Annotated in this window: 58 protein-coding genes, 1 riboswitch and 1 other annotated feature (2 of these 60 cut by a window edge); of the genes, 30 read left to right on the forward strand and 28 right to left on the reverse strand. The window is 48.4% G+C overall.

What is annotated here, in order from left to right; all coding sequences use genetic code 11:
- Positions 1-1146 carry the 3' portion of an amino acid permease gene (locus tag HPY27_RS09040; RefSeq protein WP_069852182.1) on the forward strand. 243 nt of this gene lie to the left of the window's left edge, so 1146 of the gene's 1389 nt are visible here — the last part of the coding sequence; the start codon falls outside the window, past its left edge; it ends in the stop codon at positions 1144-1146.
- A gap of 284 nt (positions 1147-1430) precedes the next feature.
- Here the strand turns inward: HPY27_RS09040 and HPY27_RS09045 are convergent, their stop codons facing one another.
- On the reverse strand, positions 1431-2648 hold the full coding sequence (locus HPY27_RS09045) for an MDR family MFS transporter (RefSeq protein ID WP_173621520.1): 1218 nt from the start codon (positions 2646-2648) through the stop codon (positions 1431-1433).
- Between the two features lie 134 nt (positions 2649-2782).
- Here HPY27_RS09045 and HPY27_RS09050 point away from each other — a divergent pair, with 134 nt between their 5' ends.
- The gene (locus HPY27_RS09050) at positions 2783-3664 is read left to right on the forward strand and encodes a LysR family transcriptional regulator (protein ID WP_174224811.1); all 882 of its coding nucleotides are present in this window, start codon (positions 2783-2785) and stop codon (positions 3662-3664) included.
- 8 nt (positions 3665-3672) lie between these two features.
- On the opposite strand, the gene HPY27_RS09055 is transcribed toward HPY27_RS09050, so the two are convergent.
- Positions 3673-4341, reverse strand: coding sequence for a phosphatase PAP2 family protein (locus HPY27_RS09055; protein WP_174224812.1), 669 nt, complete (start codon positions 4339-4341; stop codon positions 3673-3675).
- A complete protein-coding gene (locus HPY27_RS09060) occupies positions 4338-4790 on the reverse strand; it encodes a YaiI/YqxD family protein (RefSeq protein ID WP_017247915.1) in 453 nt (150 codons plus the stop codon). Before HPY27_RS09060 ends, HPY27_RS09055 begins: the two co-directional genes overlap by 4 nt.
- Before the next feature lie 69 nt (positions 4791-4859).
- Between HPY27_RS09060 and HPY27_RS09065 the strand changes: the two genes are divergently transcribed.
- The gene (locus HPY27_RS09065; protein WP_017247914.1) at positions 4860-5186 is read left to right on the forward strand and encodes a hypothetical protein; all 327 of its coding nucleotides are present in this window, start codon (positions 4860-4862) and stop codon (positions 5184-5186) included.
- Between the two features lie 74 nt (positions 5187-5260).
- Here the strand turns inward: HPY27_RS09065 and HPY27_RS09070 are convergent, their stop codons facing one another.
- Entirely contained in the window at positions 5261-6175 is a 915-nt protein-coding gene (locus HPY27_RS09070; protein WP_017247913.1) for a S8 family peptidase, read from the reverse strand.
- Positions 6176-6362: 187 nt separating this feature from the next.
- On the opposite strand from HPY27_RS09070, the gene HPY27_RS09075 reads away from it, so the two are divergent.
- Positions 6363-6635, forward strand: a complete 273-nt coding sequence (locus HPY27_RS09075; RefSeq protein WP_017247912.1) for a stage VI sporulation protein F — start codon at positions 6363-6365, stop codon at positions 6633-6635.
- A 112-nt stretch (positions 6636-6747) separates the two neighbouring features.
- On the opposite strand, the gene HPY27_RS09080 is transcribed toward HPY27_RS09075, so the two are convergent.
- From HPY27_RS09080 to rnz, 4 genes are all read right to left on the reverse strand, one after another.
- Positions 6748-6837, reverse strand: coding sequence for a YjcZ family sporulation protein (locus HPY27_RS09080; RefSeq protein WP_100169674.1), 90 nt, complete (start codon positions 6835-6837; stop codon positions 6748-6750).
- 128 nt (positions 6838-6965) lie between these two features.
- A complete protein-coding gene (locus HPY27_RS09085) occupies positions 6966-7622 on the reverse strand; it encodes a YczE/YyaS/YitT family protein (protein ID WP_017247911.1) in 657 nt (218 codons plus the stop codon).
- Positions 7623-7649: 27 nt separating this feature from the next.
- Positions 7650-7874, reverse strand: a complete 225-nt coding sequence (locus HPY27_RS09090; RefSeq protein ID WP_017247910.1) for a hypothetical protein — start codon at positions 7872-7874, stop codon at positions 7650-7652.
- Positions 7875-7917: 43 nt separating this feature from the next.
- On the reverse strand, positions 7918-8874 hold the full coding sequence (gene rnz, locus HPY27_RS09095; protein ID WP_017247909.1) for a ribonuclease Z: 957 nt from the start codon (positions 8872-8874) through the stop codon (positions 7918-7920).
- Between the two features lie 126 nt (positions 8875-9000).
- Here rnz and HPY27_RS09100 point away from each other — a divergent pair, with 126 nt between their 5' ends.
- From HPY27_RS09100 to HPY27_RS09110, 3 genes are read left to right on the forward strand one after another with little or no spacing between them, the layout of a single operon-like run.
- The gene (locus tag HPY27_RS09100) at positions 9001-9993 is read left to right on the forward strand and encodes an ABC transporter substrate-binding protein (protein WP_174224813.1); all 993 of its coding nucleotides are present in this window, start codon (positions 9001-9003) and stop codon (positions 9991-9993) included.
- 6 nt (positions 9994-9999) lie between these two features.
- On the forward strand, positions 10000-10803 hold the full coding sequence (locus HPY27_RS09105) for an ABC transporter ATP-binding protein (protein WP_017247907.1): 804 nt from the start codon (positions 10000-10002) through the stop codon (positions 10801-10803).
- On the forward strand, positions 10784-11590 hold the full coding sequence (locus HPY27_RS09110) for an ABC transporter permease (protein ID WP_174224814.1): 807 nt from the start codon (positions 10784-10786) through the stop codon (positions 11588-11590). Before HPY27_RS09105 ends, HPY27_RS09110 begins: the two co-directional genes overlap by 20 nt.
- 80 nt (positions 11591-11670) lie before the next feature.
- Here HPY27_RS09110 and HPY27_RS09115 read toward each other — a convergent pair whose 3' ends face one another.
- From HPY27_RS09115 to HPY27_RS09125, 3 genes are all read right to left on the reverse strand, one after another.
- Positions 11671-12057, reverse strand: a complete 387-nt coding sequence (locus HPY27_RS09115) for a VOC family protein (protein ID WP_174224815.1) — start codon at positions 12055-12057, stop codon at positions 11671-11673.
- A gap of 64 nt (positions 12058-12121) precedes the next feature.
- The gene (locus HPY27_RS09120; protein WP_017247904.1) at positions 12122-13081 is read right to left on the reverse strand and encodes a tetratricopeptide repeat protein; all 960 of its coding nucleotides are present in this window, start codon (positions 13079-13081) and stop codon (positions 12122-12124) included.
- A 64-nt stretch (positions 13082-13145) separates the two neighbouring features.
- Positions 13146-13520 carry a hypothetical protein gene (locus HPY27_RS09125; protein WP_012685928.1) on the reverse strand — a complete coding sequence of 125 codons (375 nt, stop codon included), beginning with the start codon at positions 13518-13520 and terminating at the stop codon, positions 13146-13148.
- Between the two features lie 166 nt (positions 13521-13686).
- On the opposite strand from HPY27_RS09125, the gene HPY27_RS09130 reads away from it, so the two are divergent.
- Positions 13687-14130, forward strand: a complete 444-nt coding sequence (locus HPY27_RS09130) for a DUF2621 domain-containing protein (RefSeq protein WP_017247903.1) — start codon at positions 13687-13689, stop codon at positions 14128-14130.
- Positions 14131-14195: 65 nt separating this feature from the next.
- Complete coding sequence (locus HPY27_RS09135) at positions 14196-14438, forward strand: hypothetical protein (protein ID WP_007724492.1); 243 nt, start codon at positions 14196-14198, stop codon at positions 14436-14438.
- Between the two features lie 157 nt (positions 14439-14595).
- Here the strand turns inward: HPY27_RS09135 and HPY27_RS09140 are convergent, their stop codons facing one another.
- On the reverse strand, positions 14596-15195 hold the full coding sequence (locus HPY27_RS09140; RefSeq protein ID WP_017247902.1) for a DUF502 domain-containing protein: 600 nt from the start codon (positions 15193-15195) through the stop codon (positions 14596-14598).
- A 99-nt stretch (positions 15196-15294) separates the two neighbouring features.
- Between HPY27_RS09140 and HPY27_RS09145 the strand changes: the two genes are divergently transcribed.
- The 5 genes from HPY27_RS09145 to HPY27_RS09165 all read left to right on the forward strand — a co-directional run bounded on the left by HPY27_RS09145 (position 15295) and on the right by HPY27_RS09165 (position 20145).
- On the forward strand, positions 15295-16122 hold the full coding sequence (locus HPY27_RS09145; RefSeq protein WP_174224816.1) for a sulfurtransferase: 828 nt from the start codon (positions 15295-15297) through the stop codon (positions 16120-16122).
- A gap of 151 nt (positions 16123-16273) precedes the next feature.
- Positions 16274-17464: a helix-turn-helix domain-containing protein gene (locus HPY27_RS09150; RefSeq protein WP_173624314.1), complete on the forward strand. Its 1191-nt coding sequence runs from the start codon at positions 16274-16276 to the stop codon at positions 17462-17464.
- A 46-nt stretch (positions 17465-17510) separates the two neighbouring features.
- The gene (locus HPY27_RS09155; RefSeq protein WP_174224817.1) at positions 17511-18512 is read left to right on the forward strand and encodes an ABC transporter substrate-binding protein; all 1002 of its coding nucleotides are present in this window, start codon (positions 17511-17513) and stop codon (positions 18510-18512) included.
- Positions 18509-19312: an alpha/beta hydrolase gene (locus HPY27_RS09160; protein WP_174224818.1), complete on the forward strand. Its 804-nt coding sequence runs from the start codon at positions 18509-18511 to the stop codon at positions 19310-19312. The genes HPY27_RS09155 and HPY27_RS09160 overlap by 4 nt, the downstream gene beginning before the upstream one ends.
- Positions 19313-19350: 38 nt before the next feature.
- A complete protein-coding gene (locus HPY27_RS09165) occupies positions 19351-20145 on the forward strand; it encodes a DUF817 domain-containing protein (RefSeq protein ID WP_174224819.1) in 795 nt (264 codons plus the stop codon).
- 55 nt (positions 20146-20200) lie between these two features.
- Here the strand turns inward: HPY27_RS09165 and HPY27_RS09170 are convergent, their stop codons facing one another.
- Entirely contained in the window at positions 20201-21184 is a 984-nt protein-coding gene (locus HPY27_RS09170) for an ABC transporter substrate-binding protein (protein WP_174224820.1), read from the reverse strand.
- 202 nt (positions 21185-21386) lie between these two features.
- Positions 21387-22535 carry an MFS transporter gene (locus tag HPY27_RS09175; protein WP_017247895.1) on the reverse strand — a complete coding sequence of 383 codons (1149 nt, stop codon included), beginning with the start codon at positions 22533-22535 and terminating at the stop codon, positions 21387-21389.
- A gap of 170 nt (positions 22536-22705) precedes the next feature.
- Between HPY27_RS09175 and HPY27_RS09180 the strand changes: the two genes are divergently transcribed.
- The 4 genes from HPY27_RS09180 to HPY27_RS09195 all read left to right on the forward strand — a co-directional run bounded on the left by HPY27_RS09180 (position 22706) and on the right by HPY27_RS09195 (position 26043).
- A complete protein-coding gene (locus HPY27_RS09180) occupies positions 22706-23257 on the forward strand; it encodes a helix-turn-helix domain-containing protein (RefSeq protein WP_174224821.1) in 552 nt (183 codons plus the stop codon).
- A 31-nt stretch (positions 23258-23288) separates the two neighbouring features.
- Positions 23289-24377 (forward strand): M24 family metallopeptidase, encoded by a 1089-nt coding sequence (locus tag HPY27_RS09185; protein ID WP_174224822.1) that lies wholly within the window; start codon positions 23289-23291, stop codon positions 24375-24377.
- Positions 24378-24917, forward strand: coding sequence for a GNAT family N-acetyltransferase (locus HPY27_RS09190; RefSeq protein WP_017247892.1), 540 nt, complete (start codon positions 24378-24380; stop codon positions 24915-24917).
- A gap of 208 nt (positions 24918-25125) precedes the next feature.
- A complete protein-coding gene (locus HPY27_RS09195; protein WP_017247891.1) occupies positions 25126-26043 on the forward strand; it encodes an acetamidase/formamidase family protein in 918 nt (305 codons plus the stop codon).
- 150 nt (positions 26044-26193) lie between these two features.
- Here HPY27_RS09195 and HPY27_RS09200 read toward each other — a convergent pair whose 3' ends face one another.
- Positions 26194-28113, reverse strand: a complete 1920-nt coding sequence (locus HPY27_RS09200; RefSeq protein ID WP_174224823.1) for an endonuclease/exonuclease/phosphatase family protein — start codon at positions 28111-28113, stop codon at positions 26194-26196.
- A 1055-nt stretch (positions 28114-29168) separates the two neighbouring features.
- Positions 29169-30767: a peptide chain release factor 3 gene (locus HPY27_RS09205; RefSeq protein WP_017247887.1), complete on the reverse strand. Its 1599-nt coding sequence runs from the start codon at positions 30765-30767 to the stop codon at positions 29169-29171.
- Between the two features lie 186 nt (positions 30768-30953).
- On the opposite strand from HPY27_RS09205, the gene HPY27_RS09210 reads away from it, so the two are divergent.
- The 5 genes from HPY27_RS09210 to HPY27_RS09230 all read left to right on the forward strand — a co-directional run bounded on the left by HPY27_RS09210 (position 30954) and on the right by HPY27_RS09230 (position 35483).
- Positions 30954-32474 carry a carboxypeptidase M32 gene (locus HPY27_RS09210; RefSeq protein ID WP_017247886.1) on the forward strand — a complete coding sequence of 507 codons (1521 nt, stop codon included), beginning with the start codon at positions 30954-30956 and terminating at the stop codon, positions 32472-32474.
- Positions 32475-32651: 177 nt separating this feature from the next.
- Positions 32652-33371 carry a 3-ketoacyl-ACP reductase gene (locus HPY27_RS09215; RefSeq protein WP_174224824.1) on the forward strand — a complete coding sequence of 240 codons (720 nt, stop codon included), beginning with the start codon at positions 32652-32654 and terminating at the stop codon, positions 33369-33371.
- A 208-nt stretch (positions 33372-33579) separates the two neighbouring features.
- Positions 33580-33729 carry a hypothetical protein gene (locus tag HPY27_RS09220; RefSeq protein WP_016739809.1) on the forward strand — a complete coding sequence of 50 codons (150 nt, stop codon included), beginning with the start codon at positions 33580-33582 and terminating at the stop codon, positions 33727-33729.
- A gap of 115 nt (positions 33730-33844) precedes the next feature.
- A complete protein-coding gene (locus HPY27_RS09225; protein WP_174224825.1) occupies positions 33845-34420 on the forward strand; it encodes a mismatch-specific DNA-glycosylase in 576 nt (191 codons plus the stop codon).
- Positions 34421-34493: 73 nt separating this feature from the next.
- Positions 34494-35483, forward strand: coding sequence for a phosphotransferase (locus HPY27_RS09230; RefSeq protein WP_173624307.1), 990 nt, complete (start codon positions 34494-34496; stop codon positions 35481-35483).
- Positions 35484-35542: 59 nt separating this feature from the next.
- Here the strand turns inward: HPY27_RS09230 and HPY27_RS09235 are convergent, their stop codons facing one another.
- Entirely contained in the window at positions 35543-37408 is a 1866-nt protein-coding gene (locus HPY27_RS09235; protein ID WP_017247882.1) for a bifunctional homocysteine S-methyltransferase/methylenetetrahydrofolate reductase, read from the reverse strand.
- A gap of 44 nt (positions 37409-37452) precedes the next feature.
- Entirely contained in the window at positions 37453-40899 is a 3447-nt protein-coding gene (gene metH / locus HPY27_RS09240) for a methionine synthase (RefSeq protein ID WP_174224826.1), read from the reverse strand.
- A gap of 117 nt (positions 40900-41016) precedes the next feature.
- Positions 41017-41118: riboswitch (SAM riboswitch) on the reverse strand.
- A 213-nt stretch (positions 41119-41331) separates the two neighbouring features.
- Between metH and HPY27_RS09245 the strand changes: the two genes are divergently transcribed.
- Complete coding sequence (locus HPY27_RS09245) at positions 41332-41439, forward strand: YjcZ family sporulation protein (protein WP_007724452.1); 108 nt, start codon at positions 41332-41334, stop codon at positions 41437-41439.
- 67 nt (positions 41440-41506) lie between these two features.
- Here the strand turns inward: HPY27_RS09245 and HPY27_RS09250 are convergent, their stop codons facing one another.
- Positions 41507-43711: a YcdB/YcdC domain-containing protein gene (locus tag HPY27_RS09250; RefSeq protein WP_174224827.1), complete on the reverse strand. Its 2205-nt coding sequence runs from the start codon at positions 43709-43711 to the stop codon at positions 41507-41509.
- Positions 43702-44274, reverse strand: coding sequence for a sigma-70 family RNA polymerase sigma factor (locus HPY27_RS09255; RefSeq protein ID WP_017247879.1), 573 nt, complete (start codon positions 44272-44274; stop codon positions 43702-43704). Before HPY27_RS09255 ends, HPY27_RS09250 begins: the two co-directional genes overlap by 10 nt.
- A 15-nt stretch (positions 44275-44289) precedes the next feature.
- Between HPY27_RS09255 and HPY27_RS09260 the strand changes: the two genes are divergently transcribed.
- The 3 genes from HPY27_RS09260 (at position 44290) to HPY27_RS09270 (ending at position 47527) form a co-directional block, all read left to right on the forward strand.
- Complete coding sequence (locus tag HPY27_RS09260) at positions 44290-44967, forward strand: hypothetical protein (protein ID WP_254612848.1); 678 nt, start codon at positions 44290-44292, stop codon at positions 44965-44967.
- A gap of 43 nt (positions 44968-45010) precedes the next feature.
- Positions 45011-45275 (forward strand) — a binding site (T-box leader).
- Between the two features lie 48 nt (positions 45276-45323).
- Positions 45324-47039: an arginine--tRNA ligase gene (gene argS, locus HPY27_RS09265; protein ID WP_174224828.1), complete on the forward strand. Its 1716-nt coding sequence runs from the start codon at positions 45324-45326 to the stop codon at positions 47037-47039.
- A 125-nt stretch (positions 47040-47164) separates the two neighbouring features.
- Complete coding sequence (locus tag HPY27_RS09270; RefSeq protein WP_017247876.1) at positions 47165-47527, forward strand: hypothetical protein; 363 nt, start codon at positions 47165-47167, stop codon at positions 47525-47527.
- An 84-nt stretch (positions 47528-47611) separates the two neighbouring features.
- Here HPY27_RS09270 and HPY27_RS09275 read toward each other — a convergent pair whose 3' ends face one another.
- The 6 genes from HPY27_RS09275 to HPY27_RS09300 are packed head-to-tail and all read right to left on the reverse strand — an operon-like array spanning position 47612 to position 52484.
- On the reverse strand, positions 47612-48793 hold the full coding sequence (locus HPY27_RS09275) for a thiolase family protein (RefSeq protein WP_174224829.1): 1182 nt from the start codon (positions 48791-48793) through the stop codon (positions 47612-47614).
- Between the two features lie 27 nt (positions 48794-48820).
- Positions 48821-49561, reverse strand: a complete 741-nt coding sequence (locus HPY27_RS09280; RefSeq protein WP_017247874.1) for an amino acid ABC transporter ATP-binding protein — start codon at positions 49559-49561, stop codon at positions 48821-48823.
- A 17-nt stretch (positions 49562-49578) separates the two neighbouring features.
- Positions 49579-50244, reverse strand: coding sequence for an amino acid ABC transporter permease (locus HPY27_RS09285; RefSeq protein WP_017247873.1), 666 nt, complete (start codon positions 50242-50244; stop codon positions 49579-49581).
- Positions 50245-50293: 49 nt separating this feature from the next.
- Positions 50294-51112 carry an ABC transporter substrate-binding protein gene (locus tag HPY27_RS09290; RefSeq protein ID WP_017247872.1) on the reverse strand — a complete coding sequence of 273 codons (819 nt, stop codon included), beginning with the start codon at positions 51110-51112 and terminating at the stop codon, positions 50294-50296.
- Between the two features lie 44 nt (positions 51113-51156).
- Positions 51157-51819, reverse strand: a complete 663-nt coding sequence (locus HPY27_RS09295) for a 3-oxoacid CoA-transferase subunit B (protein WP_017247871.1) — start codon at positions 51817-51819, stop codon at positions 51157-51159.
- The gene (locus tag HPY27_RS09300; protein ID WP_017247870.1) at positions 51819-52484 is read right to left on the reverse strand and encodes a CoA transferase subunit A; all 666 of its coding nucleotides are present in this window, start codon (positions 52482-52484) and stop codon (positions 51819-51821) included. Before HPY27_RS09300 ends, HPY27_RS09295 begins: the two co-directional genes overlap by 1 nt.
- A 281-nt stretch (positions 52485-52765) precedes the next feature.
- Between HPY27_RS09300 and HPY27_RS09305 the strand changes: the two genes are divergently transcribed.
- On the forward strand, positions 52766-54187 hold the full coding sequence (locus HPY27_RS09305) for a sigma-54 interaction domain-containing protein (protein WP_174224830.1): 1422 nt from the start codon (positions 52766-52768) through the stop codon (positions 54185-54187).
- A gap of 360 nt (positions 54188-54547) precedes the next feature.
- Here the strand turns inward: HPY27_RS09305 and HPY27_RS09310 are convergent, their stop codons facing one another.
- Entirely contained in the window at positions 54548-54949 is a 402-nt protein-coding gene (locus HPY27_RS09310) for a hypothetical protein (protein WP_174224831.1), read from the reverse strand.
- A gap of 51 nt (positions 54950-55000) precedes the next feature.
- Positions 55001-55843 (reverse strand): deoxyribonuclease IV, encoded by an 843-nt coding sequence (locus HPY27_RS09315; RefSeq protein ID WP_174224832.1) that lies wholly within the window; start codon positions 55841-55843, stop codon positions 55001-55003.
- Between the two features lie 322 nt (positions 55844-56165).
- Here HPY27_RS09315 and HPY27_RS09320 point away from each other — a divergent pair, with 322 nt between their 5' ends.
- Complete coding sequence (locus tag HPY27_RS09320) at positions 56166-56759, forward strand: TetR/AcrR family transcriptional regulator (RefSeq protein WP_017247866.1); 594 nt, start codon at positions 56166-56168, stop codon at positions 56757-56759.
- Between the two features lie 62 nt (positions 56760-56821).
- Positions 56822-57554 carry the 5' portion of an MFS transporter gene (locus HPY27_RS09325; RefSeq protein WP_173624301.1) on the forward strand. 503 nt of this gene lie beyond the right edge of the window, so 733 of the gene's 1236 nt are visible here — the first part of the coding sequence; its start codon is at positions 56822-56824; its stop codon lies off the right edge, out of view.

Genomic DNA, 57554 nt, shown 5'->3' on the forward strand with positions numbered 1-57554 from the left:
CAAACATATATGACCCGCTTTGTTAGCCCAGCACTTGGGTTTGGTGTAGGCTGGTTGTATTGGCTTGGTTGGGCCGTGACCGTTGCTTTAGAGTTGTTGTCATCAGGATTGCTGATGCAACGTTGGTTCCCTGACTCACCTGTTTGGATGTGGTGCGCGATCTTCGGTGTAGTGCTCTTCTTATTAAATGCTTTATCTGCTCGAGCGTTCGGTGAATCTGAGTTCTGGTTTTCCAGCATTAAAGTAAGCGCTATCATCTTGTTCATCATCTTGGGTGGAGCGGCGATGTTTGGTTTCATCGACCTGAAAAACGGTCAGCCTGCGCCAATGCTCTCCAACTTTACAGAAAGCCCGCTTCTCCCCTTTGGAATCACAGGCTTGCTGATGACGATGATCACCGTGAACTTCTCCTTCCAAGGTACCGAGCTGATCGGGATTGCCGCTGGAGAAAGTGAGGACCCAGAGAAGACGATTCCGAAGGCCATTCGTACGACGGTTTGGCGCACACTCGTTTTCTTCATTCTGGCGATTGCCATCGTGGCAGGGATGATTCCACACCAACAGGCGGGTGTGATTGAAAGTCCGTTTGTCGTCGTTTTTGACAGTATTGGGATTCCTTATGCGGCTGACATTATGAACTTCGTTGTCCTGACAGCACTTCTATCTGTAGCCAACTCTGGTTTGTACGCAGCAACTCGTATGCTTTACTCCCTGTCCAAAGAAGGAATGGCTTCGAAAAAGCTTGGGGCCGTAAATGGAAAAGGGATTCCGATGAACGCTTTGTTGATTACGTTTGCCATTGCTCTCTTGTCTCTTCTGTCCGGTATTTTTGCAGAAGATACGGTTTTCATGGTGCTGTTGTCTATCGCTGGTCTCGGCGCACAAGTGGGGTGGATCTCCATCTCCGCTTCGCAGCTCGCTTTCCGTCGCCATTACCTGAAAAATGGAGGCAAGCTGGAGGATCTGAAGTTCCGTACCCCTTTGTATCCGATACTGCCTTTGATTTCCTTGATCTTGAACTTGCTCGTTCTCGTAAGCTTGGCATTCGATCCCGAACAGCGCATCGCCTTGTACTGCGGAGTTCCGTTCATGATCATTGCAATTTGCGTGTATCAATTCCATTTTAAAAAGAAAATCGAAGCATAATCACAAAAAGAAAAGCTTGCAGCCCCCCTCTTTCAAGAAGGGACTGCAAGCTTTTCATGTTTTATATGCGATGCGATAGGCTTGGCAATACTACAATGAGATTCGGACAATTTCCGTAACGACTACCATGGCAAAGACTGCAAATCCAAGGGAACTCGTTACCAGCAACATGCGCTTTAGCTTTTTCATATCTTCCATAAAATTCCCTCACTTTCTTGCGCCAATCATCTCTATCGTTATATACGTATGAACGATGGAAAATGTTTCATTTCGCCCAAAAATATTTACGATCGAGCTATTTTCTTAAGATCATTCCCGATTTGTCCGGTTTGTTGTTCCATGCGATATAGCATCCAGGCCACCCAAAACCCGATGACCAAACAAATGGTCCATGGCAGCCACGGCGTTTGCAAGCGTAGCCCTACATCGTACACCCATCCTCCTGCTATTTGTCCGAACGAACCCCCGATGGCAATCGAATACCCGTTGAAGCCGTAATAGGCGCCAACCAAGTCCTTGGGAGCAAAACGAGGAACGACATCCACCAGATTCGGAACAGCAATCATGGTACCCAGTGCAAAAAGGAACACATCCAAAAGAATGAGCCACAATGAATCGGCAAACGTGAACAAAAATAGTCCCACACTCATAAACAACGTTCCGATGCCAATCAAGGTAAGCCTGTGCTGATAACCCTCCAGCAATTGTGTCACTTTCATTTGAAATAAGATCACAAACAGCGAGAGAGCAGAAAGCACAATCCCTACATTCACCTTGCTATGCGTAACATTTTCAACAAACAGCGGAATCGTTAAAAACACCTGCATATTCAAGTAATAATACCCCATCAAAATAAAGGTATATCGTACAAACAGCTTGTCCTTCACTACCGTGGACATACTTTCCCATATGCTATGCCGTGTATTAGTGGCGCGAATTGGTGGGAATAAAAAGAAGATCACGATTGTATTCACTCCGAAAACGGCTCCTGCAAACAACGAAATGTACGTAAAATCAATAGCCGAGAGTGCTGTCCCCACGATTTGGGAACCGACTACCGCAATATTTCCAAGCACATTGCGAAGGGAGAATACTTCTTTTCGAATGGCCTCAGGTGTAATAATCGCATAGGCAGCAGAGCAAGCAGGCTCAAACAACGCCCCACCCAATCCGGAAAGAATCGCGGCAACAAAAAAGTGCCAGGTCTCGGTACAAAAAGCGAACATCGCAAAACCAACGGCACGTACGCCCAATCCGAGGAACATCGCCCCTTTGTATCCGAAGGCATCCGCGATCACACCGCCTAAAAAAGCAAGACCTTGCTGGGAAAACTGTCTGACACTCAGGACAATCCCTGCCATCGCCAGTGTCCAGCCGATACTGCCCGTCAAATACAAAGTGAGGTACGGGATTAATGCATAAAAACCCATATTCATCATAAAAGATGTGCTTAACAAGAGCTTCACTGAAAAGGGCGTTTCTCGCCACCATTCCCACTTCATCCCAATACCCCTCGCTCTCCCGATAGCCCACATGAAATAAGGATATCCCCAGCTTAGCGAACAGGGTATAATTTGGGAAACGAACATTTTTGTATATGGTAATCAAATATTTAGATAAGAGGGATTCCAACTGTATGGACTTCGAACAATTACGCGCTTTCTACACATTGGCCCAAACAAAAAATTTCACCAAGGCTGCGGAAATGCTCCACTTAGTCCAGTCTACGGTGACAATGCGAATCAAGCAACTGGAAGAAAAAGTTGGCAAACCTCTTTTCATTCGTGATAAAAGAAGTGTTGAGATTACCCAAGCGGGCTTAACCCTTTTACCGTATGCAGAGAGAATCCTCAAACTGTCCCATGAAGCCCTAAATGAAGTCGCTTCACTCCAGCCTTATGAAGACTATTTATCGATCGGCAGCTTAAACGCGATCTGGACTTCCACCCTCGAGCCAATCTTGAAAGAATACCACTATCGGTATCCACAAATTGCGATCAGCACCAAGACAGGGCACTCGTCCGATGTCATCCAGTATTTGCTGGACAACGTGATTCAAATCGGAATCGTGTACGTTCCCCCATCCTTGCCCAACTTTGACGTTATACCAACGTGGGATGATGAAATTGTCTTGGTTTGCTGTCCAGAGAGCCCCATTGCCGCATCTACACACGTCGATTCGCGCGAGCTGCGCAATCTGCCGCTGCTGTACATGAATTGGGGCCCTCCTTTTAACGAGTGGATTAGACAGACATTGCCGCGTAATTACGTACCCAAGCTGACAGTAGACAAAGCGGAGCTCGCTATCGATCTGATCAAAGAAGGTCTCGGCGTGAGCTTGTTGACGCGCTCTACCGTCAAAGCAGAGCTTGCGGCAGGTACCTTGAAGGAACTGATCATAACAGGCAATAAACCTCCCAAACGATCGGCGTACATCGTCTTGCCAAAGGACAAAAAAAATAAACCCAGCGTAGAAAAATGGCTGAGTTTAATGAATGAATTAGGGTATTCCACCTAGCTTGCTGATTACCTGGACTGCGGTATGGGGTCGACGACCGTGCTTCGTCTCCCCATCCATTCTTCATAGCCAAGACGAAGGAGAAAGTACCAGCACATCGACAGGAAAAAGCCGGTAAGCACATCGCTCAAATAATGAACCCCCAAGTACACACGGCTGAACGCGAGCAATGCCACGAAAATAAAAACCGCAGGCTGCACGAGCGACGACCATCTTTTCTCCGCAAACCACTGGGCAATCCAAAACGCGACCATGCAATAAAAGGCTGGTCCAATCATCGCATGACCACTCGGAAACGAAAAGGACTCCGGCAGCTCAATCAGATTGACGCCACTCGGTCTAGGTCTCTCAAAGAACCGCTTTAAGAGCTCATTCGCTACTTCACTGGCACCGAGGGAAATGAGAACAAACATTGCCTCCACACGATATTTCTTTATGTATAGGACAACGAACATGATCACCGCTACAGGTACAAGGAACATGCCGCCGCCAAGATTGGTTACCAATCGGAAAAAAGCAGTCCCAACATCCGAGCGAATCGACTCTGCAAATGCGATGGCAGCTTGATCCATACCTGCCACTTTCCCTGCTACGTAGAGGGCAAACATGCTTGTGGCAAGTACCGCAAATGTAAGTGCTCCGCTTACATATCCATTTTTTCTAGTTGTCTGATTCATTGTTGATCTCCTCTTTCCATCAAAAAACGCAAGGACTCAGCAAATCGTTGATCGTCTTCACGCGTGCGAGCAGCAGGCCCCTTTGTACGACCTCCCCCTCGCCGATATCTCGCTTTTTCATTTCGTTCTTCCAAATGAAACGTAATCCGTTCTGGGTCAAAAACCATCCCGTGGGGTGTCAGGGCATGAGCTCTCTTTCCTAGAATAAGCGCTGCCAGACCAATATCCTGCGTCACCACGACATCCCCTGAACTCGTTTCGTTCGCCAGCTTCATATCTACGGCTTGTGGGCCGGCATCTACCGTTACATGATTGGCGTTGCCGATTTGATGATTATAACTGGCAAAGGTCAAACAAATCCAGTCGAGCTCCTTGCACAATGCTTGGGCAGTTAAGAGTGCCTGGCGCGGACAAGCATCCGCATCGATAAGAACACGTCCTTTTGACATAGTTGCTCCTTTCGTGTGTATTTCTCTCCCCGTACCGATTCATTTTTGGTATGATGGAAGTGGAGAGGAGTGAGTTCACCTTTGCGCTATCAATTTATCCATGATGAACGGCTAGGTATACGACTTCCCGTGCTGCATCTGGAATGGGAAGATTATTCGAAAGTAGAAAGAGCGGATATGTTGCTGGAATGGGAAGAAATCCGCGCGACCATTCCGGATAAAATACACCGGGTAGAGAAGGTCATTATCGAGAAAACCAAACTAATGTCCGAAGAAGAAAATTTCGTTAGATCTTGCGAATTGAACAGCGAGATCCACGAATTGGCCAGTGTTATTAATGATCTTAATATATGGTTCCGTGTCCAGCAAGACCATGACTCCAAAACCCATCAATAATTCGTTTATAAAAAGCAACAGCTCCTTGGCTTCTTTTTTAGCCTCGGAGCTGTTTTTTCGTAGGAACGCTATGCTTATTTTCGCTTGCGACCAATTTCTAACGCCTTCAGCCCTGCTACATGCGGGGCAGCCATCGAAGTGCCATTCAGCTTTTTAAACTGATTTCCCGGCCACGTAGATAAAATATCAACCCCGGGTGCCTTCATATTTACGCCCTTGCCTCTCGCACTGAACGTTGCCAATTTTCCCGTTTGATCAATCGCACTAACCCCTAAGACACCATCGTACCGCGCAGGATACTCCACTTCTCCCCCTCCGTTGCCTGCAGAAGCTACCAGTACGATTCCTTGCTGATAGGCCCGACCAACTGCTCTCGCCATTGCTTCGCTATATTGGGGCATGCCAAAGCTCATGTTGATAACATCCATCTTATTGGCAATTGACCATTGCAGAGCCTGCAAAATGGTCGACAAAGATGATTGACCCTCATGATCAAAAGCACGGACGTCATACAAATGGGCCTCTGGAGAAACTCCGACAATTCCTCTTTGGTTCATCTCGGCTACGATGATCCCTGCGACATGCGTCCCGTGTCCATTTTGTTTGCCGCGCACTAGCTGGATGCCACCCTTTATTTGGCCCTTCAAATCAAAATGATCGCGGGAGATTCCCGTATCGATGACAGCGACCTTGACGCCTGCTCCTCGCCCCTTTCGCCACAATCTCTGTGCCCCCACATATCGCACTCCCCACGGGATTTCATCCTCTCCTTCCGCATGCACGCTTACGGTAATGTTCTCTTCCACCATCGCTTTATACCTTCGAAAAAGCTCCTCATGCTGCTCAAATATCTTTTGTTTGACACACAAGCAAGAAAGGTCATCATAGCATCGCCATGGAAGTCTCTCGGTTTTGGTCAGAACCTTGGTTTTCAAATCTGACAGAATCTCGGTAAACGGCGTATCCCGATGAAAGCTGACAATTTTCAACCCACTAGCCTCCTGTCATGCATCGTTCTGACTCATCCTATGTCACGGCTCCCTCTGTGGGTTTGGGCCATTGCACAACGTTGACCAAAATAGGCGAATAGCCGCGTGAATCTGTCCAAGCGAACTCCCTTGCTTTTCCATATAACTGCATAGGGCAGGCGTATTCCTTTGAAAGGAGCGAAGCATCATGGCAAAAGCAAAAGGAAAAGTAAGGGCAAAGGTCAAGCAAAAAGCGAAGGGCAGTCCACGTGACTTACTGAAATCCATCAACAAGAAAAGTAAGAAAAAATGGACGATGGGCGATGTACGATCACTGGCCAGAGATTTCTCCATGAAAGACTTGAAGGATGACAAGAAATTAAGCGAACTGATTAAAAAAGTCAGCAAGGCGGTCGGAGTCAAATTATCCGATCAGCAAATGTCCAGCGTAAAAAAACAAGTGCATGATCGCCTCGGATAAGAAATGCCGCCCTTTGGCTTCGCCCCTCTTTGGCGAAGCCTTTTTTTGCAAAACAAAAGAGAGAGCGAAAAATCGCTCTCCCTCCTGGCGAAGCTAATGACCAGTGTTTTCGTTAGTCGCAAGAGCAAGCAACGATAACGAGCAGTACGAACAACACCAGTATTAAAGCAAAGTCGTCAAATCCTCCGTTGAACAGACTCATTCGCTTTCCCTCCTTTGCCAGCAACTAGTCATACTGTATGTGCGAATGCTTAAAGATGATTGGACCATCGCCTATACAAGACTGTTTTTCCTGGTTTTTTACACAGTTACTGGCAAATGGAAAGGAGATTAGCTCGCTTGTCTTTCAATTGGCTCTGGCAGTCCATACTGCTTTTTCATGACTTGACGCCAAAACGGAATCGTACGTTGAATCATCGGTCCCGTTAACAGTGCAATCAGTATCGTGCCGATTGACACAGGTCCACCCAACGCAGCACCTGCAAGCAGTACGGTAACTTCTATGATGAGTCGGACTCGCTGGATACTCCAGCCTAGACGCTCGTTCATCGCCAGCATAAAGCTGTCGCGCGGTCCTGCCCCAAGAGAAGGAGATAAATACATCCCGATCCCGACAGTCAAAACAACAACACCTGCGAGAAACATCAAAAGCCTCGCCCAGATAGATTCCAGCTCAGGAATAAAATCTAACCATAAGATAAGATCGAGAAAAACGCCAAAGCAAATCATATTTAAGAACATTCCAAAATTAGGCTTCATTTTTGCCACGAAATAAGTGGCGAAAATGACAACGACTCCCACGATCTGAGACCACAGGCCAATCGTTAATCCAAATGTTTTTTGCAGGCCGATATGAAAGGTTTCCCAAGGTGCTACGCCGAGGTTTGCTTTAATGGCCAGTACTGTACCGAATGCACCGACGAACAAACCTAGTACAAACATCAAGTAGCGAACTGTGATCGACCTGTTGAACCCTCTGCCAGACACGTCTCTTTCATCTCCTGACGATGTGGTTTACTTCCAGCCTGCAATAACTTCGTAAAAAAGTCCGTCCTTACGGTAATACGCTTCGGATTTGGAGAAGTTCAGGTAGGTCTGTGCCTCTGCAAGCTGCTCTCCCGTCAAAATGACCTGACGTTGCTTGTTCACATCGTCTCGATATTCGACAACGAGGCTGACTTCTTCCGACTGACAGTGTTGAATGAGTTCTTCTGGTGTAGCAAAGGTAATCCGCTTCATGCTCCCCCACCTCCTCCATCGTGATCATTCATTATAGCAGGGATTATGGCTTTCTCCCATCGTTTCTCTCTCGTTTTACAGATATGCTGCCAAGATCATCAGCCAATTGGGTCGCCGAAAAAATTTGCTGCGCTTCTGCCAACAGATCCTCCATCGAAAAATCCCCGTCTTCATCTTCATAACGTGGGCTAAAGTGAGTCAGACACAGTTCTTTCACGCCCGCGTCTTTGGCAATTTGAGCTGCCTCACGTGCTGTGGAATGCCCGCTTCTGGTTGCCAGCTCCTTGTCGTGATGGGCGTAGGTCGCTTCGTGGACGAGCAAATCCGCCCCTTTTGCCAGTTCCACAACCGCTTGGCTCGGCTCCGTATCTCCACTGAAGACGATTTTGCGTCCTGGCTGCGGCTCTCCAACGAAGTCCTTTCCGTCCAGAACACGACCATCCTCGAGTGTGACCTGTTCTCCTCTTTTCAAGGCTCCAAATAACGGCCCTGACGGCACCCCGGCCTGCTTTGCCAGCTCTACTTGAAACGCTCCTGTCTTTTCCTTTTCCATCACAGCATAAGCAAACGAAGGCACGCGATGTTTCGCCATTCGACAGCTCACCACGATTTCTTCGTCCTCGTAGATTACGCCCTCACTGACGATTTTTATTTCCAAGGGATATTGCAAATGAACCGGACTTGCCTCCATGATCGCTCGAAAATATCGGTCGAGCCCTGGTGGTCCGTACAGCTCTAACGGAGTCGGTTCGGTATTGCGCAAAGACCGGCTCGCAAGCAATCCGATCAGTCCGTACAGATGATCCCCATGTAGATGGGTGATAAAGATTTTATCCAACTGACTAATTTTCATCGGTGCTCGCAGTAGCTGGTGCTGAGTCCCCTCTCCGCAGTCAAACAACCACCACTTGCCTGCCTGTAAAAATCGCAAGCCGATCCCACTCACGTTTCTTCGCGTAGTAGGTGCACCTGATCCGGTGCCTAAAAATGTAACGATCACGCTATGTCCATCTCCTTTGTGGCCTTCCCTCATCATGTGCCTGTCTCTATCTCTAGGCATTCACCCTTTTTTGTCTGGGCGCATAGCCTACAACATACAAAGCCTAGCAAGGAGGGACTCCTAATCATGAAACGCTTTTTGGCGCTGGGGCTGGCCGCTTTTCTCGCTATGACGGCCGTCTTGACTGGCTGCTCCAGCACTCCCGAAAAAATAAGAATTGGTGAAGTGACTCGTTCTTTGTTTTACGCCCCGCAATATGTCGCACTTGAAAAAGGATTTTTCAAGGAAGAAGGTCTGGAAGTAGAGCTCTCAACCATACCTGGCGGAGATAAAGTGATGGCAGCTCTGTTATCTGGCGGCATCGAAGTCGCGCTCGTCGGCTCCGAGACCAGCATCTACGTCTCTCAGCAAGGAGCTGCTGATCCAGTTGTCAACTTTGCACAGCTCACGCAGACGGACGGTACCTTCCTTGTTTCCCGCGACAAAATGGATGACTTTACTTTCGACAGGCTAAAGGGCAGTGTCTTCTTGGGCCAACGTAAAGGCGGCATGCCGCAAATGGTCGGCGAGTATGTACTCAAAAAGCACAATATCAATCCGCAAGGCGACCTGGAACTCATTCAGAATATCGAATTCAAAAATATTGCGTCTTCCTTCGCATCGGGTACCGGAGCGTATGTACAGCTCTTTGAACCGGAAGCTTCCCGCTTTGAACAGGAAGGAATCGGCCATGTCGTCGCCTCTTTTGGCAAAGAGAGCGGAACCGTTCCTTATACCGTCTTCATGACAAAACAAAGCTATATCGACAGCAACGCAGCAGCTATTCAAAAGTTTACCAATGCGGTCTACAAAGGGCAACAGTGGGTTGCCAGCCACAGCGCAAAAGAAACGGCTGATGTGATTGGCAAGTACTTCGAGCAAATCGATCCAAAGATTCTGGAAATCGCTGTACAGCGTTACTTGGAGCAGGGCTCCTATGCTACCGATCCCATCCTAGACGAAAAGGAATGGAACCAGCTACAAGATATTATGGATTCCGCTGGTGAGTTAAAACAACGTGCTGATTACACCAAGCTGGTAAACACCACATTTGCTACCCAATCCAAGGAAGGGAAATAGGCCGTCATGAAGCAGATTTCTTCTACGCCGGCAAAAATAGAACTCGGCCACGTGACCCATCTTTATTTATCCACGACCAGGGCGTTCATGGCGGTCCAAGACATTAACCTGCGCGTGGAGGAAGGCGATTTCATTTGTCTGGTTGGTCCCAGCGGTTGTGGAAAGACGACGTTGCTCTCCCTTATTGCAGGGCTTGAGAAGCCGACAGCAGGTAAGGTGTGGATCGACGGAAGAGAAGTCAGCGGAACGTCTAGGCAAGTTGGCTACATGCTTCAGCAAGATTATTTGTTCAATTGGCGCTCCATCGAAGATAACGTGTTTCTCGGACTCGATATCCAAGGCATCCGCTCCAAGGAAACAGAAGAGTACGCCCTGCATCTGCTGGATGAAATGGAACTGTCTGATGTGCGCAAATCCTCTCCCCTACAGCTGTCAGGCGGCATGCGACAACGGGTTGCACTCGTCCGCACACTCGCCTGTCAACCTGATGTGCTGTTGCTTGACGAACCATTTTCTGCATTAGACTACCAAACCAAACTCAAGCTCGAAGACTTGATCTTTTCAACACTACGCCGGCATAAAAAAACGGCAGTCCTTGTGACACATGATCTCTCGGAATCGATCGCGATGGGCGATCGCGTTTATATCTTTTCACGCAACCCGGGACGCATCAACAGCGAGATTGTCGTACCCAACCCGATCCGGGATGCTCTGCCGTTCGACGCCAGAAATCATGATGGATTCCAAGACTTGTTCCATCGCGTGTGGAAAGAGATGGAGGTGGTGTCTGATGCAGCCAAAGGAAATTGAATCTGTCCATCGTCGCTACTTGCAGCTTGAAAAGCGTATAAGCTTTTCCGTCTTTTCTACACAACTGTTCCTCTTTCTCGTTTTTCTCGGCTTATGGGAGCTCTTGGCTCGAACAAACACCATTAATGCACTCATCTTCAGCTATCCCTCCAAGATTTGGGCTCAATTTTGGCTACAGCTGCAAGATGGCAGTCTTCTCCCGCATGTCGGCTTGACCGTATGGGAAACGATTATCGGCTTTCTCTTAGGCACGATTCTGGGAACCGTCATGGCAACGATTATATGGTGGTCCCCTTTTCTCTCCCGCGTACTAGAGCCTTATCTGGTTATTGCCAACAGTATGCCAAAGGTAGCCCTCGGTCCGGTTTTCATCGTTGGCTTTGGTCCAGGTTTGCTCTCCGTCATAGCCATGGGGTGCGCGATCTCGGTCATCATCACCACGATCAACGTCTACACCAGCTTCAAAGAAGTCAATCAAAATTACGTCAAAGTCGTGCAAACACTTGGAGGGAGCAAACGGCAAATCTTCACGCTCGTCATTTTGCCAGCTACCATCCCAACCCTTCTCGCAACGCTGAAAGTGAATGTCGGACTTTCGTGGGTGGGCGTCATCGTCGGAGAGTTTCTCGTATCCCAGCAAGGCTTGGGGTATTTGATCATATACGGCTTCCAAGTATTTAATTTCACCCTGGTCATGATGAGCTTAGCCATTATCGCGGTCATCGCTACCGTGATGTATCAAGGCGTAGCCTATATAGAGCGGCGGCTCACCAGCCAGTTCAAATAGATGGCTTCTAAAAAACGGTGCCAACCATCTACCGGGGATGATTACACCGTTTTTTCATGGATCAATAGGTTCTTACGAGGTTAAGGGGCCACGATCTCGACCTTAATTCTATCTGGGTCCTCAAAAAACAAAGCATAATGTCCCTCGCCTCCAGCATGCGGATGCCGATCCTGATAGAGCAAAGAGATACCGCGACGAGCAGCTTCCTCCCGCAGCTTTTCCACATGTTCTCGATCCCGTGCGTAAAATGCCAGATGATTCAAACCGACTCGACACCGATGATACGAGGTATCGAGGAATCGCTCTTCGGCCTGAACGAATACCAGATAGGTACCATTCTGTTTCCAGCTTACCCCACTGGCCCATTCTTGATATCGCACATAGCCCAGCTCATCCTCCAGCAACCATCCCCAAAAATCTTTGGAGCGTGCCAAATTGGAGACGTACACTTCAACATGATGCAGCATCCCACAGTCCCCCTTTTACAGAAAAACGCCCGACAGCGAAATGCCGGGCGCTCTAGCTATCGATTTACTTCCAAAACTTCCACTTGCTCTTCTTCGCTGTCGGATCGTCCATGTGGCTCTCGACGACCTTCTGTTGGGCGGCTGCTTCCACTTCGAGCGCTCCAGGTACTCGATTCAGGAAGTGATCGACCATAGGCTTGTAGTTATCTGGCAAATGCTCTTGCATGCTACGCAGAATGCCGATTGCCTTTTCCATTTGATCGGTTGCCAACAGAGCGTTGGCATAGTTGAAGCCAGCATACGGATACGGGAAATGCGGCGTCCAGAACTTTTCACAAATCTGAATCAACTGATAGACATAACCCGCTTGTCCCAATTCACCTGTCACAGTCATGACGACCTCAAAGCGGTCTTTCGCTCCTTCAATCGCTACCGTGTACCATTTCATCGCATTCAGGAGGTCCTCCTCCGTCAAAGCCAGACGAGCCAGCTGCAGCTGTGGTCTCCAAGCGCCTTCTTTACTTGCCAACGCCTCTAGCTGCCCTTTCAGTTCATCCTTTTTCCCTCTTTGCACGAAGCTCTCGACAAACATATTCAAGCCATTTTCTTGATTCGGATCTTTGTGCAGACCAGTATGTAGGGTCTCGAATGCTTTTGGCTCATCTCCCTCAAACGCGAAAATCTTTGCCAAATTGGTGCAAGCCGTACCCGATGACGGGAATCGTTCCAGACAATCTGTCAGGATTTTTTTAGCGCTTTCAAATTCTCTCGCCTGCATATGAACGACTGCACGGAAAATGAGAGCAGACTCGATTGGACCGTATAATTCGAGAAGCCTGTCAGCAGCGACAGCGGCTTGCTCATGAAATTGACCCTTCACCAACTCCATCGCAAAATCGCGAAGCTTATCTTTTTCATCCCAGTACTTATCCAGATTTTGCGGAATGATTGTTTTCTGGTAGTCCTCTCGGGACATATCGATGGTTTGACCAAACTCATTGGTAAACGTCACAAATTCAGACATGAAACAGCCTCGCTTTCATTTCCTCACAAAAGTTTCAAATTCTCCACACAAGGAAAACCGCCAATTAGATCCATGCTTTGATATTTACTTTACGGATAAATTCCTCCATTGATTCCTTCGCGGGTTCGTCATTTGCCTCTTCTGCATCTTCCATGCCCATCAGTTGTCGAAACAGTGCTTCGTTCCTTGTCGCCAATGCAAAATCAAGTAAAGCCTCATGCGAGATGCGATTGGCTTCTTCCTCCAGCAATTGCTCCTCCAAGGCGATATCCTCTTCTACAACAGCGATATGCTTATCAATTTTCGGTATGCGTAAAACCCAGGAAAATGCGCTGTCCGGATTGCGGTCACGAGCAATCAGGTAACCGTATTCACCCAAAGGCAAACCTTGCTCGAAGGAGTCGGCAACAATGACGACGCGTTGTCCAAGCTTGAACATGAGCGTCAACTCCCAATAAAGATTAATTCTAATCATACTAAATTGTATGTGTTCTTGGGAAGAGCAAACCCAAGGATAGGCAAACGCACAAAAAGTTTGTTGCCCGAACCAAAATAAGGTACAATTTTTACTAGTGAATGGATATTGGTAATGAGGTGTACAAGGTATGGGTGAAATGTCTACAGGGTTTTCCCTGTTTATTGTTGGCTGGACCATTGTTCTCGTAAGTCTTATGGCGATTGGCGGGTATTTCATGTTCCGCAAATTTCTCAAGTCCATGCCCAAGCAAGACGGAAAATCTGACTTGGATTGGCAAGATCATTACATTGATCAGACACGTGCACTCTGGACAGATGAGGGTCTGACCTTGCTCAATGAATTGGTTGATCCTGTGCCACAGTTGTTTCGTGATGTTGCGAGACGTTCCATTGCAGCGAGAATCGGACAGATCGCGCTGGAAGAGAAAGCAACCACCATTACAACAGATTTGATCGTAAAGGGGTACATCGTAGCAACCCCCAAGCGTGACCACAAATGGCTCATTGCTCACCTGAAATCCAAAGAAATCGACTACACTCCCTATGAGAAATATTTGAATGCCGAGGGATAATTGAAACTTCCTGTGGCGTGATCCGTAAAAAAGGGTAATACCTTTTTGGCAAGGAGACGATGTGGATGTCAGTCCTACTCACGATTTTGGGGATCGGTTTCGTTATCTTGATCGTTGCGATTGTCATAGTGGCGGTCCTCTTTAAGAAAGGCGCCCGGTTCTTGTGGAAAATGACCGGACGTGGCTATCACAAGTACAGCAGCAGTGATTACCGATATCGCCCTTTTTGGAAGATGGGGCATCGAACATACGGTCATCGTCACTATCGTCGCAAATATTCTAGCCATAGTGGATTTTTTAGCAGCTAATGCCATGGAAATAAGAAGGCACTCAAATTCGTTTGAGTGTCTTTTTTTGTGTGTAAAATGTTGAACGTAGTTTTTTAAAACAACTGTTCTAAAGTTCCCAAAACAAGCAACAAACCTCCAAAACCACAAGACTCGTGGCGCTGGAGGTTTGCATTATTTAAGCATCGCTGCTTCTTTTGTTTACGTTTTGCGGCCCTCCGGATACCCCACCCGATACCAGGAATGCCATGATTTCTGAGCTCTCCGTATCAAGCAGTTGTACCTGATCGCTCGGGAACAACAGGAGATTTCCTGCAAAATTGTACGACTGTGGCAAATAGACCGCTACGTGGTCTGTGAGACCGAAAGAATCGAGGCTTTCCTTTGTAATAAACCCAATTGCCTTTGCATTTCCATCCTTAGATAGCGTCACGAGCACCGGCTTGTCGAAGCTCTTCTTCTCCCCTACAAACGCTCCGATCAAATCCTTGATGGATGTATAAATGAGTTTGATAAACGGCACTTTCTCGAAAACAGTGGACACGAGCGAAAGCACTCCGCGTGTCAGCACATTGGATGCAAGGAAGCCTACAATCGTGATGCCGAGTATGGTTAAGAGGAAGCCCAGTCCTGGAATTTGGAGGTTAAACCAGTTGTGGACCAGCTTATAGAACCAGCTATCCACTGTCGTGAAAATCCAGTACAAAATATAAATCGTCACTGCCAAAGGAATGACAAACAATAACCCCTCTAAAAAATAGCGAATGAAACGCTTCATCTCTCTTCTCCTCTCCCCTAACCACCTACCGTAATTATTGTACCTGATTGGGGTGCCATCTGCTATGATGAAGAAAAAAAAGAGAAAGTAGGGAGATTCATGCAAGCACTTGTCACACCTCAATGGCTCAAGGATCATCTGAACGATGAAAATATGGTGATCGTCGATTGTCGTTTTGCTTTAAGTGCTTCTGAAGCAGGTGCAGAGGAATACGGGAAAGATCATATCCCGCAAGCCCTCTACTTTCATCTGAACCGTGACCTTTCTGGTTCCAAAAGCGAGCATGGTGGACGTCATCCTCTACCAGATCCAGATCTGTTAGCTGCCCATTTTTCAAATGCGGGAATTGATGCCAACACGACTGTCATCGCCTATGATGATCAGGAAATGGCGATGGCAGGACGTCTATGGTGGCTGCTGCGATACCTTGGTCACGATCGGGTAGCTGTACTCGACGGCGGATACGCTGCTTGGAAAAAGGCTGGTTATGAGGTAACAGCAGAAGTACCTACTGTACAAGCTCGAGAGTTCGTCCCCCATGTCCGTCACGACATGCTGGTTGACATGGAAGGTGTCAAAAAACGCAGCGAACATACTGTATTACTCGATTCTCGTGCGCCAGAACGCTACCGCGGTGAGAATGAACCGATCGACGCAAAAGCAGGTCACATACCCGGGGCGCACAATTTCTTTTACAAGGACAACCTCGCTGCTGATCAGACGATGCTTCCGGCAGACGAGCTGCAAAAGCGTCTCGCTCCTTACGCTGACAAAGAATTGATCGTCTATTGCGGCTCAGGCGTGACAGCTTGCTCCAATCTGCTTGCTTTCCATGCTGCTGGTCGAACAGATGTGAAATTGTATTTGGGCAGCTGGAGTGATTGGAGCTCGTACGAGGAAAATCCGGTTGCTACCGGTGAAGAGTAATTCCAAAAATGGAATGGCGGCGATCGCTTCCCTACGATACTGGGGAGCGGTCGCCTTATTTTTTCTGCCTCTATCATTTTCGCTATCATTCATAGATAATAATTATCATTATCATCAAAATGCATACTTGCCTGAAAAGGTGGATGGTTTCATGAAACATAACGAAGCATACAAGCCTAGTCGTCAAATGTCACTAGACGAGGTCCGCGCCTATATAATCTGTAACTTCGATCGTCCGTTAAACGTAACTACGTTGGCAGCGATGGCGAACTTAAGTTCGAGCTATTTTGGTGATTCGTTCAAGAAGGCTTACGGGCAAAGTGTCATGGACTATGTAACGAGTCTGCGTATCAATCACGCCAAGCGATTGTTACGCGAGACGGATATGAAGCTGCGGGAGATTGCGAAAACAATCGGGTATAGCGATGAGTTTTACTTTAGTCGGAAGTTCAAGAAGGAAGTGGGTGTATCCCCCTCCTCGTATGAAAGAGTTTCCGAGCGCAAAGTTGCCGTCTACACCCCTTCCCTACTGGGACATCTAATGGTACTTGGGATTATACCAGTCGCTGCTCCTTTGGATGCGAAGTGGACCCCCTATTACTATCAGCAGTATCAGCAACGGATTGCGGTTCATCTAAAAGCGGTCGAAACACCATGGAACGATGACGATCAGGAAATGATGCTTCTGGCTGCCAAGCCTGATATTGTCATCAGCCACATAGAACTTCCCGAAACTACTAGGCAACGCTTGTCTGCACATGGCATAGTCGTCTTGACCCTCCAATCTTCTGGCTGGAGAGAACGATTACGTGAAGTTGCCAGTTACACGGGCAAAGAAGCAGCTTGTGACTCCTGGATTGCTTTTTATGAAGCGAAGGCTGCTGCCGTTCGCGCAGACCTGCAGCCCGTGCTCAAACAAGATAAATTTGCGATCATTCGACTATATCGGGATGGCATCCATCTCTACAACAACAAGGGGATGAAGGAGCTTCTGTGCGATGATTTGCAGCTTTCTCTTGTGGAAGAAGAAACGGAACCTTGCAATCGGCCAATTACGCTTGAGCAGCTAGTGAGCTTAGACCCGGAGCGAATCCTGTTGTTCGTTTGTCTGGATGAGTCGACACGTATAAACTGGCTGACGCTACAGCATCATTCGCTTTGGAGAGGACTTCGCGCTGTTCAAGATGGGTATCTCTATTCCTTGCCTTCTAATCCGTGGTACGAGTATTCACCCGTTGCCATGAATCGGATGCTGGATGAAATGCTACTGATGGTAACGGGGAAAAGTCCAAATGCGATTCAAGGTGTTGTCCATGGAGCCCCTTTCTTGTGTGAATTATAATGTTTTTCAGTGAGAAACATTATCAACGAGAGGGGATTCCACTTGTATGACAAAGAAAACTAGCCTTGCCCTGATGCTGACCACGACGATGCTCGTTGCTGGACTTACGGCAGGCTGCGGGAGCAATGCAAGCAGTGAGGCAGTGACGCAGAAGGTCGATTCGTCCGCGACTGGGAGCGTCGAAGGATCGGCAAAGAGCTCATCTGATCAGCCTGCCTACCCGCGGGTACTAAAAGATGAAATGGGTAACGAGGTGACATTGCCTGCCGCACCTGCCAAAATATTCGCTCCCAATCTGGAAGATACATTGGTCGCATTAGGCGTTGCTCCGGTCGTGCAGTGGTCAACGGGCTCAAGACCAAAAATGTATTTGCAAGATAAGCTAAAAGATGTGCCGTCCATTACCTTCGCAGGTGGATTGCCTCCAGAGCCGGAAGCTGTTATGGCCCATGAGCCAGATCTCATCCTCTTGCACAATGCCAACCATATCGAAAGCGGCGTGTACGATAAATATAAGATGATTGCTCCGACATATGTGTTCAAACAGGCAAATTCTGATCTTGAATCTTCCGTACGCGTGGTTGGCGATCTGTTGGGCAAGTCGACGGAAGCTGAAAAAGCTTTGCAGACATATAAGGAGCATGTCGAGTCAGCCAAAAAGGAGTTGGCCCCTCATACCCAAGGCAAAAAAGCCGCAATCATTCGCTTCAATGGCAGAGGGATGTTCTTCATCAAATACGATTTCTTCAGTGGATACGTACTTACCAAAGAACTGGGCTTTTTGCCAAGCCAGGTCGTATCCAGCGGTGACATTAATTTATCACTAGAGAGCTTACCTGATTTGGATGCGGACTATATTTTCCTCATCAATGACGCTGGTACGGGGGATGCGTTTGAGAAAGACTTGACAGAGAGTGCTGTTTGGAAAAGCATGGAGGCTGTGAAGAACGGTCGTACGTTTAAAGTTGAGGGAGATCACTGGTTAAGTGGTGGTCTGATCGCACATATGAAAGTCATTGACGATGTGAAAGGATTGATTGCAAAATGAGAATCATAGAGAAAAACGGCTACTCCCCTAGTAATTGTGTAGAGTGGACACTGCAATCAAGCCAAGGTCGTGACTATCGGATTATGATTGCGATTCCGGAAGCAGAGGCCCCTCCTGAAGGGTATGCGGTTATTTATGCCGTGGATGGCGATGCGATGTTCGGAACGATTGCCGAGACAGTGAAGGTTCAAACCCGTAAGCCCAAGGGCTTCAACCCAGCCATTGTTGTAGGAATCGGCTATCCATCACGTCTGCCATTTGACATGGACCGCCGTTGTTATGATCTGACCATGCCTGTGGACGCAGCTACGCTTCCTGACCGACCAAATGGGCAGCCTTGGCCAGAGTATGGCGGAGTTGATTTGTTCCTCGAATTCCTTGAACAGCAGCTGATGCCAGCTATTTCTTCCGAGTGGCAAATAAATCCGAACAAACAGGCGATTTTCGGTCACTCCTTAGGCGGCCATTTCACACTGTATACGATGTTCTCGCGCCCGAAACTATTCTCTCACGTCGTATCAGGCAGTCCTTCCGTCTGGTGGGGCAATGACGAGGTATTGAGGGAGCAAGAGCGCTTCATCGCCCAATGGAAAGGGGAACACGAAGTAAAGCTTCTTGTCATTGTTGGCGGTGATGAACTCTCCTTCATGGTCGAGGGTGCACAACGGGTCGTCGAGCGCATAGAACCACTCGCTACCAAAGGTATTCAAGTGAGCTACATCAAATTCGAAGATGAGGGCCACGTAAGCGTGCTGCCTTCCGCGATCAATAGACTGGTGCGGTTTGTGCTTACGGATTAACTCTCTGAAACTACTTTCAGAACGTAAAGGACAGACAAATGATACGATATATTCGTTTATTGCTTCATTTCGGCTATCAAGAAGCCATGTCATGCTTGTTTCCGGTCTTTATTTTTGCTTCGCTGGCCTTATCCAAATTCGTCACCATTCCTGGTTTGCCGAGGTATGACCTCCTGCTTTTGCTTTGCCTACTCTTCCAAATCTTCATGGTGAAAAGTGGCTTGGAGTCTCGGGACGAATTGAAGGTCATCACGGTCTTTCACGTGATCGGGCTGTGCTTGGAAATATTCAAGGTGCATATGGGATCTTGGAGCTATCCAGAAGATGCGTACAGCAAGGTGTTTGGCGTTCCTCTTTACAGTGGGTTCATGTACGCCAGTGTCGCGAGCTACTTATGTCAAGCTTGGCGCCGACTAGAGGTCTCCCTCTCTGGCTGGCCGCATCAGATTATCGCCACCATTTTGGGCGCCATGATCTATCTAAACTTTTTCACCCACCATTATATTTGGGATTTGCGTTGGGTGCTGATGGCAGCTATTTTCATTGTCTTCTGGAAAACCCGTGTTTATTTTAGCGTCGCGAACGAGCGATTTTTCATGCCCATCCCTCTTGGTTACTTTTTGATCGGTTTTTTCATTTGGATTGCGGAAAATATAGCGACGTTCCTCGGTGCTTGGAATTATCCGAATCAAAGAGCAGGCTGGGAGCTCGTGCATCTCAGTAAAATCAGCTCGTGGTTTTTACTTGTCATCGTGAGCTTTATTATCGTGGCGGAATTGAAGCACGTAAAATCCAGAAGATCCCAGTCCCATAATAGCAAGAGACACATATAAAAAGCCTATCCACTCTTTCACACGAAACGTCAAAGGGTGGACAGGCTTTTTCTTCTTATTTGACTACGTTGCTCAGTACATTCTCAATCATTTGGCGGTTAGCAATGACGCCAGTGTACAGCCAACTGGAATCTTTCGCAAATGTATAGGCATTTCCATTCTTCACAGCAGGGATATTCGCCCATACGGGGTCCTTTTGCAGCTGTTCCAAACCAGTCGGATTACTGTTTACAATAAACAAGTACTCGGCATCGAGTTCAGCCAATTTCTCCATGGAAATCGAATTCCAGTTTGCTTCTCCTGACTTGGAGATTTCCTGAACGATGGTAGGAACCTTAAAGCCGAGGTCCTTGTAGAGCACATCGCCGCTAGACAAGTCCTGACGTGCTACGTACACATTTTTCCCCGTCATCCAGAGTGCTGCCGCTGATTTTTCTCCGATTGCTTGCTGCAACTTTTGTTTGGATTCGGCTGCAAATGTCTCATAATCCGCCAGCACTTTCTTCGCTTCTTCCCCCTTGTTAAGGACTTCTCCTACTGTCAGGAGTTCTTTGCGCCAATCGCTGTTCTTTTCTTTTCCGATTGTATAGGTTGGCGCAATTTTTTCGTACTGACTATACTTGTCGCCTTGGATCAAGGTCGCGCTATCCAAAATAATCAGGTCAGGACTGTGGCTCATCACAACTTCTGGTGGCAGATCATAAGGAATCGCTGGAATACCCGCCAGCTCCTTTTGCAGGTAGCCCTGTACCTCGCTGTTTCCTACAGACCATTGGGCAACTGGCTTCACTCCCAACGCTACTAAATGATCCTCCAGATAAGAAGCGATCACGCGCTTCGGTTGGGTTGGGACTGTTACTTCATTTCCCATCGCATCCTTCAGTACTCGTGGAGCTTCAGCCCCCGGTGTCGCAGTCTGACTGTCACCCGCTTGAGTCTCTGGATTCGTTGCGTTCGGCTGGCCAGAACAAGCGCTCACGATTGTAACTAGGCTTGCCAATACGACACTGGCTATCGAAAGTTTGGCTGTTTTCTTCATTGGTGTATTCCTCCATCTGCGTCATGCCATCAAGCAGCGGCAATTGCCAACTCGACCACATTTTCACTGAGAATAATTATCAAAATCACAATGGGTATTATAGCGGATTATGGCACGATGCTCAACTTTTTGTTTATGGAAACGAAAAAAGACCCCCTGCTTACTAAGCAGAAAGTCCTTTTACTCTCTATTTTTAATCCGCTTAGCGTGGAACCCCGCTTAACAAGAATCGATGTAGTCCTCCGATCAGACACACGCCAGCTGTTACAAAAAACGCAATGAAGTAGGAATGGTGCCAATTCCCCAGCAGGCCTGCCAATATTGGGCTCAATACCGCTCCGATCGACAATACCGCTGAGTAAATACTAAACACACTCCCGTATTGCTCTCGGGGTGAATGTACCGTCAAAATGGTCGCAAAAGCTGGGAACAGCATCCCAAAGCACGCCCCGAAGAAAAACATCATGACGTGAATCGGAATCGCCAAGCCGATTGCGAGGGCGTACAGAAGAAGGCTAAGCACACCCAATCCAGCAAACGTTCTCGTCTCTACGGGGACGCGATGCAGCCAAAACTGGCACAGAATCGCTAGTGCCCCCAAGCCTTTCAAACTGAACAATATGCCAGTAACTGCGGGGGACAGCCCTTGTTTTTGGATGAGCAAAGGCACTTCATAGATGATTGTTCCTTGGGCGTAAATGATCGCAAATCCCCCAAGAAACGCAGGGTACAGCATGCGATTTTCCAGGATAGCGGTAAGGCTCTGCTTGCCCCCACCTTTGATCCGTGGCGTGGACGGCGTGCTTCCCTCTACTCTTTGGGGCAACATCATCCAAGCGAAAACGCCAGCAATGATCATCATGTAGCCGAGAATCACGAATGATTGACCATAGCCGAACTGCACCGCCAAAAAGCTACCGACTGCCGGGGATACGATACCTGCCGATGTAAGGACCAATCCCTTTTTACCCATGATTTCGCCCTGCTCAAGTGCCGTCTTCCCTGTTTCTCCGAGCAAGGCAGAACAAGCAGGGGATACAAACGCCATCAAAAACCCGAGCATCAGCCGAAAGGTAAAAAAGCCTGCGGTATTTTGCACGATGCCTTGGCCAATCAGCATCACACCAGCCAAAATCAATCCACCTGCGATAAACCATTTTTTCGGATAGCGATCGAGAAAAGGTCCTGCGAGCAGATTGCCTGTCAAATTGCTGATCGCATATCCGCCGAGCACGAAGCCGATCATCGCAGCGGATACACCCAATACGTTTAAATACGGCGCAAGAAGTGGCGTCTGCGCGTGCATGTCAAAGGCAACAAGAAACAAAACCACTAACAGGAGAGCCCTCAAAGCATTCCCTTCCTCTCTAACGGCCTATCTTTGTCCCAGTATATGAAGGGAATGGTACAAGTAGGATAAGAAAAGAATAGAGAAAATTCGGAATAAACGTAGCATTTATTTTCGTATTACCGTAATATTTACTGTAATACCGTAATTGTTTTTGGTCAGGAGGTGACTTTTTGGAGCACGTTTACAAAAAAATACGAAAGCTTCGTATACAACAGGAGCTTACTTTAAAGGATTTAAGTGAGAAATCAGGATTCTCCGTCAGTTTCTTATCACAAGTAGAGCGTGGTAACAGTTCGCTCGCGATTACTTCTCTGCAAAAAATTGCGGAATGCCTCGGTGTCCCCATTACGTACTTCTTTGAAGTAGAAAAAGATATCACGTACCACACTCCCATTGAAAAACGTCAAACGTTGCAAATTGAAGGTTCACCTGTGAAGTACGTTCGAATCGGTGGGAATTTCCCCGATAGGGCGCTTGAACCCCTCCTCAACGTGTTGCCACCCGGACAGATGAAGCATGTCGCCTTTCAGCATCCAGGTGAAGAGTTTTATTACGTCGTAAAAGGATGTGTCACCATCGTCGTCGACGGAACAGAATACCATCTCGAACAAGGAGACACGATCCACTTCCCTTCCTCTCTCCTTCATACGTGGTACAATCCTTCCACTGTTGAAGAAGCCGAGATTCTGTCCGTTTTGACGCCTGTCATTTTTAGAACCTAACATTGTCTACCAATAAAAAAGGGTGATCTGGATGCAAGAAAGACTGGAAAAGCTGCACGCGTATATGGAAAGCAGGAAACTGGACGCGTTGATTATTACGCATCCGAAAAACGTGTATTACTTTACCGGATTTTTGACAGAGCCACATGAACGTTTTATGGGCCTCGTTTTGGTGAGAGGCGAGTCCCCCTTCCTCTTCGTTCCACTTCTGGACGGTGAAAAAGCACGGGAGGCTTGTCCTGCCATTATGATTTACACCCATGACGATTCACAGAATGCACTAACTGTGCTTCAGCATTTGCTGCCGACTTCCCTCTCTCACATTGGTGTGGAGAAGAACCATTTGACAGCGAAAACATATGAGGCACTCGTATCGATCGTGCAAGCTACAGAAGCAGTGGATGTCGGAGAATTGCTGGGCAATATACGTGTGGCTAAGGATGCATCTGAAATCGCGACTATCAAGCGAGCTATTTGGGTGATGGAGGAATCCCTACGCCGTACGCTTCCTCTGATATCCATAGGGATAACGGAACTGGACGTCGTCGCAGAGCTGGAATACCAGATGAAAAAGCTAAAAGCCCAAGGCCCATCCTTTTCAACGATTGTACTAGCTGGAGAAAAATCAGCACTGCCCCATGGTGACCCGGGGACACGTGTGATTCAGGCGGGTGAAGTTTTGTTGATTGACGCAGGGGTGTATGTCGATGGGTATGTATCAGACCTGACTCGTACTTTTGCAGTTGGTCAACTGGGTGCAGAATTGCTTGACATGTACGATACGGTCTTGCAAGCGAATCTGGCTGGGATACAAGCCGTTCGACCAGGCGCTCTGATCGCAGAGGTTGACCTAGCTGCACGAGGTGTCATTGCAGACCGGGGCTATGGAGAATTTTTCATCAATCGTGTAGGGCACGGAATCGGATTGGAGCTTCATGAGGCCCCGTACGTTCACAGCCAGGCAGTTGGAGACCTCATCCCAGGCATGGTTTTCACGATTGAACCGGGCATTTATAACACGAAGATCGGTGGCATTCGCATTGAAGACAATGTGCTCGTCACGAAGGATGGCGTAGAAGTATTGACGTCTTTTACCAAAGAGCTGCAAATCATCGGATAAATGAAAAAAGAAAAGGCTGGTGTCGTTCCTTTGAAAGTGCTAGAAACAGATCGTCTCATCCTCCGCTGGCAAACTGCCGAAGACGCTAATTTTGTCTTGAAACTGATGAATGAGCCTTCTTGGATTCGATTTATTGGCGATCGTGGTCTTCGTACGCCAGAAGACGCCCGCAACTATATTTTGAATGGTGCTGTCGCGATGTATGCGAGTCATGGCTTTGGTCTGTATTTGGCAGAGCTGAAGGAAGGAAATGTTCCGATCGGTTTATGTGGACTGATCAAGAGGGATTCGTTGGAGGATGTCGATATCGGCTTTGCCTTTCTGCCCGCATACTGGGGCAAAGGCTACGCGTATGAGGCAGCCTCTGCCGTTCTTACCCACGGAAAAGAAGTTGTCGGCTTAAAGCGCATCGTAGCAATCACTAACCCCGATAATACATCTTCTGCCAATCTTTTAAAGAAAATCGGCCTGCAAGATAAAGGGATGATTACCCTTCCGAATAATACGGAGGAAGTCAAGTTTTTTGCCATCGAGTTCTAGTCCATACTGTCTAAATGAGTCGTGGAATTGGTGAAATGGATCAGACGTCCGTTGTCAAAAGAAAATAAAGTATTAGACACTAGTCAATATTACATCGAGAAAACTTAGAAAAGATACCAAAAGGGATTTTATCCTCCGTACTGAGAATTATGATAGACAAATATTCAGATATTTGACTTTAAACATTCCAGGAAAGGCAGTGAATGAAATGGCCATACATACGTTTCAACCGCAACTGTATTACAACAATATCGGCTCTTATGAACCGGCGCTGGTTATAAACGACGGCGACACGGTTATCACCTCTACCATCGATGCAAGAGGATGGGATCACATGGGCGAAAGCGTTGCCCCCAGAGGAAATCCGATGACGGGTCCCTTCTACGTGGAAGGCGCACAACCCGGTGATGTGTTGGAGGTTAAGCTGGAATCGATGACGCCAAACCGGGACTGGGGATGGACATGCAATGTGCTTGCGCCTAACGTAGTCGATCCGCTGACAGCTACAACATTGCCCACTCTGGAAATAGTCCGCTGGCAGGTGGATGCTGCGCAGGGTATAGCGCGGTTAGAGAAGCCGACACCTGGTTTAGAATACCTGAACCTGCCGATTCGTCCGTTTCTCGGCTGTTTCGGCGTAGCCCCTTCCCAAGGTCAGGCCATATCAGCGGCGACAAGCGGCAATTACGGCGGTAATATGGACTACAAAGCGTTAGTTGCCGGTGTCTCTGTCTATTTTCCAGTGTTTGCGGAAGGCGCGCTTTTTCATCTTGGCGATGGACATGCGACACAGGGATGCGGCGAAATTGTCGGCACGGGTATAGAAATATCGTTAGACGTCCGTTTTTCCGTCCATGTGCATAAGGGCAAGACGATAAAATGGCCTAGGGTAGAGTCTGACACTCACTTGTCTTGTATCGGCAACGTCAGACCGCTCGAACAAGCGCTTCAGCACGCAACTACTGAAATGCTCTCCTTGCTAGTTGAAGACTATGGGCTCTCTGTAAATGAAGCAAGCCTGCTGCTCGGCCAAGTCGTCGAATATGAGGTGGCCAACGTGTTCAATCCCGCTTACAGTGTCGCCTGTAAAATTCCAAAAGCATATTTACCTGTTCGCAAATCCTAGCCCGCTCAATCGATTAAGAGGGGACGGATAGCCGGATGACCCTGTCAAACAAGGCAGAGACCTCAAGTAGTAGGCGCATGTATGTGCATGCGCCTACTCTATTCTTACATTCAATGAACAAGGACGGCCTTTATCCGGAATATCTTAGATTCAGTGGGGCAGGTCGATCTTAACCAGGACAGGGTCGTGGTCGCTTGCCCGTCCGTGCTCTTCCGTAAATTCGGAGTTGATGTTTACGATATCAACCTTCGCGTTGTCGGCCAGATGACGGCTGACGAGGATGTGGTCCAGGGCCTGCGAGTTGCCATCGTACACGTAGGTGTATTGCTCCCTTGCAGGCAGTTGTTCCACCATGTTGACCAGTACTTCTTCCTTTAGTGTAAGGATCGGCTTGGAGAAGGAGAAGTCGTTCAGGTCCCCAAGTACCACCACGTTGGCGTCCGGGTCGGCAGCGTGGATTTCCCTGACGAATCCATTCACCTCCTGGGCGATTTTCACACGTTGCGCCTCGCTGGTCAGCACAGGGGGCTGTTGGGAACCGAAAAGGCCGCTATCTCCTCCTTTGGAATTGAAGTGGTTGGCAATCACGATCACCTGTTTGCCGCGGAACAAAAACTCAGCGGCGAGCGGCTTGCGGCTTTTTTCGAACGCCGCGTTGCCCGGGTCAATTCGTCCTGGATTGTGGGATAGATGGGCTACGCCTTGCTGTGTTACTACATGGACGGCGGTATTTGCATTCCCAGCAGGACGGTCCGCCAGACGGACACGCTCGGGATTGTAAAGGAATCCGACGCGGATGTTGCCCCCCTTCTGTCCTCCGTCGTTGTTGTTCACGGGAGCGATGTCCACATAGCGGTAGGCGGGGCCTCCTTGCCGGGACACTTCATCGATCAACACCTGTGCGGACAGTCTGGCATCCGTCACGCCTGTGTCCGCCGGACCGTCATTGTCCTGCATCTCAATCACTCCGACGATGTCGGGCTTCTTCAGGTTGTGCACCAAAGAGGCGGAGATTCGCTTCACCTTTTCCAAATCGGAGACCCTTGAAAAATTCTCGATGTTATAGGACGCGATCGTCAATTGATCTGCCGCGGGTTCTATCGTTGTCTCAAACGGTCGGTATCCTCCGTCGATCAGCTGCAGCGGCTTGGTGTTGTAAAGCTTGTAGTTGGCAATGCTGTAATCGATCACACCCACAACTGGTTCTGCCAGCTTGTCGCCAACTTTTGCGATAGGCGCCTCTCCCGTCAGTTTGTTGGCAACGGTTATGCGCTCCGGATTGTAGTTGTCTTCCGCAATGATGATGCCTCCTGATGGGGTACGTACCTTTCCCGGATTCGCCTGGTCGTCAATGATGACAAACTCCACACTGGGAGGGTCGGTAAATCTCTTCGATTCCCCCACCACTCGCGGGTTTTTTACCTGCACCAGCATCCCTTCCACGCTTTCCCAGAAATCGATTCCGTCTTCTTCGGGATCAAAACGGGCAAATCTGTCATTATCAATCACGGTCGAGGGGTAGCGGTACGCTCCTTCACCCAGAACGAGAGGTGCTGGAAGAGGCTGGCCATTCTCCGTGACGCTGATCGCCGACGCATCAATCTCGGTCAGTGTGAGATCCGTCGCTTGCCTGTTCCTGCTCACGTATTCCTTCACGGTGCCCGATACCTTTACCCTGTCTCCCTCGTTCACCTGGACATTTGGTTCATAGACAAAGATCCCTTCCGACGTGCGGGGATCACTGTCCGGCTGGGTGTCCTGCATGTAAAAGCCTGTTACGCTGTTGCCGTCCTTCACCACTGCTGTCACGATACCTTCCACGTTGCTCACCGCGGCCCCTTCAAGCGGCGATCGGTGAGCCGCACCTTGGATGTCATGAATACGGACCGTGTCCGCCATCAGCGTCACGTCTCCATGAGTGTTCCGGTCTGGTTCGGGCAGGCTTAGTCGATTTTGCGGCGCCAAGCCCCCCTGGCGCAGAAGCACAACTAGAGCAACGGAAGCGACAAGCACCAAAAATGCCAGCGCCGGCTTTTGCCAGCGTCTGTTGTTCCTACTCGATGTTCTCATACTCCTATTACCACCTTTTCACTTATGTTAATCACTCCGTATCCAAAACAACCTGACCCGCAAGTCAGCGCAGCTTGCGGGTCAGGTTTTGCAGAAACCTCCTCTGTCATTTCCCGCAAGTCACTGCGAAAACATATTTTCCACAGAGTTGTTACTCTGATAAATGTTTAGCGTTGAATTCTGTGCATGACGGAATCGGGACCATCATTAGTTTACTCTTTAACAGCATTTACACTGATTTCGATGCTGTTTTCCACGCTTTAGGCATATATCGATGATCTGTTTTATCGAGCGTAATACCTTTGCTCCAGAACGGATAGTGCTCTTCCCAGAAGGTAACCTTCACTCCTCCCATTTGTCCCCTACAAACGCAACATCTATGGAATTTGACAATAATCAGGGAATTTGCAAATGTTATGTATTCCAATGTCATTGTTCCAGAAAACTCATCCGCTTGGCATCGAACCGTGGTTCAGCATATGGCATTACTGTTTCCAATAGGTTGTGTCTCTATGCTCCTTCGGGCCAGCGAGCTGCCACAATGTTTCGTCGGTTGTTCGCCAATGCGCAGATGAAGGAAATCGCTGACTTGTTATGTAGAATCGCGGAGGATAATATGTCACACGTCATGCGAGGACAATCATCTGTTTGTGCTTGAGCCGCAAGCTTCCGTACCCGCGTATTTGTTTGTACAGCGAGGCAGCCCCTTTGGCTTTTCCGTTCTTTGGTAGCATAAAAAAATCCCCTCCGTGAACAGGTTAAACTGCCCCGGTGTCGTAGCCACCTAAAAGAGTCAGAGGCAGTCCAGGACGCGAAAATAAAGTCCTAGACTGCCTCTGTTTCATTGACCTAACGTACCCGATAGCGTAATGAAGCATCGCCAGTCTACTACTATATTTTCTCAGTCTACTACTTTATTTTCTTTGAACATCCGTATTCGTTGTACTCCAACAAGTGGATACCTGTGTCGCCTGTGCCAAAGTAAATGTCGTGCAAGACAGGCAACTGCAAAGAGGGCCTCTCCGTAATCGGGAGGCCCTGCATTTCTTTTTCAATTAAGAATGAACGGATTTCAAACCAAGAGAACTCTCGTGGAACTTGATATTCGAGTACTTATCCATCGCGACACGCAGCTGGTACTCGCTTTCAAACAGCATAACGGGACGGCCATAACGGTCGGAAACAGTTCGATTCTTCACAGCATCGAGGTCTGCTTTCTCCCCTTCGAGCCAGCGAGCGATTTGATACGGCATACGAGTCAACATGATGTCTACCCCGTACTCGGCTTTCAAACGGTATTCCAGTACCTCGAACTGCAGCACACCTACCACACCAAGAATCAGCTCTTCCATCGGATGGGTACGGAATAACTGCACCGTTCCTTCCTCGGTCAACTGCATGATCCCTTTTTGGAATTGCTTGTGCTTCATCGCGTCCTTCACCATCACCTTGGAGAAAAACTCTGGCGAGAAGTGCGGCATTTCTTCGTACTCAAACGTTTTTCCAACACAGAGTGTATCACCGATCTGGAAAATGCCCGGGTCAAAAAGACCGATGACATCTCCCGCGAACGATTCATCGACTATTTCGCGGTCCTGTGCCATAAACTGTACTGGCTGCGCCAATTTGATGTCTTTGCCAAGACGGACGTGCTTGACTGACATTCCCCGCTCAAACTTTCCGGAGCAAATACGCAAGAAAGCGATGCGATCTCGGTGAGCTGGATTCATATTAGCTTGGATTTTGAAAATGAAGCCGGAGAACGCGTTCGTATACGGATCGATCAAGCCTTCTGTACTTTTCTTCGCAGAAGGTGCTGGCGCCATTTGCAGGAAGTTGTCCAGGAATGTTTGTACACCGAAGTTGTTGATGGCACTACCGAAGAAAACAGGTGTCAGTTGTCCTTTGTTGATCAGTTCAGGATCGTATTCATCTCCCGCAACATCCAGCAGGGAGATTTCGTCCTGCAATTGCTGCCACAGTTCTTGACCGACACGATCACCGATTAGTGGATCTTCTGCTCCTTCTACAGGGAAAAAGGAAATATCCTCGTGCTGTGTATTGTTTTGATACAGCTCGACACGAGACTTCATGCGGTCAAATACACCGCTGAAATAGCTGCCCATCCCAATCGGCCAGTTCATCGGATAAGAACGAATACCCAGTACGCGCTCAATTTCTTCCAAGAGCTCGAATGGATCTTTACCGTGACGGTCCAGCTTGTTCACGAACGTAAAGATCGGAATACCCCGCATCCGACAGACCTTGAACAGCTTGATCGTCTGTGCCTCTACCCCTTTTGCTACGTCGATAATCATCACAGCAGCGTCAGCAGCCGTCAGCGTACGGTACGTATCTTCACTGAAGTCCTGGTGACCAGGTGTATCCAAAATGTTGATGTGGTGTCCGTTGTATTCGAAATCCATCGCACTGGACGTTACGGAGATTCCACGCTTTTTCTCGATCTCCATCCAGTCGGAGGTAGCGTGCTTGGAATTTTTGCGCCCTTTGACCATCCCTGCTTCACGGATGGCTCCGCCGTAGTAGAGCAGCTTTTCCGTCATTGTCGTTTTACCCGCATCCGGGTGGGAGATGATGGCGAAGGTACGGCGTTTTGCTATCTCATTTTCCCATTGGGGATTGGATTGACTCATCTTCATTCTCCTGTCATCGCAAATAAGTAACTCATTTGTTTCCTCTACGATTATACCGACAAATGCTTGTCGCATCCACCTAGTAATTTTTCATTAAACCGTTATAATATTCAGTAGTAAAAATTTTTTGACTGCATGACTTACATATTAATTACCAGAATATTACAATTTTACAGGAGGAGTCCTATGTCAACGACTGTGGAAACACGTACGGCCGAATTCCGTGACTATGTGAAGAAAATAACCAGCTACACGCAAGCACTGAACGTTCTTTATTGGGACAAGGCTACACAAGCGCCTCGCAATGGAATGGATGCTCGTTCTGAAATCATCGGGACTTTGGCTGGCGAGCAATTCAAGCTGGCGACGTCTAAAGAAATGGAAGCGCTTTTGACGGAGCTGAGTGAGCCATCTGTCCTCGAAACATTGGATGAAATTACCCGTCACAGTGTGCTGGAATGCAAAAAGGAATTTGACCGCAATAAGAAAATACCTGCTGACAGGCATCAGGAGTACGTCGTGCTGACCGCCAAAGCAGAAACGGTGTGGGAAGAAGCTCGTGCCAACAACGATTTTTCCATGTTCCAACCGTACCTCGAGAAAATCGTGAACTTCCAGCTCGAGTTCATCGAGTATTGGGGTCATGACGGTAAAAACAAGTACAACACCCTCTTGGACATGTATGAGCCTGGCATGACTGTCGACCAGCTCGATCCGATCTTCGCCACCTTGCGCGAGAAAACTGTCAAGCTGGTAAAAGCAATTGCCGACTCCCCGAACAAACCAGATACATCATTTTTGACGAAAAACTTCCCTGTGGCAGACCAAGAAGCATTCAGCCGTTATATCCTCGAGAAAATCGGGTACGACTTCAAGTCTGGCCGCATGGATCGCAGTGCGCATCCGTTCTGCACCACCTTCAATCCTGGTGATGTCCGCATTACGACGCGCTACGCTGAAAATGATTTCAACTCTGCGCTCTTCAGTTGTATTCACGAGGCTGGCCACGCGATGTACGAGCAGAACATCAATCCTGACCTGCTGTTCACTCCTCTGTGCGATGGTACCTCCATGGGGATTCACGAATCTCAATCCCGCTACTGGGAAAACATGGTCGGACGCAGTCTGCCGTTCTGGAATCACTTTTTCGCGGACTTGCAAAAAGCGTTCCCTACTCAATTCGAAGGTGTGTCCGTAGAAGACCTGCATCGTGCGGTTAACGCTGTTACTCCTTCCTTTATCCGTACGGAAGCAGATGAGTTGACGTACAACCTGCATGTCATGATCCGCTACGAAATCGAGAAAGGCTTGATCAATCAAACCATTCAAGTGGCTGATCTGCCAAAAATTTGGAACGAAAAAATGAAAGAATACCTGGGTGTCGAGCCACCGACAGATGCACTGGGTGTGCTTCAGGATGTACACTGGTCAGGTGGAATGATCGGCTACTTCCCTACTTACTCGCTGGGTAATGTGTATGCGGCACAATTCGTCCACGTTATGGAGAGTGAGATCAACGGCTACGAAGAACTGATCGCAAAAGGCGATTTCGCTCCAATCCGTGAGTGGCTCAAGGAAAAAATCCATCAGTACGGTAAAATGAAGAGCCCTCGTGAACTCGTTCAAGCGATTACAGGCGAAGGTACAAATGCGACTTACTTGATGAATTACCTTGAGAAAAAATACACAGACGTATACAAGCTGTAAGCAGTTATCCCCTTGCTATCCAATGTTCTCCCTGCTCAGGGAGGACATTTTTATTTTTCAAAGTTACTTTTCGTAACCTACGTACATAAAAGTGCATCCTTCCCCTCGAGGATAAATGCTAGTACACTGCACAATATACATGAGATTCCTATTGTCTTGAAAAAGGAGTGTTATCGATTGGCTATCGATCTAAAAGGAAAAACCGCAATCATTACAGGAGCAGGTAAAGGCATTGGTCGCGCTACTGCAATTGCTTTGGCAAAGGAAGGCGTGAATCTTGGACTCTTGGCTCGCTCTGAGGAAAATTTGAAGCAAGTAGCCAAGGAAATAGAAGCATTCGGCGTGAAGGTCGCGATTGCCACAGCAGACGTTTCCAACTATGATGACGTCACGACAGCCGTTACCTCTATCAAAAATGAACTGGGTCAAATTGATATTCTGCTCAACAATGCAGGCGTCGCTAAATTCGGTAAATTCCTGGAGCTTGAAACGAGCGAATGGGAACAAATCATCCAAGTCAATCTGATGGGTGTGTACTACGTCACTCGCGCTGTACTCCCCGGCATGATTGACCAAAACTCCGGTGACATTATCAACATCTCCTCCACTGCTGGACAAAAAGGAGCTCCTGTCACCAGCGCGTATAGTGCATCCAAGTTTGGTGTTCTTGGTCTGACTGAATCGTTGGCTCTCGAAGTGCGCAAACACAACATTCGCGTAACGGCGCTTACGCCTAGCACAGTAGCAACCGATATGGCAATTGACTTGGGTCTGACCGACGGAAATCCTGAAAAGACCATGCAACCTGAGGATATTGCTGAGTTCGTGGTTAGCCAGCTGAAGCTGAACAAACGCATCTTTGTGAAATCCGCTGGACTGTGGTCCACCAATCCATAAATATGACATGGCAAAAAAGCGAAAAGAGTCCGTTCGTACAGGCGGATTTCTTTTCGCTTTTTTTCGAAGCCCCGTGAAACCGCTTTATTTTTGTTCACTTTCTATCCACGATTTCTTCACGCCTTATTCACACCTGCCCAACCAAAAATGCCCTCAACTGGAGTATGATGAACATGTAAAACATTTCCACAAAGTGGAGGGTATCCTTATGATACAAATGCTGTCGAATTGGTTGTGGGGTAATGAAGAACAAGAAGTCGTTCCATTTGAGACGAAAAGATACGTCCGGAATGAAATGGAGCAATTCACGTTCAATGAGCCACAGCAAGTGCTGCCGTATCCGCTTCCCCAGTTATAAGATCCAATACTTGATCGAATATAACCTGAAGCTGCCGAATCTGGCAGCTTTTTTTGCTCCTTTCTGAAAGCGCTCACTGATGTGCTACAATGTGGTAAACAGGAGGGGTTCGCTTTTGGTCGAGTTCACAGAAAAATGGTTGCCCACATACATTCGCCGCGATTTGGCGGTCTTATTTTGCGGTATCAATCCAGGGCGTATATCAGCTACGACGGGTTTCCACTACGCCAATCCAGCCAACCTGTTTTGGCGTGGATTGTACGAAGGCGGCCTGACACCTCACAAGCTCTTGCCCGAGGAAACCGCTACCCTCTTAAACTACAACTACGGTATTACCGATCTGGTATCACGCCCTACCCGCTCCGCAACAGACCTGCGCAACGAGGATTATGCCACAGGGGCAGAGCTGTTCGTCCAAATGATCCAGACTTACCGGCCTCGTGTCATTTGTTTTAACGGCATTACTGCTTTTCGTCACGCGACTGGACAAAAAAAAGAAGCCATTTCACTGGGGCTTCAGCCAATCAGGTACTTTGGGACAGAAGATTGGTCTGGCAGCTATGTGTTTGTCGTCCCGTCTACCAGTGGGGCTAACGCATCTTTTACACGTGAGGAACGAATCGCCAAGTTTAGTGAGCTGAGTCATTTTTTACGCGAGATGAATTGGCACCCTCTTCCCGCGCCTAAGTAGATCCTTTCGTGTCAACCACTCCTCTTCTTCCATACAATACTTGTAGCTCTGTACGCAAGGAGGGGCATCAGTAGTGGACGACCTCATCAAAAAAATCCAGAACAGATACGACATGACCGTTCTGCATCACAAAACCATTCGGGATACATCCAAATCATTCGTCATTTACTTGGAAACAACCAATGGCAAATTCATCGGAAAAGCTTTCCCTCTGCAAAAGGAACGTTTACATTTCATTCTGAATGCAGAAGCGTATTTGCGCAAAAACGGCGTACTCATCCCCGACATTCAACGAACCAAAAATAATAAGCGTTACATCACTCATAAAGAAAATCTTTTCGTTCTGCACCAAAGGCTATCCTGGCCAAATATTGCGTATAACTCCCCTATTCGAATGGAACGGATCGGCATGGTATTAGGCAAATTTCATGCGAGGTCGCTCGGTTTTTCCTCCAACCATGGCATCCTTTACAATGGCGCAGAAAAATGGTCCGTGGAGTACAAAACAGATTTAGCTGCCATTGAGAAGTGGGAGCTTCGACACGCTGGGAAGAATGATCAAAAATACACTGCGCTCGCGGATTATCTTCCTTTTTTTAAACAAGCCGGGATCACAGCCAAGGAACATTTGATATCCTCTCCATACTTCTCGAAATGGAAAAAGGAACCCCTAAGCAATCACTATCTCTGTCATGGAGATTTTAACAATGGGAATTTGCTCGTCAGTAATCAAAGAATTGCAATCATTGACTGGGAGGATGTTCGTTACGATTTTCCGTCCAAAGACATTGCCCGTGTTCTATCCCTTGCGATGCGAAAAAATGAGCAGTGGAACGAAGAATGGTTCTCTCATATATTGAGTGGCTATCTCCAAGAAAATCCCCTATCGATTGAGCAACTGCATTTGCTCTTTGTCGATCTCGCATTCCCGCATATCATTGAACGTTTCTTACGCAAGAAGCTGTATGCCCAGATGAGCCTTGCTGAGATTCAACAGTTTTGCAATCGGGAAGCTCTCAAGACCGCCTATATGTTAGACGAGATGAAGGCCCATGTATATTAGACGCAAGGCTATAGCCTGTCTATACACAGAGGCCTTCCCTATTTTACTGATGTATACCGCTAAGTCTGAGCCAGCTTCACTAATGAGCTTTGCTGGCGCGTGTATTGAATGAGCTCTGCCGCCATCTCGTAATAATTGAAGGGTGTAATCAGATAGATGCCATTGAAGTAACGAACGGCCGTGTCGACCAATTCCTTCGCGATTGCGATCCCTTCCTGTCGGGCGGCCTCTCCCTGTACCTTTTTCATCCGTTCCAGAGCTTCTGTCGATAGCTTGATTCCTGGCACTTCATTATGCAGGAACTCCGCATTGCGCGAGCTGGTCAACGGCATGATCCCGATAAAGACAGGAATGCCGATATGCTTCGTCGCCTCGTATACATTCCGGATGGACTCAGCATCGTACACAGGTTGTGTCATAATGTAGTCCGCGCCTGCCTCGACCTTTTTTTCCAAGCGGGCAACGGCAGCATCCATATTTCGGACATTCGGATTAAAGGCTGCGCCCACGATGAACTGGGCTTTTTGCTTTAACGGACGTCCTGAGAACGAAACGCCTTCGTTCAACTGCTTCACCATGCGAATCAGATCAAAAGAGGTCACATCAAATACCGAGCTGGCACCTGGCAAATCCCCAAAGCGCGATGGATCCCCAGTAATCACCAATATTTGGTCGATCCCCAAAGCGTGCAGCCCCATTAAGTGCGATTGCTGCCCAATGAGATTACGGTCCCGGCAAGCGATGTGTAAGAGCGGATCGATTCCATGTCTGCTCTTCATGAGTGCTCCGAGAGCCATGTTGCTCATCCGCACTGTCGCCAACGAGTTATCCGCCAACGTAATGGCGTCCGCTCCTGCCTTGTGCAGCTCGCAGCATCCATGGAGAAACTGGTCTGCATCCAGATCACGCGGTGGATCAAACTCGACAATGATCGTCGTTGCTGTTTTTACGCGCTCGACAATGCTTGGTTTCTCCCTCTCCCTCGTGTTTTGCACAGAAATCGAAGGACGATCACCTGCTACGATGGTCGGGTTCACACGCGCTTGCGGCTCAAGTGACTCAAGTGCATCCGCAATCGCCTTCACATGTGCAGGTGTGGTTCCGCAGCATCCGCCAATCAACCGTACCCCCTGCTCACGCAAGCGAAGCGCACTCTGTCCAAAATATTCAGGTGATGATTTAAAAGCGTATTCGCCGTCAGTCATCCCCAGACGCCCCGCATTCGGGAATACGGATAAAAGTGCATCTTCTGGAATCACTGTATTTTCAAACGAGCGTAGCAATTCAGCGGGACCAAGGCGACAGTTTAGTCCGATCACGTCAGCTCCTGCGGCTTTTAGCTCGGAAAAAGCATCTGTCAAAGCGTAGCCATCACGTGTGCGTCCTACTTCCAGAGTGGCTAACTGCGCGATTACAGGGACATCTGTGAGCGGACGGATTACCTCGATCGCCAGAAGCAGCTCCTCCAAGTCCACGAACGTCTCCAGAATCAGTCCATCTACGCCAGCATGCAACAGAGCAATCGCCTGTTCCTCATACTGGTCACGGTATTCGTCCAAAACCTTTTTCTTCACCCGTCCAGCCAAAATCGATCCGATGCTCCCAGCCACATAAGCATCATCCTGTGCGGCTTCCCGTGCAATGGCGACTGCTAGCCGGTTAATCCGCGCTACCTTATGCTCCAGACCGTAACGGCTCAATGCATCTCGGTTGGCAGAATACGTATTTGTCTCTAGGAAACGTGCACCGGCCTGATAGTAAGACGTATGAACTTCATGTACCAAACGCGGGTTGGATAAACACAGCTCTTCAAAGCTGACGCCAACCGGGACGCCCAGCCCGTGCAGCTGGGTCGCCATCGCACCATCTCCGACTAGCAGGTGGTCTTTCAAATAGGCTCGTAAATCTTTCTTTCTCGTCGTCAACTCAATCCCTTCTCTCCCCGTTTCATTTATCTTTACTACTTTCCTTACACTTCAAAAATAGACGGACCTGCGTTGAAATAACGTGCTTCAGGATGTGCAAATACCATCGCCGATACGGAAGCTTCTGGCTCCATCATGAATCCCTCTGTCAGCTGAACGCCGATATCCTCTGGACGCAACAGACGGAACAACTGCGCCTGATCTTCCAGGTTCGGGCAAGCAGGGTAACCGAAGGAGACACGAATGCCCTGATATCTAGCACCAAAGCGCTCGAGCATCGTCATCTCAATTGGATCAGGAATGCCCCACACGTCGCGCATGACGTGGTGAATTCGCTCTGCAAATGCCTCTGCCAGCTCCAATGCCAAGGATTGGAGGACATGAGAGCGCAAGTAGTCACCACGCTCTTTTAGCTCTGTAGATTTTTCGCGAATCCCTCCCCCAGCCGTTACGGTCAGGAATCCGACATAATCCATTTCCTTGCTCTCCACTGGTCGCAAGAAGTCGGACAGGCAAAGATGAGGTTCTTCCAGCTGACGCGGGAACGAGAAGCGCTCCAGCAGCTTGCTGTGGTCTTTTGGATCATAAACCAAAATATCGTTGCCATCTGACTGAGCCGGGAAGAACTGATACACGCCGTGTGTCGTAATGGTTCCTTTTTGCTTCGCTTCATTTAATAGCTCTTCCACAATGCCGTACAGTTCCAGTACCTTCTCGTCGCCTGCCTCTATCAATCTATCTACATTTCCGCGAACACCGAGGTGTTTTCCGAGGAGCATCCGCAGGTTCAAATACGGTTGCAGATGGCTGAGCGGGTATTGTCGCAGAACATGTCGTTCACAATCTGGTGGCAGATGGATCGGAACCGTTCTGCTGACGGCTGAGCGAGCTGGCAAAGGTGCTTTTTTCTCCTCGATAACAGGTTGAGCCGTTGCAACTGCTTCCAGGAGATGTTGCTGTTCCTCTACCAAGCGATCACGTTCTTCCGGATTTTGCAGACGATTTACGAGATCCAGACCATCCATGGCATCTTTTGCGTATAAAACAATTCCACGGTATTCCGGTGCGATCCGGTTCGATGTGAACTTGCGCGTCAACGCCGCACCGCCAACCATCATCGGGATATCAATGCCTGCATCACGCAGGTCTTGTGCTGTAATGACCATTTGCTGTGCGGATTTTACCAAGAGTCCAGACAGACCGATGGCATCCGGCTTTTCTTCTCTGCATGCGGCAATCAGTTGCTCTGGTGGTACCTTGATCCCCAGGTTCACGACATTGTAGCCATTGTTTGACAAAATAATTTCCACCAAGTTTTTTCCGATGTCGTGCACATCGCCTTTAACGGTCGCCAGCAAGATTTTCCCCTTTGCAGCAGCGTCGCTTTTTTCCATGAATGGCTCCAGAAACGATACGGATGCCTTCATGACTTCCGCACTCTGCAACACTTCTGCCACGATCAACTGGTTGCCGTTGAACAGGCGACCGACCTCTTCCATCCCAGCCATCAGCGGACCGTTGATGATCTCGAGCGGTGTGTATTTTTCCAGAGCCAGCTTTAGGTCTTCCACCAGGCCATCCTTGGAGCCTTCGACTACATAACGGGCCAAGCGTTCTTCGAGCGTTAACGAGGAGACTTCCACACTGACTTCCTTTTTCTTTTGGCGATAAAATTCGGTAAAGGCCGCCAATGTCTCATCATTTGTCTCGAATAGAAGAGCTTCTGCCAGCTTTCTCTCGTCTTCTGGAATCGAAGCGTAGCGCTCCAGCTTTTCCGTGTTGACGATGGCGTAATCAAGCCCTGCGAGAGTTGTGTGGTACAAGAAGACCGCATTCAGTACTTCCCGACCCGCAGGAGGCAAGCCGAAGGAAACGTTACTGACACCTAGGATCGTCTTGCAAGCAGGCATTACCTGTTTAATCAAACGAATTCCTTCTACGGTTTCCTTGGCAGAGCCGATGTATTGTTCATCCCCTGTCCCTACTGGAAAGACGAGTGGATCGAATATAATATCCTGTGGCTTTATGCCATACTGGTTGACAAGAATGTCGTACGAGCGTTGCGCGACCTCCAGCTTCTTTTCGCGAGTGATAGCCATACCCGCTTCCTCAATCGTTCCAACGACAACGGAGGCACCGAACTTGTGAATAAGTGGAACCACTTCCTCAAATCGCTCCAAGCCGTCTTCCAAGTTAATCGAGTTGAGGATGGCCTTCCCTTGCGAATAGCGAAGTCCCAGCTCCATGACCTTGGCATCTGTCGAATCGATCATGAGGGGCGCTTTTACTTTTTTCACGATGAACTGTAGGAATTTTTCCATATCTTCGTATTCATCACGGTCGGGGTCAGCCAAGCATATATCGATGACATGTGCGCCGCGCTTCACTTGTGCTCGGGCAATATCAGATGCTTCTTCATAATGACCAGCTGCAATCATTTCACGGAATTTTTTGGAACCGATGACATTGGTCCTCTCCCCTACTAGCAAGGGACGATTGTCATCTTCGACGTAAACAACCTCGATCCCGGAGACTGCGCTCAGCGGTTCCACAGCTGCACTGCGCGGCTTGCAGTCTTTCAATGCTTCTGCCATCGCTTGAATATGGTCAGGCGTTGTTCCGCAGCAACCGCCAGCGACGTTTATCCAGCCCTGATCAGCGAATGCCCGCATTTTCGAAGCAAGTCCCTGTGGCGTTTCATGGTAATGGCCGTTCTCGTCTGGCAAGCCTGCGTTCGGATAACAGCTAACCGCACATTGGGCAATTCCTGACAGTGTCCGCAGATGATCACGCATAAACTCTGGTCCTGTCGCACAGTTCAGACCAATGGAGACTGGCTGTAAATGCTCTAAGGAGATGTAAAACGCCTCGATGTTTTGGCCAGCCAGCGTTGTGCCCATCGGCTCAATCGTACCTGACAGCATCACCGGGAGCTCCTGTCCAAGCTCTTCAAAAGCTTTGCGAATCCCGATTCCGCCAGCCTTGACGTTTAACGTGTCTTGCGAGGTTTCCAATAGAAGAACATCGGAGCCGCCAAGAATCAGACCTTTTGCCTGACGATAATACGCCTCGACCAGTTCTTCGAAAGTGACACCGCCTGTCAACGCAAGGGTTTTGGTCGTAGGTCCCATTGCACCTGCTACAAAACGCGGCCACTCCTCCGTAGAATAGGCATCCACCGCTTCTCTGGCCAAGCGGGCTGCGGCTATATTGATCTCAAGGTCTTTTTCTGGCACATCGTACTCAGCCAAAACGATGGAAGCAGCACCAAATGTATTTGTCTCGACGATGTCTGCGCCCGCCGCTAAATATTTCTCGTGAATGGAACGGATCACATCTGGTCTGGTCAGGTTCAGGAGTTCATTACAGCCATCATAGGCTTCACCGCCGAAATCATCAGCAGTCAGGTTTGCCTGTTGAAGCATGGTGCCCATTGCACCGTCCAGAATCAGAATTTTCCGGGAAAGTTGTTCGCGAAAAGTTGGTTTCATTGACGTGCCCCTTTTCTACCTTGCATCGGCTTATTCTCCGTAATTGGGTAAATAAAAAAAATCCTCTTCTTTGAAAGAAGAGGATTTGTCAGCAGATACGAAAACGCCTGAGACATCCTCTTATCTTTCAAAGCACGTAGCTTTGCTGGAATTGGCACCGGATTTTTACCGGTTGCCGAGGCTTCATCAGGCCAGTCCCTCTGCCTCTCTGGATAAGAGTCGTACACTTGTCATTTAGTTGTTTTGCGAAATGTCTTGAATGTTTGCAAGTATCTTAACACCACCTTTGTCTCCCCGTCAATTGTGAATTGTCTATTTTTTACTGAGCCTCTCCTCTTACGCGCCCATTTTTGCCTAAGCTGGGCATCCGCCCAGTCCAATATCCGCATTCGTGTATAGACTGGAGTATAACGGAAAGGAGGGGAAACAAAGATGAGTACATCATTCTGCGGAAACGGATTCTTCGGTGACTGCTTCGCAATCGTGCTCGTGCTGTTTATCCTGTTGGTAATTATTGGGTGTTCGTGTGACGACTGTTAGATAAGTGTTTAAAAAAGGCTATCCCAAAAGCCATCAGGAATGGCTGCGGGATAGCCTTTTTTTCTTGTTATTTGGTGATGATCTTGCCTGTCACGGCATCCAGAGTAATATATTTGAGCGCCAGCTTTTCGTCACTCCACGGCACATACGCCAGCTTTGGTTGAGCTAATTTTTGCCCATCCACATCTCTCCTCAAATAGACCAGCTTTAAAGGCATGACGCGTAAATACGCCTCAACAGCCTTGTCTTTCGAGACGATCTCGTCGGATGCTGGAAGCTCCACCAACTCGTGCGTCTCTCTGTAGTTTTCAAACTTTGTCACTTTGCCAGAAGACGGATCGACTGTTACTGAATAAGCCGCTTTTTGCCCGCGATCCTGTACTGGAATGCCATCCTTGCTCATGAGATATCTGAATTCCCATTCGCCCGATGACACAGGATTCGTTTCGCCTGGCTGTATGACTTGTGCCAATTGCACTTCTTTTATGCCTGGATCAACGTATTTAGGCAGAAAGGCAAGTGCAGCCTCTTCCGCTTGCTCGCGTTTGACAGTCACTGCTGTATCGGAACGAGGTGTTCCCAGCCCGACGACACTGCCTGTTTCTGCAAGGACTTCTACGCCGATATACTTGTCATTTTTATCATTCCAGGCGTATTCCTTGCGTCCGTCACGGTTACTCTCTCTATAGGTCGAGTCATCCACTTGTATGCCGAATTCCGCTTGAAGCAACGCTTTTGCCTCATCCTTGGAGCGAACCTTGACGTATTCCTTTGGAGATTCGATCGGATGGGCTTCCTTCGTATTCAACTGATCATAAGCAAGCCCGTTATCTCCCGTTCCATACACCGTCTTGCCATTTGTCGCGTCGATATACCACTCCTGACCATCTTCACGTCCTCTTTGCATGAAGGAAACAGCTGGTGTGTACTCCAGAATGGGCTGCCACATATCCCCTTGTTTTGATTGTGGCTGTATTCTCGGATTCTGCACGTACCGAAGCTTCATATGCTCGCTCAGCTCTTTGATGGCTACCTCTTCTGACACAGCAGTCGATACATCCGGGTACTGCGACGGCTCAAATGATTCGAGGTCCTTACTGAAATATTCGAGGTGGCCAGAGTCGGTTGTTTCGATGCTTATTTCATCAGACAACACCGGCATCCCGTTATAGTATCTCAGGTACAATCCCGGATGGTTGGCGTCCAACAACCGATAGTTCTCGCTATCAGCCCCGAGCAGCTTGTTCAGGAACTGTCGCTCTTGCTCCAATGCTTTTGCTCCTTCTGCTCTTTTCTGGCTCGCTGCTTCCTTTTCATCCTTCAACAGAAGGCTATACCATTCCAATGCTTGACCATTGCCAGTGATCACAAGAGAAACTTTATGCCCCTCTTTGTTCGTTTTCCCCAAGATGAATGACATGCCATCGTGGTTCTTTTCTTTATCCAAAAGAAGAAGGGAGGGGTTCAAATCGGGCACGGTATCTGTCAGCTTGGTGAAAAAAGCTTGTTCACTCGTATTCAATCGCCCGAAAAACGCGACTTGCTCACGTTCGTCAATTCCAACCGACAATACGTCGAACGGAACGGGCTGGCCGTTTTCCATACGTTGATAATTCACGCTCATCCATGGGCCTTTTACCTTATACTCGTCCGTATAGATCTGAGTCTCGACGAGCTGATAGGTCTTACTTTCCTCCTCCAAAAAAGCTTGAAGAAATGCGCTTGCTGCTTTCTCCGCAGTCTTGGCTGATGGCAATTTCTCTTCCTTCTGTTCTCCTCGATCACCATCAATTGTAAAGCTCTCAATTTGTCCTGTCTGTATATCATAAGTAACATTGGCACGCGCATTATCGCCTTCCAGTAACATTAAGTCACTGATTCCATGGCTTGTACGATCCACCCTGATTGTCATCTTGCTCAAAGCTGGGATCACCTTTTTCAATGGTAAAACAGCCTCTTCCGGCGACACCTTTACGTTGTTCTGATTGGCCTCCGTTTTCTTTTTATCCCTTGCAGTCGTTGCGACCGCATTCGTTACATTTTTTCCACTGGGCATCTGTGAAAACCAACCTTGTTGCTGCAAGCCCACGGCTGTTACCGCCAAGCAAGCTACCAAGGAGCCAGCCATGAATATCCTGTTCCGATTCTTGTGTTTATCTCGTGCAATCGCATCTCTGATCCGCGATTCCATTTCTTTTGTAAACCTCACTTCCTCCACAGATTTCTCACTTGCACTCCGTACCACTTCGCGAATTTGCTTATCTACATCCATTCCAATCCCTCCTTTTCACACAATGCCTTAAAATGTTTTCGGGCCCGTGACAATTGGGTTCGTACGGCATCTTCTGAAATATCCAACACTTGCGCAATCTCTCTTATCGACAAATCTTCATAGTAATGAAGTACCATGACTTTTCGGTACAGCGGCGAGAGCTTCATCACCTGCTCCGCTACCTGTACCTTGCTCATTCGTCCGATGACTGCCGCTTCAACGTTTGCGGTGTCGGCCTTCTCCGGGGGTGCTTCCTCTTTGGAGAGGTATGTAGAAAAAATCTGGCGAAAGGACCACGAACGCAAATATTTGCGGGACTCGTTGATCGCAATTCGGTAAAGCCACGTTTTTACGCTACTCTGATGGCGGAACTGATCCAGACCCCGATACGCCTTCAGGAACACTTCCTGGGTAATGTCTTCCGCGATTCCCCGATCCTTGACGATCAAGTAGGCGAGCTGCACGATGTTGTCTCCGTACTCGCTCATGAGTCTCGTCAGCTTCTCCTCGTTGGTCAGTTGCAGCGTCCAGTCCGCTTCGCTACTTTTGGCACTTGCATTCACGCGCTGTTCACCTCCTTGTTTCGTGTTGATATGTATTTGATCCAGCTGGCTTATTTTTGTGACAAGATTATCCAATTGTTTTATCAATCATCCTTTTCCCTGCTTCCACTGCTGCACTCCGTTGCGTTGCTTTCATTGTCAGAGCACATTGCTTTTGCTATCATGAGGCTTATTGTAGAGCGAAAGGAACGAGATGACATGGCTGACTTGCAAGCACGTGAAAAAGACAAATTTCTGTCCTGTTTAGATACCATAAAAGAACTATCCAAATCCGAATTTGAAACCTATTCCATCGTTAAGAATACCGAAACCGGGGAACATTATCTCCACTATTTTTTGTCCCACATTAATTTATCCGAGGGAGGCAGAAGAGACGATTACGATCACTTCCTGCCGATTGAATCCGACGATATTTTAGCGATTATGTTTGGCGAACAGCCATACCAGTTTCCGGAGAACTGGCGCTCTGCTTATTTGCGCAGTGGTAATGACAATCGATTGATCCCGTTCGATCCATCGGAAAATTACGATCTGGACGATGCCGCTGCTGCCGAGCTAGCCATGCTCGAAAAGCTGGAACAGTACAAAGAGCAAATGATGAACGCGGATAACCTCAGCGCGGAAGAAAGAGAAGAGCTGACCAAACAATATTTCGCGGAATTAGATAAGATTTTGCAAAAACCGGAACAGTGAGTTGCATCCTGACGGTTAAAACAGCTATAATTCTAGAGAAACAAACGAATCGTTGATGAGGAAAGTACTCCTTGTGCGAGGCTGTAGCGAGTCGGGGACGGTGTGAGCCCGATGCCAAACCATGTGAGGAAACGCCCCTCGGAGATGCGGCCTGAACATCCTACGCCAGTCAATATGGGCAACGGATCGTGTAGGGCTATGCCGGGACTGCCCGTTACAGCAGGTCAAGCGGTTTTTGTCTTCCAAGTTTACTGGAAGGGAAAAACAACAAGAGTGGCACCGCGGGAGTATAACCTCTCGTCTCTTTTTCACAGGAGACGTAGAGGTTTTTTTATTTTTGAAAGGGGATTTATCAAATGAGCTACAAACACCAAGTCGCTGAAATGATTGCCGCTACGCTCTCCTCGATGGGCGTAGACACACTGACAAAAGAAGCCGTATACGGCATGCTGGAAACACCACCAAACCCTGCAATGGGCGATGTGGCCTTCCCTTGCTTCCAATTGGCAAAAGCATTGCGCAAAGCCCCACCGATGATCGCAGCAGAGCTGGCTGGACAGCTCTCCGGTGCACCCTTGCGTGAATCACAAGCAGTTGGACCGTATGTGAACCTGTTCCTGGACCAAGAAAATGTGGCAGAGCAAGTAATCGGAACCATCATTACGCAAGGCAGCACATATGGAAGCAGCAATGTCGGTCAAGGACGCAAAGTACCAATCGACCTCTCCTCACCGAATATCGCCAAGCCGTTTTCCATGGGGCATCTGCGCTCTACTGTAATCGGAAACGCGATTGCCAACATCATGGAAAAGCAAGGCTACGAGCCAGTGCGCATCAATCACTTGGGTGACTGGGGTACGCAGTTCGGTAAACTGATCGTTGCGTACCGCCTCTGGGGTGACGAAGCAAAGGTAAAAGCAGAACCAATCAAGGAGCTGCTCAGCCTCTACGTTCGCTTCCACGAAGAAGTCGAAAACGATTCTACGCTGGAAGACCAAGGCCGTGAATGGTTCAAAAAGCTCGAGGATGGCGACGAAGAAGCACAGCATCTGTGGAAATGGTTCCGTGATGAGTCCCTCAAGGAATTCATGAAGATCTACGACCTGATGAACGTAGCCTTCGACTCCACACACGGTGAAGCATTCTACAACGACAAAATGGATCGCGTTGTTACGTTGCTCGAGGAAAAAGGTCTCTTGACTGAATCCGACGGTGCGATGGTCGTGAACCTCGATGAATACAACATGCCGCCATGCCTGATCAAAAAATCAGACGGCGCTACCCTGTACGCTACGCGTGATTTGGCTGCTGCCCTCTTCCGCCACGAATCGTACGATTTTGCAAAAGCACTCTATGTCGTAGGGAACGAGCAACGCCTCCACTTCCAGCAGCTCTATAAAGTGTTGGAAAAAATGGGCTATGCTTGGTCCACAAATATGCACCACATCCCATTCGGCATGATGCTCAAGGACGGCAAGAAAATGTCCACGCGTAAAGGGAAAGTGGTTCTCTTGGAAGAAGTGTTGGCACAGGCCATTTCTGATGTCCAAAAAGTCATCGAAGAGAAAAACCCTACGTTATCCAATAAAGAAGAGGTGGCTCGTCAAGTCGGGGTAGGCGCAGTTATTTTCCATGACTTGAAAAACTTCCGCCTGAATGATGTCAACTTCTCCTGGGAAGAGATGCTGACCTTCGAAGGGGAAACAGGACCATACGTGCAATACGCACACGCTCGTGCATGCTCACTCTTGCGCAGAGGTGGCTACCAGCCAGCAACGACAGTGAACCTGGCTTCCGGTGCACTCGACAGCAAAGAGGCTTGGGCAGTGATTACCCTCTTGAACGCGTTCCCAGAGGTAATCGAACGTGCTGCCGATAACTTCGATCCGTCGCAAATCGGCAAGTATGTAATCGACCTAGCGCAAACGTTCAACAAGTTCTATGCGAATGTACGCATCCTGGCTGAAGAAGAAGATGTGAAAGCATCCCGTCTCCAGCTCGTAGCAGCAGTCGTTGCTGTACTAAAGGAAGGTCTGCGTCTGCTCGGTTTGGCTGCTCCAGAAGAAATGTAAGAAAGAATACGAAAAGCCGGTTGCCTTCCTCTTGCGGGGAAGCTCCGGCTTTTTTGATAGTCCCGTGTCATCATCATTCATCTGTGAGATAATGAAACGATGGCAGATGAATGAGGTGATCAACGATGGGAAGACGTGTACATTTTGGAAAGACGGATTTTACCTTGCGTCTCACTGGCTTGCATACCTTCTTAGCCTTGAAGAGCACCATCACGTTACCGTATCAATCGATCAAGCATGTCGAGGTCGGTTCTTTTGTTCCGCCAAAATGGATGTTGCGCATGCCAGGGACGTCTATAGCTCCATTGAACATATATGAAGGAAGCTTTCAGCATGGAAATGAATGGTACTTCCTTTCTTTTGCCCAGACTGATTCGTTGTTGATTCTAGAAGTAGAGGGTCATGTTAAATATCAGCATGTCATTGTACAGCTGGAAAACCCAACAGAAGTAGCGGCCACATTGCGAAAATACTTACACGAACAATAGGTCCCCTAATAAGCGATCACACTTTCATGGCAAAAAGCCCCGACATATCAATGTTCGGGGCTTTTTCATATGCACATGAGAATTTTACATCGTCAAATTTTCATAGATCACTGACATCCCCATGCCACCTGCCATGCATAGCGTCACCATGCCATACTTCTCTCGTCTGCGCATCATTTCGTTCATCAACGTCACTGTCAGTTTAGCACCAGTAGCTCCCACAGGGTGACCCAAGGCAATCGCGCCTCCATTGACATTCACCTTGCTCGTGTCCAGCTCCAGGCATTTGATTACAGACAAAGCCTGGGCGGCAAATGCCTCGTTCAATTCGATGAGTCCAATGTCACCCTGCGTCAATCCCGCTTTCTCCAGAACCTTCTGCGTGGCGGGCACTGGTCCGATTCCCATCACCCCAGGTTCGACGCCTGCGCTGGCAAAAGCCTTGATTTTCACGAGCGGAGTCAAACCCGCTTCCTCCGCCTTTTCACGAGACATCATCAATACAGCGGCTGCGCCGTCATTCATCGGACACGCATTTCCGGCAGTGATGGTTCCTTCATTTTGAAAAACACTTTTCAGCTTAGCCAGCTCTTCCAGCTTGATATCATGGCGAACGGATTCATCTTGCGCAAATACGCGGGTGCCTTTGCGATCCTTGATTTCAATCGGTACGATCTCACTCTCGAACGTACCCGCTTCGATTGCTGCCGCTGCTCTTACGTGACTCTCGTAGGCATAACGATCCTGCTCCTCACGGGAAATACCGTACTGTACAGCCAGCCGTTCAGCGGTCATGCCCATATGCTCACCGGTCAACGAGCAGATCAAGCCATCGGATAAGAGAGCGTCCTCCATGGATAAATTGCCAAATTTGCTGCCCCAGCGGTTCTTCACGAGGTAGGGAACATTGCTCATGGACTCCACTCCCCCCGCAATCACCACATCCTCTTGACCTGCTGCTATGGCTAGCGCACCGTTGCCAATCGCCTTCAATCCTGAACCACATGCTTTAATGACGATGTGACCATAGACATTGCGTGGAAATCCCGCCAGCTGCGAGCTGATACGTGCAGCATTGAGTCCTCCCCCATGTACGTAACCATTGCCAAAAATCACTTCATTGACTTGTTCCTTCGGCAAATCAACCTTATTCATCAAGCCTTCCAATACTTGCCGCCCCAGCTCTGTTGCCGGTACGTCACGCAGGCTTTTCCCGAATGCACCCACTGCACTGCGCACACCCGCGACTATGACCACGTCTCTCATGCCACAGCTCCCTTTCGTTTTCTGTCATTACAGTACACGGTTCAAAAATTCTCTCGTGCGCTCTTCTTTCGGGTTGTTGAAAATTTCTTGGGGTCTAGCCATCTCGATGATCTTGCCTTGATTCATAAACGCAACCCAATCGGCCACTTCCTTGGCGAACCCCATTTCGTGCGTCACAATAATCATCGTCATTCCTTCTTGCGCGAGCTGCTTCATTGTCTCTAGCACTTCCCCTACCAGCTCTGGGTCAAGCGCTGAGGTTGGTTCGTCGAAAAGCATGATCTCAGGCTTCATCGCCAGCGAACGAGCAATTGCCACGCGTTGCTTTTGTCCACCGGAGAGGCTGGACGGGTAGGCGTCTGCTTTTTCAGAAAGACCTACCTTTTGCAGCAGCCGGAGCGCTTCCTGCTTCGTTTCTTCCTTGTCCGCTTTCTTAGCAATCAGCGGTGCCTCCATGATGTTTTCCAGTACCGTTTTATGCGGAAACAGATTGAAGTGCTGGAACACCATGCCTACCTTTTGCCGTACTTTGGTCAATTCATCTTTTTTCGGGTCGATGCTTTTCCCTTCGATATAGATCTCTCCGCCGTCCTTGATCTCCAGAAAATTAATGCATCGAATCAATGTGCTTTTCCCCGATCCACTGGCACCGATCAAGACGACGACCTCGCCCTTTCCGACTTGCAAGGTAACATCCTTGAGAACTTCCACTTTTCCGAAGCTTTTCTTCAAATTTTGCACGCGTATCATTTCTCTTTGCTTTTCCATCGTCTTTCCCCTCCGCTTTACGCCTCTCCTTTGGCCAGACGCTTCTCCATGATGTGGACCACAAACGTAAACACCATGACAATGACCAAGTAATAAAGCGCCACAATCAAAAAGTACGTCATTTCGTCAAACGTTTCCGCAGACAAGCGGCGGGCCAGTGAGAACAACTCATCCATGGCAATGAAAGCGGCCAGAGATGATTCCTTCAAAGACAAAATAAACTGGTTACCAAGCGGCGGGATCGATCTTTTCATCGCTTGCGGCAAAATGATCCGACGCATGGTCTGACGAGTGGACATGCCCAAAGACAGCCCTGCCTCCATTTGTCCTTTATCAATCGACTGAATAGCACCCCGGAAAATCTCTGCGATATAGGCTCCGCTGTGAATCGCCAAAGCGAGCGCTGCTGACCAAAATTGACCGAGGTCAATGATTTTGTAAAAGCCGAAATACAAGACGAATATTTGCACGATCAGCGGTGTCCCGCGAATGATCATGATGTACGCATTGGCTACGAAACGTGCAACTGGAAGCTTGGATACCTTTAACAAAGCGACAAACAATCCGATAATCGAGCCTACGATAACAGAAGCGATCGTCAACTGAAATGTCAGCAGCAACGGCTTCCAAAAAAACGGCAATGTCCGGAAAAACTCTTCTGTCAGATGGGCAAAACTGGGCACTTGATGCCACCCCTCACTCGTAATGGAATATACTTGTTATACCAACTCACTATTCGGCTTTGCTGATGTCGCGATTAAAATACTTTTCGCTCAATTTGACGTAGGTACCATCTTCTATCATTTGCTTGAGCACTTCGTTGATCTTGTTCAGCAATTCCGTATTTCCTTTGCGCACTGCGATTCCGTGCTTGACTTCCGAGAGTGGCGACCCGCTTTTCTTGAGCTTCAAGCCTTGCCCAATGGCAATCTCCCCTACGACGCTATCTGTAATCACGACATCATGTTTTCCCTGCTCCAAGGCACGCAGAGCCGTTACATCACTGTCATACGTTTTGATGTTATCCGTATACTCCCGCGCCATCTTTTCATGTGTAGTGCCGAGTGCAACTGCCACTTCCTTGCCTTTTAATCCTTCCAGCGTGCTAATGGTCCCATCCGGGCGAACGAACAGTTGACCACCGGACAAGTAGTACGGGTCAGCGAAATCAACCTGCTGCTTCCGCTCTTCTGTAATCGCATGGCTGGCAATCGCCGCATCGTAGCGTCCTTCCTTTACCCCTGCGATAATACCGGAAAAAGGCGACGTGACTGGCTTTGGCTCAAGCCCCAAGCGTTTGGCGATCTCATTACCGATCTCGACATCAAAGCCGGTCAATTGACCATCCTTGAAGTAGCTGAATGGCTGATATTCACCTGATGCCGCGTATACAAATACGCCTGCCTCTTTTGTCATGGACGATGCATTTCCAGCAGTAGCCCCACCCGCTTGACCTCCCGCACTGTTTGTGGAAGCGCCTTGGCTACATCCGCTTACAAGTAGTGACAACGAAAATACGACTCCTGCGATTGTTTTCCATGTTTTTTTCATCTGTTCCATCCCCCAATTCTTTATGTTGACGCTTACAATTCTCATTACTCTACTATTTGTAAATTTTCCGAAATCATTAGAGGTGCTCCGGTATGCGTGATGACATTTTCCAAGGTGTACGGGTACATGACCTCTGTCAAAAGCAAGCCTCTTTGCGTGACCTCGATAACGGCCCTCTCGGTGATAATGAGATCAACGCAGCCCTTCGCTGTCAGTGGCAACGTGCACTCCCTGCGAATTTTGGGCTCCCCTGTCTGATTGACATGGCTCATGAGCACGATTACTTTCTTCGCGTAATAGGCTAGCTCTGCTCCTCCACCAATTCCGTGCACGCGTGAGCCAGGAACAATCCAGTTTGCCAGATCTCCTCGGCGATTCACCTGCAAAGCCCCGATAAACGCTGCATCCAGCTTTCTTCTTCGGATCATGCCATACGCTATGGTGCTGTCGAAATACGATGCCCCCGGTACTACGGTAACAGGTGCTCCACCTGCGTTGGAAATATGCTGGTCCTCTTCTCCCTTTAACGGCGTAGGTCCGACTCCCAAGATTCCATTCACCGAGTGAAACATGACTTGCCATTCATGCGGGATAAAATCAGCGACAAGCTCAGGTATCCCAATCCCCAAGTTCACTGCCATTCCGGGAGCGACCTCTTTGGCTGCACGCCATGCAACCATATTTCGCTGATCCACTTCCAACCCCATTAGCTGTTCCCTCCGCCACTTACCACGATATAATCCACAAAAATGCCAGGCGTCACGATTTTATCCGGGTCCAGCTCTCCTGCCGGAACGATCTCCTCCACCTCAGCGATCGTGATATCTGCGGCCATCGCTACTAGCGGATTCAGATTTCTTGCCGCCTTGTCATAAATGAGGTTTCCGTAAGTATCCGCCTGTTTCGCATAGACGATCCCTACCTCCGCTGTAAGGGCAGCTTCAATCTGACAAGTTCTTCCGGCAAAAGCAAATGGCTCTGCTCCTTCCATTCGCTCTCCTCTCACATGCGCATCTACAACGATTCCCGGAATGCCAACACCTCCTGCCCGAATCTTTTCTGCGAAAATTCCTTGTGGACAAAATGTCACTTCCAGCATCCCGTCCATCATTCGTTGACCTGCTTCGGGATTAGAGCCAATATGTGTGGTTATCAGCCGCCTCACCCGTCCATGACTAATCAGCTTTCCGATTCCGATTTCCGGATACCCCGCATCAATTCCGATGAGTGTCAAGTTTTGCACGCCTTTGTGCAAGATCGCATCAATCAAGTGTGCTGGGGAACCAATCGTGCCGAATCCGCCATACATCAGCCGGGTGCCATCCAGAACATGCTCCACTGCTTGTTCGTGCGTCACCAGTTTTGATAACATCGCATGCTTTTCCTTATCTCTTATTCTTGGGTCAATCGCTTACGTCTAACTATGTAATAGCAATTCTTGTGCCAAGCCTTAAAAGGGCAAGAAAACGCAATCAAGCTAAAAGCATTCCTTTCCGGTTGAGTCGAAGTAGATTCACTTTCGAATCGAAAAGTAGGAAAAGTCTAACTTTTCGCTTGAATCTATTTCGACTCAACTATTTTTAATTTCGATTCACTATACAACGATCAATTTGATCTTGTACAATCAGTTGAAAAACCAGGGAGCTACTCAACATGGAAAAAGCTGCGGAGATACTAGCATTGTCTTCTGTTGATCGTTTTATTGACATCCTGAACACACTGGCAGATGGCATATTCATTGCTGATGCGCAGGGAACTACTTTATGGTTAAACAATGCCAGTGAAAACCTGTGTGGTCTACCAAAAGCCGAACTCATCGGGCAAAACGTATCCGACCTCGAAGAAATGGGGATTTTCAGTCCTTCAGTTACCCGCTTGGTTTTAGAAACGGGAAAACCGACCACAACCATTCAACTCGTCAATAGTAAAGGGAAGTTCCTGGTGACCGGGCATATCATCCCGGATGAGGATGGGAGACCGGAGCTGATCGTTTCCCACTCACGTGATATCACAGAGGCAGCCCGTGCCAGTTCACAGCTGGAAGAGACAGTCGCTTTGCTAAAGCGGTACAGCGAAGAGATTCAGCTCATGAAATGGGAAGCGAGCCAGAGCTCCTCCCAAACCTTGATTGGCAACAGCCGTTCCTATCTCGCCCTGTTGGAATTAATGAAAAAAGCAGCCCCTGTCGACACGACCGTGTTTATTACGGGTGAAACAGGCGTAGGAAAAAGCTATCTTGCGGAGCAAATCCACCAGTTGAGCGAACGAAGAAGCGGGCCGTTCGTCCACGTCAACTGTAGCGCCATTCCTGAAACCTTGATCGAGTCAGAGCTGTTCGGCTACCACAAAGGGGCATTTACGGGGGCGAGTCACTCGGGGAAAATCGGATTAGTGAAAATGGCGGACAAAGGGACGCTTTTCTTGGATGAAATCAGCGAGCTTCCCTACCACTTGCAATCGAAATTATTGCTGCTTTTGCAAAACAAAACATTTATGCCGATCGGCGGCACCAAAACATACACAGCTGACATCCGCATCATAACGGCAACGAATGCCAACCTTCAGGAACTCGTGCGGTTGGGCAAATTCAGGCACGACCTGTACTATCGCCTAAATATTTTGCCAATCAATGTTCCGCCATTACGGGAGAGAAAGGACGATATTTTCCCTTTACTCCACCACAATTTACAGCGATTCAATAGCAAGCATAACCAGAAACGTCGTTTTTCCCCGGAAGCGCTGGATGTTTTGCATCAATACGAATGGCCTGGGAATGTGCGGGAGTTGGAAAATTTGGTAGAGCGGATCGTGATTACGTCCAAGCTGGATGAAATCCAAGTCAGTGATTTGCCAGAAGAACTGCGGAGTATTCGTGAGCTGGAGGAAGGGATTCTTTCACTCGGTTCTCTTTCTCTTACAGAGCGGATGGAGAAAATTGAGATGGAATTTATTCTGCAAGCATTGCGCACGCATAAAACGACTCGCAAAACAGCAGCGGCCCTCGGCATTACGCAGTCTCTTCTCATGCGTCGGATTAAAAAGTATGGGATTCAACTTGATTTTGAGGATGAGTGATTGGGAAACTTAGTTAAACACTGAGTCAACATAGTGGAGGAGAAGAAAAAGCGCAGTTCTCTTCGACTCTGACACGCCCTCAAGCGGGATTGACTGTCCGTCTCCACTTAAAAAAGGGGACCGTCGAGCCAAAGCCACCCTACGGGCGGAAGTTTCTCAAAGAAGAAGTGTTCGACAAGCGTGGTCCCCTTTTTTAAGTTCCGACTGGGTAGGCGTTGTCAAGGTCTGCGAGTCCTGCGCTTTTTCTTCTCACCAGCTTTGTCGGTTCATCGGTACCTTTTAAACGCAGGGAGAAAAGCTCCTGACATTCTTGGCATAAAAAAGGAGCGCTATCTCGCAGCGCTCCTTTTCATTCTTGGATTACTCTTCAATCTTCTTTGCTTTTTTGCCAAACCACGTATTGGCAACCAGCTCGACGACTTGCTTCGGCAGTGATTGCGGTGCTTGGATTTCTGTTCCAGCCTTGTCCACTGTGCGATACAGCAAAGCCTTGTCATCCGCTGGGTCTGACATGGTTTGCAGTATCCACTCGCCGATTTGTCCGGCGTTTGTCCACTCTTCGATCATCTGTTGATACTCTCCTGGAGCCAGCTCGATGTAATCCTCGTCTGTCACATCCACAATCGCGTATCCATCATGCTCGATTTCAGCATCGTATGTATTTCCGTTCGCCGCTTCGTACAGAGCGAGCTCCTCCGGGTTATTCAAGTTTTCTGTAAGATGAGTAAAATCCGCAATCGTCACCTTAATACGCTTTTTCATAGGTACCCCTCCCGTGTTGAACACATCATTTCACACTCTACCACAACATGGTCAGCCCTGCCAATTGTCTCTAAGTAGACGAACATGTTTGATTTCTTCGCTATGGCCTCCTTCTGAGCCTCTCGCCGTTTCCAGAACGATGGGAAGTCCTTGCAATTCGGGTGTTTGTAAGAAAGCCGCAATGGCTGCATCACCAATCATCCCTTTTCCGATGGAAGCATGTCGGTCTCGAAAGGAACCACTCGGATAAACGGAATCGTTCAGATGAACGGCACGTAAGCTCGTAAAATAATCGAGCTCTCGCATCCGATCGGCTACTTCCCCCCAATCATTCCCTTTCCACAATCCGCTGGCAAATGCATGACACGTATCCAGGCAAAAGCCTACCTTCTGTGGCTCAGCAAACAATTGTCGAACCTGCGTGAGCTCTTCAATTGTTGTGCCCATGCGATTGCCTTGTCCGGCATTGTTTTCGATTAACAGCTGGGCCTTTCCATCCCAGCCATCCAGTATTTGATTGACCATCTGGATCATGATTTTGTAACCGGTAAGTACATCAACGCCTTTATACTGGCCAAAATGAACGACCACGCCCAAAGCTCCACAAGCTTCGGCAATTTCAAGGTCATTTCGTACGGAGCCCACTGTAACAGCGAAAAGCTCCTGCTCCTCGACGCAAAGATTCACCGGGTATGGCGTATGGGCAATCGACAGCATGCCGTTTTGCTGACAAAAAGCGCGACATCGCTCTGCGTCCCGGGCATCGAATTGCTTGACACCTAGGCTTCGCGGGTTTTTCGGGAAAAATTGAAAGGATAACGCTCCTTCTTTGTATGCAGTTCTCGCTGCCTCCTCATACCCATGACGAATACTGACATGACAACCGATTTGCAAGGTAATCCCGCCCTTCTCTCGCTTCCTTTCATTGCTTGTTCAAAAAGTCGTCTTTTCAGCACCAAGAAAGTGGTGTGAACCTGAAAAAGGAGGAGCGGAATGTAGGGAACCTACATGAGCACCGGACTTTGAAGGTGAACACCTCTTTCGACGCCGAATAGACTTTCAGGACGACTCCGTGATCAAAAGACGACTTTTTGAAATACCTCTATCATTTTTCCCTCTGTCTCTTCTTCTCAATCGAATACTTGCGCTTCCCTGTCAAATCGAATAAACTAAAACTAAACCGAACGTTCAGTCTAGAAGAAGGAGCATTTGTAAAATGTCAAAGCGTCGTCTCGATGGGGAGAAAACCAAGCAACATATCGTAGAGAAAGCCACCGAGTTATTTTCTCAGAAAGGCTATTCAGCCACTTCCATTGAGGACATTTGCCAAGCAACTGGAGCGAGTAAGGGCAGCCTCTATTACCACTTCAAAAACAAGGAGCAGTTGTTCCTGTATTTGCTTGAAAAACAGTACAACGAATGGGAATATCTGTGGCAGGAAAAAGAAAAAGAATTCGAGACATCTATCGATAAACTGTACGGCTTAGCTGTTTTTTTCTTGGAGGATTATTTGTCCCACCCTCTAAAAAAAGCGGGCGAAGAGTTCTCCGGTAGCCAGCTAGCAGATCCAGTCATTTTGGAACAAGTGCTAGAAATGCTCGGCTCCACGTATACCCTCTATACTTCCCTCTTCCAAGAAGGAATCGACCGAGGCGAGTTCGCCCCATGCGATCCCGAAGAAATGGCGATGATACTGGAAGGGCTGATGAACGGAATCATTAACGTGGGTTATCAAATGGAAGACGAGCGTCTTTATGCTCTGCTGAAAAGGAGCATTGACGTTTTGCTGCATGGCATTGCTGCCAAGTAGCATTTTTTTCAACTTTTATTAGACCGGACGTTCGGTATAACTTTTTGGGAGTGAAATGACCTATGAAAGGTCTTTGGGGAAACAAAGTTTTTCTCACTGTCTTTATCAGTGATACATTAGAAAATATCGGTATATGGATTCGTAACATGGCCTTGCTCTACTATGTGATGGAGACGAGCGGCAACAATCCAACTGCCGTATCGCTTTTGACCGCTATCGAACTTGCGCCGATCTTGGTTTTTTCGATTATTGGCGGAGCATTGGCTGATCGCTGGAATCCGAAGCGAACGATGATAGCCGGGAACCTGTTGAGCGCCCTCTCTGTTTTAGTCATCGTGTATTTGCTCTGGCAAGGGATGTGGATCGCTGTATTCTTTGCGACATTTATCTCAGCTGTCGTGTCGCAGTTCTCCCAGCCTTCCTCTGCCAAGATGATGAAGCGTCATATTCCTGATGAGCAAGTTGCAGCAGCTGTGTCTATTTCACAAAGTACGGGTTCAATTTTTCTTCTGGTTGGCCCAATCGTCGGTACCTTCTTCTTTGAACATTGGGGCATCTACCCTTCCCTGTTAACGATGGCCGGCCTCTTCTTCGTCTCGGCACTGATCCTTTTGACACTCCCTACCTCAACTGCCAGTGCAACAGAGGAAGACGGAACTCTCCTTTCTGAGATTAAAGCAGGTTTTGCCTATGTAAAAAAGCGCCCAGCCTTACGCGGGCTTGCCGTTACCTTTGCGTGTCTGGGACTATCCTCGGGTCTTATCAATTCGCTGGAGGTATTTGTTATCACGGATC

Source organism: Brevibacillus sp. HB1.1, assembly GCF_013332445.1.
GTDB classification, from domain to species: Bacteria; Bacillota; Bacilli; order Brevibacillales; family Brevibacillaceae; genus Brevibacillus; species Brevibacillus porteri.

Coding starts and splice junctions, on each gene's coding strand:
- HPY27_RS09270 (WP_017247876.1), top strand. CDS start 47,165: ATGGGAAGACGTGTACATTTTGGAAAGACGGATTTTACCTTGCGTCTC.
- HPY27_RS09100 (WP_174224813.1), top strand. CDS start 9,001: ATGAAACGCTTTTTGGCGCTGGGGCTGGCCGCTTTTCTCGCTATGACG.
- HPY27_RS09130 (WP_017247903.1), top strand. CDS start 13,687: ATGGGTGAAATGTCTACAGGGTTTTCCCTGTTTATTGTTGGCTGGACC.
- HPY27_RS09155 (WP_174224817.1), top strand. CDS start 17,511: ATGACAAAGAAAACTAGCCTTGCCCTGATGCTGACCACGACGATGCTC.
- HPY27_RS09105 (WP_017247907.1), top strand. CDS start 10,000: ATGAAGCAGATTTCTTCTACGCCGGCAAAAATAGAACTCGGCCACGTG.
- HPY27_RS09060 (WP_017247915.1), bottom strand. CDS start 4,790: ATGTCAAAAGGACGTGTTCTTATCGATGCGGATGCTTGTCCGCGCCAG.
- HPY27_RS09135 (WP_007724492.1), top strand. CDS start 14,196: ATGTCAGTCCTACTCACGATTTTGGGGATCGGTTTCGTTATCTTGATC.
- HPY27_RS09195 (WP_017247891.1), top strand. CDS start 25,126: ATGGCCATACATACGTTTCAACCGCAACTGTATTACAACAATATCGGC.
- HPY27_RS09080 (WP_100169674.1), bottom strand. CDS start 6,837: ATGAGTCTGTTCAACGGAGGATTTGACGACTTTGCTTTAATACTGGTG.
- HPY27_RS09045 (WP_173621520.1), bottom strand. CDS start 2,648: ATGAAGTGGGAATGGTGGCGAGAAACGCCCTTTTCAGTGAAGCTCTTG.
- argS (WP_174224828.1), top strand. CDS start 45,324: ATGAGCTACAAACACCAAGTCGCTGAAATGATTGCCGCTACGCTCTCC.
- HPY27_RS09250 (WP_174224827.1), bottom strand. CDS start 43,711: ATGGATGTAGATAAGCAAATTCGCGAAGTGGTACGGAGTGCAAGTGAG.
- HPY27_RS09110 (WP_174224814.1), top strand. CDS start 10,784: ATGCAGCCAAAGGAAATTGAATCTGTCCATCGTCGCTACTTGCAGCTT.
- HPY27_RS09275 (WP_174224829.1), bottom strand. CDS start 48,793: ATGAGAGACGTGGTCATAGTCGCGGGTGTGCGCAGTGCAGTGGGTGCA.
- HPY27_RS09170 (WP_174224820.1), bottom strand. CDS start 21,184: ATGAAGAAAACAGCCAAACTTTCGATAGCCAGTGTCGTATTGGCAAGC.
- HPY27_RS09280 (WP_017247874.1), bottom strand. CDS start 49,561: ATGGAAAAGCAAAGAGAAATGATACGCGTGCAAAATTTGAAGAAAAGC.
- HPY27_RS09290 (WP_017247872.1), bottom strand. CDS start 51,112: ATGAAAAAAACATGGAAAACAATCGCAGGAGTCGTATTTTCGTTGTCA.
- HPY27_RS09205 (WP_017247887.1), bottom strand. CDS start 30,767: ATGAGTCAATCCAATCCCCAATGGGAAAATGAGATAGCAAAACGCCGT.
- metH (WP_174224826.1), bottom strand. CDS start 40,899: ATGAAACCAACTTTTCGCGAACAACTTTCCCGGAAAATTCTGATTCTG.
- HPY27_RS09310 (WP_174224831.1), bottom strand. CDS start 54,949: ATGAAAAAGCGTATTAAGGTGACGATTGCGGATTTTACTCATCTTACA.
- HPY27_RS09300 (WP_017247870.1), bottom strand. CDS start 52,484: ATGTTATCAAAACTGGTGACGCACGAACAAGCAGTGGAGCATGTTCTG.
- HPY27_RS09115 (WP_174224815.1), bottom strand. CDS start 12,057: ATGCTGCATCATGTTGAAGTGTACGTCTCCAATTTGGCACGCTCCAAA.
- HPY27_RS09165 (WP_174224819.1), top strand. CDS start 19,351: ATGATACGATATATTCGTTTATTGCTTCATTTCGGCTATCAAGAAGCC.
- HPY27_RS09055 (WP_174224812.1), bottom strand. CDS start 4,341: ATGAATCAGACAACTAGAAAAAATGGATATGTAAGCGGAGCACTTACA.
- HPY27_RS09090 (WP_017247910.1), bottom strand. CDS start 7,874: ATGAAGCGGATTACCTTTGCTACACCAGAAGAACTCATTCAACACTGT.
- HPY27_RS09145 (WP_174224816.1), top strand. CDS start 15,295: ATGCAAGCACTTGTCACACCTCAATGGCTCAAGGATCATCTGAACGAT.
- HPY27_RS09200 (WP_174224823.1), bottom strand. CDS start 28,113: ATGAGAACATCGAGTAGGAACAACAGACGCTGGCAAAAGCCGGCGCTG.
- HPY27_RS09210 (WP_017247886.1), top strand. CDS start 30,954: ATGTCAACGACTGTGGAAACACGTACGGCCGAATTCCGTGACTATGTG.
- HPY27_RS09220 (WP_016739809.1), top strand. CDS start 33,580: ATGATACAAATGCTGTCGAATTGGTTGTGGGGTAATGAAGAACAAGAA.
- HPY27_RS09150 (WP_173624314.1), top strand. CDS start 16,274: ATGAAACATAACGAAGCATACAAGCCTAGTCGTCAAATGTCACTAGAC.
- HPY27_RS09320 (WP_017247866.1), top strand. CDS start 56,166: ATGTCAAAGCGTCGTCTCGATGGGGAGAAAACCAAGCAACATATCGTA.
- HPY27_RS09190 (WP_017247892.1), top strand. CDS start 24,378: ATGAAAAAAGAAAAGGCTGGTGTCGTTCCTTTGAAAGTGCTAGAAACA.
- HPY27_RS09140 (WP_017247902.1), bottom strand. CDS start 15,195: ATGAAGCGTTTCATTCGCTATTTTTTAGAGGGGTTATTGTTTGTCATT.
- HPY27_RS09305 (WP_174224830.1), top strand. CDS start 52,766: ATGGAAAAAGCTGCGGAGATACTAGCATTGTCTTCTGTTGATCGTTTT.
- HPY27_RS09125 (WP_012685928.1), bottom strand. CDS start 13,520: ATGTTCAAGCTTGGACAACGCGTCGTCATTGTTGCCGACTCCTTCGAG.
- HPY27_RS09185 (WP_174224822.1), top strand. CDS start 23,289: ATGCAAGAAAGACTGGAAAAGCTGCACGCGTATATGGAAAGCAGGAAA.
- HPY27_RS09075 (WP_017247912.1), top strand. CDS start 6,363: ATGGCAAAAGCAAAAGGAAAAGTAAGGGCAAAGGTCAAGCAAAAAGCG.
- HPY27_RS09160 (WP_174224818.1), top strand. CDS start 18,509: ATGAGAATCATAGAGAAAAACGGCTACTCCCCTAGTAATTGTGTAGAG.
- HPY27_RS09050 (WP_174224811.1), top strand. CDS start 2,783: ATGGACTTCGAACAATTACGCGCTTTCTACACATTGGCCCAAACAAAA.
- HPY27_RS09295 (WP_017247871.1), bottom strand. CDS start 51,819: ATGGGGTTGGAAGTGGATCAGCGAAATATGGTTGCATGGCGTGCAGCC.
- HPY27_RS09120 (WP_017247904.1), bottom strand. CDS start 13,081: ATGTCTGAATTTGTGACGTTTACCAATGAGTTTGGTCAAACCATCGAT.
- HPY27_RS09245 (WP_007724452.1), top strand. CDS start 41,332: ATGAGTACATCATTCTGCGGAAACGGATTCTTCGGTGACTGCTTCGCA.